The 57,671-nt window shown below is 74.1% G+C and carries 42 protein-coding genes (1 of these 42 running past the window's edge); 24 read left to right on the plus strand and 18 right to left on the minus strand.

The features are described 5' to 3' along the window. Positions 1-2,656, minus strand: a 2,656-nt coding sequence (locus ACMA1D_RS24860; RefSeq protein ID WP_414726272.1) for a BTAD domain-containing putative transcriptional regulator, incomplete at its 3' end; no start/stop codon positions are given. Positions 2,657-3,147: 491 nt separating this feature from the next. On the opposite strand from ACMA1D_RS24860, the gene ACMA1D_RS24865 reads away from it, so the two are divergent. Next, the gene (locus ACMA1D_RS24865; protein WP_414726228.1) at positions 3,148-4,020 is read left to right on the plus strand and encodes a 4'-phosphopantetheinyl transferase family protein; all 873 of its coding nucleotides are present in this window, start codon (positions 3,148-3,150) and stop codon (positions 4,018-4,020) included. Positions 4,021-4,053: 33 nt separating this feature from the next. Here ACMA1D_RS24865 and ACMA1D_RS24870 read toward each other — a convergent pair whose 3' ends face one another. Then, complete coding sequence (locus ACMA1D_RS24870; RefSeq protein ID WP_414726229.1) at positions 4,054-5,346, minus strand: AfsA-related hotdog domain-containing protein; 1,293 nt, start codon at positions 5,344-5,346, stop codon at positions 4,054-4,056. Positions 5,347-5,600: 254 nt separating this feature from the next. Further along, the gene (locus tag ACMA1D_RS24875) at positions 5,601-6,632 is read right to left on the minus strand and encodes a LuxR C-terminal-related transcriptional regulator (RefSeq protein WP_414726230.1); all 1,032 of its coding nucleotides are present in this window, start codon (positions 6,630-6,632) and stop codon (positions 5,601-5,603) included. A 3,255-nt stretch (positions 6,633-9,887) separates the two neighbouring features. Here ACMA1D_RS24875 and ACMA1D_RS24880 point away from each other — a divergent pair. After that, positions 9,888-12,629, plus strand: a complete 2,742-nt coding sequence (locus tag ACMA1D_RS24880; RefSeq protein WP_414726231.1) for an AAA family ATPase — start codon at positions 9,888-9,890, stop codon at positions 12,627-12,629. Positions 12,630-12,985: 356 nt separating this feature from the next. Here ACMA1D_RS24880 and ACMA1D_RS24885 read toward each other — a convergent pair whose 3' ends face one another. Further along, complete coding sequence (locus tag ACMA1D_RS24885) at positions 12,986-13,846, minus strand: 3-hydroxybutyryl-CoA dehydrogenase (RefSeq protein WP_414726273.1); 861 nt, start codon at positions 13,844-13,846, stop codon at positions 12,986-12,988. 183 nt (positions 13,847-14,029) lie between these two features. Between ACMA1D_RS24885 and ACMA1D_RS24890 the strand changes: the two genes are divergently transcribed. Continuing rightward, positions 14,030-15,328: a glycoside hydrolase family 10 protein gene (locus ACMA1D_RS24890; protein WP_414726232.1), complete on the plus strand. Its 1,299-nt coding sequence runs from the start codon at positions 14,030-14,032 to the stop codon at positions 15,326-15,328. Positions 15,329-15,383: 55 nt separating this feature from the next. Here the strand turns inward: ACMA1D_RS24890 and ACMA1D_RS24895 are convergent, their stop codons facing one another. Together ACMA1D_RS24895 and ACMA1D_RS24900 are read right to left on the minus strand one after the other, a co-directional pair. Beyond that, on the minus strand, positions 15,384-15,581 hold the full coding sequence (locus tag ACMA1D_RS24895; protein ID WP_414726233.1) for a DUF1918 domain-containing protein: 198 nt from the start codon (positions 15,579-15,581) through the stop codon (positions 15,384-15,386). A 242-nt stretch (positions 15,582-15,823) separates the two neighbouring features. Beyond that, the gene (locus ACMA1D_RS24900) at positions 15,824-16,786 is read right to left on the minus strand and encodes a DMT family transporter (protein ID WP_414726274.1); all 963 of its coding nucleotides are present in this window, start codon (positions 16,784-16,786) and stop codon (positions 15,824-15,826) included. A 229-nt stretch (positions 16,787-17,015) separates the two neighbouring features. Between ACMA1D_RS24900 and ACMA1D_RS24905 the strand changes: the two genes are divergently transcribed. Then, positions 17,016-18,464, plus strand: coding sequence for a PLP-dependent aminotransferase family protein (locus ACMA1D_RS24905; RefSeq protein WP_414726234.1), 1,449 nt, complete (start codon positions 17,016-17,018; stop codon positions 18,462-18,464). Positions 18,465-18,553: 89 nt separating this feature from the next. Here ACMA1D_RS24905 and ACMA1D_RS24910 read toward each other — a convergent pair whose 3' ends face one another. Continuing rightward, on the minus strand, positions 18,554-19,363 hold the full coding sequence (locus ACMA1D_RS24910) for an alpha/beta fold hydrolase (protein ID WP_414726235.1): 810 nt from the start codon (positions 19,361-19,363) through the stop codon (positions 18,554-18,556). A 187-nt stretch (positions 19,364-19,550) separates the two neighbouring features. After that, positions 19,551-20,153: a TIGR03086 family metal-binding protein gene (locus ACMA1D_RS24915; protein ID WP_414726236.1), complete on the minus strand. Its 603-nt coding sequence runs from the start codon at positions 20,151-20,153 to the stop codon at positions 19,551-19,553. A gap of 421 nt (positions 20,154-20,574) precedes the next feature. Here ACMA1D_RS24915 and ACMA1D_RS24920 point away from each other — a divergent pair, with 421 nt between their 5' ends. After that, positions 20,575-21,291 carry a hypothetical protein gene (locus ACMA1D_RS24920; protein ID WP_414726237.1) on the plus strand — a complete coding sequence of 239 codons (717 nt, stop codon included), beginning with the start codon at positions 20,575-20,577 and terminating at the stop codon, positions 21,289-21,291. Positions 21,292-21,543: 252 nt separating this feature from the next. Here the strand turns inward: ACMA1D_RS24920 and ACMA1D_RS24925 are convergent, their stop codons facing one another. From ACMA1D_RS24925 to ACMA1D_RS24935, 3 genes are all read right to left on the minus strand, one after another. After that, positions 21,544-22,767: a beta-ketoacyl-[acyl-carrier-protein] synthase family protein gene (locus tag ACMA1D_RS24925; RefSeq protein ID WP_414726238.1), complete on the minus strand. Its 1,224-nt coding sequence runs from the start codon at positions 22,765-22,767 to the stop codon at positions 21,544-21,546. 588 nt (positions 22,768-23,355) lie between these two features. After that, complete coding sequence (locus tag ACMA1D_RS24930; RefSeq protein WP_414726239.1) at positions 23,356-25,575, minus strand: NADP-dependent isocitrate dehydrogenase; 2,220 nt, start codon at positions 25,573-25,575, stop codon at positions 23,356-23,358. Between the two features lie 493 nt (positions 25,576-26,068). Beyond that, positions 26,069-27,013, minus strand: coding sequence for a MerR family transcriptional regulator (locus ACMA1D_RS24935; protein WP_414726240.1), 945 nt, complete (start codon positions 27,011-27,013; stop codon positions 26,069-26,071). Between the two features lie 73 nt (positions 27,014-27,086). Here ACMA1D_RS24935 and ACMA1D_RS24940 point away from each other — a divergent pair, with 73 nt between their 5' ends. Next, positions 27,087-28,091: a maleylpyruvate isomerase family mycothiol-dependent enzyme gene (locus ACMA1D_RS24940; RefSeq protein ID WP_414726241.1), complete on the plus strand. Its 1,005-nt coding sequence runs from the start codon at positions 27,087-27,089 to the stop codon at positions 28,089-28,091. Positions 28,092-28,121: 30 nt separating this feature from the next. Here ACMA1D_RS24940 and ACMA1D_RS24945 read toward each other — a convergent pair whose 3' ends face one another. Beyond that, complete coding sequence (locus tag ACMA1D_RS24945; protein ID WP_414726275.1) at positions 28,122-29,639, minus strand: FAD-dependent monooxygenase; 1,518 nt, start codon at positions 29,637-29,639, stop codon at positions 28,122-28,124. A gap of 828 nt (positions 29,640-30,467) precedes the next feature. On the opposite strand from ACMA1D_RS24945, the gene ACMA1D_RS24950 reads away from it, so the two are divergent. From ACMA1D_RS24950 to ACMA1D_RS24990, 9 genes are all read left to right on the plus strand, one after another. Beyond that, complete coding sequence (locus ACMA1D_RS24950; RefSeq protein ID WP_414726242.1) at positions 30,468-31,514, plus strand: metallophosphoesterase; 1,047 nt, start codon at positions 30,468-30,470, stop codon at positions 31,512-31,514. 152 nt (positions 31,515-31,666) lie between these two features. Beyond that, positions 31,667-32,695 carry an N-acetyl-gamma-glutamyl-phosphate reductase gene (gene argC, locus ACMA1D_RS24955; protein ID WP_414726243.1) on the plus strand — a complete coding sequence of 343 codons (1,029 nt, stop codon included), beginning with the start codon at positions 31,667-31,669 and terminating at the stop codon, positions 32,693-32,695. Between the two features lie 333 nt (positions 32,696-33,028). Next, on the plus strand, positions 33,029-34,234 hold the full coding sequence (gene argJ / locus ACMA1D_RS24960; protein WP_414726244.1) for a bifunctional glutamate N-acetyltransferase/amino-acid acetyltransferase ArgJ: 1,206 nt from the start codon (positions 33,029-33,031) through the stop codon (positions 34,232-34,234). Next, complete coding sequence (gene argB / locus ACMA1D_RS24965) at positions 34,231-35,259, plus strand: acetylglutamate kinase (RefSeq protein ID WP_414726245.1); 1,029 nt, start codon at positions 34,231-34,233, stop codon at positions 35,257-35,259. The genes argJ and argB overlap by 4 nt, the downstream gene beginning before the upstream one ends. Beyond that, positions 35,256-36,440 carry an acetylornithine transaminase gene (locus ACMA1D_RS24970; RefSeq protein WP_414726246.1) on the plus strand — a complete coding sequence of 395 codons (1,185 nt, stop codon included), beginning with the start codon at positions 35,256-35,258 and terminating at the stop codon, positions 36,438-36,440. The genes argB and ACMA1D_RS24970 overlap by 4 nt, the downstream gene beginning before the upstream one ends. 48 nt (positions 36,441-36,488) lie before the next feature. Further along, the gene (locus tag ACMA1D_RS24975) at positions 36,489-37,046 is read left to right on the plus strand and encodes an arginine repressor (RefSeq protein WP_414726247.1); all 558 of its coding nucleotides are present in this window, start codon (positions 36,489-36,491) and stop codon (positions 37,044-37,046) included. Between the two features lie 453 nt (positions 37,047-37,499). Continuing rightward, positions 37,500-37,955 carry a nuclear transport factor 2 family protein gene (locus tag ACMA1D_RS24980; RefSeq protein WP_414726248.1) on the plus strand — a complete coding sequence of 152 codons (456 nt, stop codon included), beginning with the start codon at positions 37,500-37,502 and terminating at the stop codon, positions 37,953-37,955. Positions 37,956-37,995: 40 nt separating this feature from the next. Then, positions 37,996-38,733 carry an AzlC family ABC transporter permease gene (locus tag ACMA1D_RS24985; protein WP_414726249.1) on the plus strand — a complete coding sequence of 246 codons (738 nt, stop codon included), beginning with the start codon at positions 37,996-37,998 and terminating at the stop codon, positions 38,731-38,733. Next, a complete protein-coding gene (locus ACMA1D_RS24990) occupies positions 38,730-39,047 on the plus strand; it encodes an AzlD domain-containing protein (protein ID WP_414726250.1) in 318 nt (105 codons plus the stop codon). The genes ACMA1D_RS24985 and ACMA1D_RS24990 overlap by 4 nt, the downstream gene beginning before the upstream one ends. 149 nt (positions 39,048-39,196) lie before the next feature. Here the strand turns inward: ACMA1D_RS24990 and ACMA1D_RS24995 are convergent, their stop codons facing one another. From ACMA1D_RS24995 to ACMA1D_RS25005, 3 genes are all read right to left on the minus strand, one after another. After that, positions 39,197-42,790: an AfsR/SARP family transcriptional regulator gene (locus ACMA1D_RS24995; protein WP_414726251.1), complete on the minus strand. Its 3,594-nt coding sequence runs from the start codon at positions 42,788-42,790 to the stop codon at positions 39,197-39,199. Positions 42,791-42,986: 196 nt separating this feature from the next. Beyond that, positions 42,987-43,307, minus strand: a complete 321-nt coding sequence (locus ACMA1D_RS25000) for a nuclear transport factor 2 family protein (protein WP_414726252.1) — start codon at positions 43,305-43,307, stop codon at positions 42,987-42,989. Between the two features lie 242 nt (positions 43,308-43,549). After that, complete coding sequence (locus ACMA1D_RS25005; protein ID WP_414726253.1) at positions 43,550-44,059, minus strand: nuclear transport factor 2 family protein; 510 nt, start codon at positions 44,057-44,059, stop codon at positions 43,550-43,552. A 441-nt stretch (positions 44,060-44,500) separates the two neighbouring features. Between ACMA1D_RS25005 and ACMA1D_RS25010 the strand changes: the two genes are divergently transcribed. Further along, positions 44,501-45,322: a hypothetical protein gene (locus tag ACMA1D_RS25010; RefSeq protein ID WP_414726254.1), complete on the plus strand. Its 822-nt coding sequence runs from the start codon at positions 44,501-44,503 to the stop codon at positions 45,320-45,322. Positions 45,323-45,584: 262 nt separating this feature from the next. Here ACMA1D_RS25010 and ACMA1D_RS25015 read toward each other — a convergent pair whose 3' ends face one another. Beyond that, positions 45,585-46,223, minus strand: a complete 639-nt coding sequence (locus ACMA1D_RS25015) for a pyridoxamine 5'-phosphate oxidase family protein (protein WP_414726255.1) — start codon at positions 46,221-46,223, stop codon at positions 45,585-45,587. A gap of 46 nt (positions 46,224-46,269) precedes the next feature. Here ACMA1D_RS25015 and ACMA1D_RS25020 point away from each other — a divergent pair, with 46 nt between their 5' ends. From ACMA1D_RS25020 to ACMA1D_RS25035, 4 genes are all read left to right on the plus strand, one after another. After that, positions 46,270-46,632, plus strand: a complete 363-nt coding sequence (locus ACMA1D_RS25020) for a DUF488 domain-containing protein (RefSeq protein WP_414726256.1) — start codon at positions 46,270-46,272, stop codon at positions 46,630-46,632. A gap of 340 nt (positions 46,633-46,972) precedes the next feature. Further along, entirely contained in the window at positions 46,973-48,166 is a 1,194-nt protein-coding gene (locus tag ACMA1D_RS25025) for an argininosuccinate synthase (RefSeq protein WP_349991999.1), read from the plus strand. Between the two features lie 97 nt (positions 48,167-48,263). After that, a complete protein-coding gene (argH, locus tag ACMA1D_RS25030; protein WP_414726257.1) occupies positions 48,264-49,706 on the plus strand; it encodes an argininosuccinate lyase in 1,443 nt (480 codons plus the stop codon). A 277-nt stretch (positions 49,707-49,983) separates the two neighbouring features. Continuing rightward, positions 49,984-50,880: a LysR family transcriptional regulator gene (locus ACMA1D_RS25035; protein WP_414726258.1), complete on the plus strand. Its 897-nt coding sequence runs from the start codon at positions 49,984-49,986 to the stop codon at positions 50,878-50,880. An 88-nt stretch (positions 50,881-50,968) separates the two neighbouring features. Here the strand turns inward: ACMA1D_RS25035 and ACMA1D_RS25040 are convergent, their stop codons facing one another. After that, the gene (locus ACMA1D_RS25040) at positions 50,969-51,739 is read right to left on the minus strand and encodes an SDR family oxidoreductase (RefSeq protein ID WP_414726259.1); all 771 of its coding nucleotides are present in this window, start codon (positions 51,737-51,739) and stop codon (positions 50,969-50,971) included. A 451-nt stretch (positions 51,740-52,190) separates the two neighbouring features. Between ACMA1D_RS25040 and ACMA1D_RS25045 the strand changes: the two genes are divergently transcribed. After that, on the plus strand, positions 52,191-52,739 hold the full coding sequence (locus ACMA1D_RS25045) for a TetR/AcrR family transcriptional regulator (protein ID WP_414726260.1): 549 nt from the start codon (positions 52,191-52,193) through the stop codon (positions 52,737-52,739). Continuing rightward, positions 52,736-54,409 (plus strand): MFS transporter, encoded by a 1,674-nt coding sequence (locus ACMA1D_RS25050; RefSeq protein ID WP_414726261.1) that lies wholly within the window; start codon positions 52,736-52,738, stop codon positions 54,407-54,409. The genes ACMA1D_RS25045 and ACMA1D_RS25050 overlap by 4 nt, the downstream gene beginning before the upstream one ends. A 158-nt stretch (positions 54,410-54,567) precedes the next feature. Here the strand turns inward: ACMA1D_RS25050 and ACMA1D_RS25055 are convergent, their stop codons facing one another. Next, the gene (locus ACMA1D_RS25055; protein ID WP_414726262.1) at positions 54,568-55,236 is read right to left on the minus strand and encodes a lysophospholipid acyltransferase family protein; all 669 of its coding nucleotides are present in this window, start codon (positions 55,234-55,236) and stop codon (positions 54,568-54,570) included. Between the two features lie 249 nt (positions 55,237-55,485). On the opposite strand from ACMA1D_RS25055, the gene ACMA1D_RS25060 reads away from it, so the two are divergent. Both ACMA1D_RS25060 and ACMA1D_RS25065 read left to right on the plus strand, forming a co-directional pair. Next, positions 55,486-56,637, plus strand: a complete 1,152-nt coding sequence (locus ACMA1D_RS25060) for a glycerophosphodiester phosphodiesterase (RefSeq protein ID WP_414726263.1) — start codon at positions 55,486-55,488, stop codon at positions 56,635-56,637. Between the two features lie 825 nt (positions 56,638-57,462). After that, on the plus strand, positions 57,463-57,671 hold the beginning of the coding sequence (locus ACMA1D_RS25065) for a sigma-70 family RNA polymerase sigma factor (RefSeq protein WP_414726264.1). 346 nt of this gene lie beyond the right edge of the window; 209 of the gene's 555 nt are visible here — the first part of the coding sequence; the start codon lies at positions 57,463-57,465; its stop codon lies off the right edge, out of view.

The following is a 57,671-nucleotide window of genomic DNA, read 5'->3' on the forward strand; positions in this document are numbered from 1 at the left end:
GGGCGAACCGCGCGGCCAGCGCGCCGGCGCCGATCGGCCGCGCCGGCGGCGCCGGTCGCTGCTCCGGCTGCGCAGGCCGCGCTGACCGCGCCGGGTCGGCGGCGGAGGCGGGGCGCTGCGCCGGGTCGCCGGTCCCGTACGTGGCGGCGCGCTGGCGCGGCACCTCGCCCGGGGGCGGTTCCGCGCCGCAGTCGGGCGCCCCGCACCAGCACTGACTGTGCGGCGCGTGCTGCGGCGTCTCCTGCGGCAATTGCGGTGCCGGCCACGTCTCCTGCGGTGCCTGCGGTCCTTGCTCTGCCCGTGGCGTCTGTGGCGTCTGTGATGTTTGCGGCGCTTGCTGTGGTGCGTCCGCGTCGCCGGTCGGGGCGGCCGGCCCGGTGGCACCGCGCCCGCGGCGCGCCCCGGCGCCGGCGACCCGGAATTCCGGCTGCTCCCGCGCCGCGGGCAGCCCCGGGTGCCCGCTGGCCCACCAACTGCCGTCGGGCCCCCAGCCGCCGGGCCCGTCCCCCCGCCCGAAGACGCTGCCGCCCTGCTCGTACGCCGCCCCGCCCTGCCCGCCGCCGAGCCCGGGCGCCCCCGCGGCGTGCCAGTACGCCTCGCTGCTCCGTCCGTACGTGCCGTCCAGGCGCCCGTATCCCACCTCGTCCAGCGTGTACGGCGCCGCCTTGGCCGCCACGCCCTGGTGCGAGGCCAGGAAGTGCTCCGGCGTTCGGTGCGGCGTGGAGTGTGCCGTCTCGGGTGCCCGCCGCGCGCCGCGGTCGCCCCGGCCGCGGTCGGCGTCGCGGCGGCCGGGGGCGAGGAGCGCATCGGCGTACGTCGACGCGTCCGCGTACGCCTCGCACATCCGCTCGGTGGCGGCCCGTACCGTCACCGCCGGCTCGTCGGCCAGCAACTCGATGGCCAGCAGCCGCCACAGCTCGTGCAGGCGGTACTGGTCGGGGCGCGCCCCGGTGGCCTCGGCCACCTCCAGCAGGCCCGCCTCCACCAGCGCCTCCACCAGGCGTTCGGCCTCCCGCGCGGGCACCCCGAGCACCGCCGAGGCCAGCCACAGGCCGAACGTGCCGCGCGGCAGCAGCCCCAGCAACCGGAACGCCTGCCGCTCGGCCGCCGGGGCCTGCCGGTAGGCGGCCAACAGGGCGCCCCGTACGTCCACGTCGCCGGCGACCAGCCGGGCCAGCCGGCCGCCCTCGTCCGCCAACCGGTCGGCCAGGGCGGCGGCGCTCCAGTGCGGATGGGCGACGAGTCGGGCCGCGACCACCCGCAGCGCCAGTGGCAACGCCCCGCACAGCTCGCTCAGCCGGGCCACCGCGGCCGGCTCGGCGACCTGCCGGGCCGGTGCGAGAGCGGCCTCAAGGAGCGCGCACGCCTCGTCCGGACCCGGCACCGCCAGCACCACGGGACGCATCCCGTACAGCCCGACCGGCAGCCGCCGGCCGGTCAACAGCGCGGTGCTGCCGGCGTCGGTCGGCAGCAGCGGTCGCACCTGGGCCTCGCTGGTCGCGTTGTCGAGCACCAGCAGCGTCTGCCGACCCGCCAGCACCCGCTGCACCAGATCGCTCAGGTCCTCCGGGTCATCGGGCAGCGGGCCCGGCACCTCGGCGCGGCGCAGCAGCCGCACCATCGCCTCGGCCGCGGAGAGCGGACCTCGGCCAGGCGGGCCCAGGTCCAGGAAGATCCGGCCGTCGGGGAACACCTCGGCGCTGCGCCGCGCCGCCTCGACGGCCAGCGCGGTCTTGCCGACCCCGACCGGCCCGGCGATGGCCACGCAGCCGCCGGCCGGTGCGCGCCGCAGCAACTGCTCCACCTCGGCGAGCGCCGCGGCCCGCCCGGTGAACGCCGGGTCGGCCGCGGGCAGTCCGGCCGTCAGCGGGCGCGGCAGCGGCGGCCCCGGCGGCGCGGCGGTGGCCCGCCCCGCCGTCAACAACTGCGGGTCTGCGGTGAGGATGCGCTGGTGCAGGCGTTGCAGCGGCGGCCCGGGCTCGGTGCCGAGCTCATCGACGAGCGCGGCCCGCAACTCGGCGAAGACCCGTAGCGCCTCGCTCCGCCGCTCGGCCCGGAACAGCGCCAGCATCAGATGGGCGTGCAGCTCCTCCCGCAGCGGATGCTCGGCGACCAGTGCGCGCAACTCGGTCACCAGCTCGTGGTGGCGGCCCAACTGGAGGTCCGCCCTGATGCGTTGCTCAAGGGCGGCGATGCGTATCTCGCCCACCCAGGCCACCGCCCCGCCGAGCAGCGCGCCGTGCGGAATGCCGGCCAGCATGGGGCCGCGCCACAGCGCCAGCGCCCGCCGCTGGAGGTCGGACGCCGCGGCGAAGTCCCCGCGGTCCAGCGCCCTGCGCCCCCGCTCGTGCAACTCCTCGAAGTCGCACAGGTCGATCTGGCCCGGCTGCGGCCGGAGCACGTACCCCGGGCTCTGGGTGACCAACGTCGCACGCCCGGACCGCGGATCGGCCGCCTGGAGGGTCTTGCGCAGGTGCGACACGTACACCTGGATGGTGGCGGTCGGGGTGCGCGGCGGGGAGCCGCCCCACAGTTCATCGGCCAGTGCGTCGACGGACACCACCCGGTCGGCCCGCACCAGCAGACTGGCCAGCACGATACGGAGCTTGGCTGCCCGTGGCGTCAGCACCTGCTCCTCGGGCGGCTCGCCCGTCACTTCCAACGGGCCCAGTATCCGGAACCTCATCCCGCCCCGTGTTTCCGCCCGTTGAGCCGACCGGTTCAGCGGGCCAGCCAGTGACATGGTCAGTTCGGACACCGTCCCCGTGCCCGAACCGCTTCACCATAGGTCCCGTGCTGCACCGCGCGTGAGGTGGGCCCGCCCCCTAAGCGGCCCTTAAGCCGCCGGACCTAAGTACTGCTTAAGCTCGCCCCTCGACCATCGGAGCCCGTCAGCGCGGCACGGGCCGTCGCTGGCCGCCGAGCTGAGCCGATGCGGGAGGGGGCGTGGTGCCGAAGCCGTCGCGCGTCCCCGGCCGTCGCCGCACCGGCCGGCGAAGAGCGCGCGCCTGACGTCGCGGACCCTCCCCGGGGCGCTGCGCGGCGGTGCCCCGCCGGGAACGATTCCGGCCCGGCGGTCATCCTTTCTGGCGTATCCGTACGCTGTGGCGACCTGCCCGTCTGCCATCTGACCCTTGGAGGAGTGCCATGACGGCCGCCGAGAGCCCCAGACCGGGACCGCCGCTCGGCGTGCCCATCGAGGTCGTCGGCGAGGACCGGGGCTGGGACCGGGTGCGCGCCGAACTCCGGTCGGCCGGCTCCGTACTGCTGCACGCGCGTCTGGCCGAGTGGTACCCGGGCGTCTCCTCCACCGCCGAACTCCGGTCCCTGCTCGGCGACGACTGGTCCTGCTACCTCTCGCTGGCCCACCCCGACCTGCGGGTCCAGCACGCGGCGTCGCGGATGCTGCTGAAGCACGCGGCACGGGTGGTGTGCCATGACGGTCGGGGCAGCAGCGAACTCGGCTACGGGCCGACCGGCCGCCCCTACCTCCGCGGCTGCGACGAGATCGACATCAGCCTCAGCCACGCGGACGGGCTGATGGTGGTGGGGCTGACCACCCGCGGGCTGATCGGCGTGGACGTGGAGCGCGCCGACCGACAGGTCTACGGCAAGGGCCTGGGACGGCACATCTGTACCCCCTACGAGCTGGTGACCCTCTCCCACCTGCCCGAACGCGAACGCAACGGCAGCCTGATCCGGCTGTGGACGCTCAAGGAGGCGTACAGCAAGGCCATCGGGCAGGCGATGAAGTTCCGCTTCACCGAGTTCGGCTTCGCCCCGGACGGCGGCCCGGTGCGGGTGCAGCGCCCGGACGGCAGCCTGGGCGACAGCGATGAGTGGGCGTTCAGCTCGGTGGTGCTCGACAGCGGGTACCGGGTCAGCGCCGCCGTCTTCGACGCCTCCGCGGTGCGCGGCGGGCGGGAGTGGGCGGCGGTGGCGGCGCCCGGCGGCCTGGCGGACCCGACGGGGCGGCCCATCCCGCGCTCCGACGACCCCGCACCGGGCCCGCTGCCTTGAGGCGCGTACCGCTGCCGTACGCCTCCGGTACGGCTAGAAGTCCTGGACGACCGTGGCGGTCGCCTCCGCCACCCGTCGCCCGTGCTGGGTGAGGGTGACGGTGACGGGCACCGAGGGGCGCTGGCCCGCGTCGCGGCCGAGTCGCCCGGGGACCGCGGCGCAGACCACGGTGAGTTGCGGCTCGGCCCGGGCGCGGAAGAGCACCCGGGAGGAGGCCACGGTGGTACGCGACGGCGCAAGCCCGTAGGTGCGCCCGGCCGCCAACAGCGCCGTCTGGCGCATCGCTTCGAGGAGCAGCATCCCCGACAGGTGCGCACCGCCCTCGGCGGCGAAGACCCGGTGGTAGGTGCTGGCCAGCAACTGGGTGACGAACCGTCCGTACGTGGACTCCGTCGGCTCGCTCACCACCACGTTCGCCGGGCTGCCGCGCCCGACCTCGGCTGCCTCCGCCGGCCGTTGCGGCGCGAGCGGCCCGAGGTCGTCCTCGCCGCCGCCACCGTCCCCGTGGTCATCGCCGGCCCCGCTACCCCCGCCGCATGGGCCGCCCCCGCTGTCCGCGCCGTCCGCGAGGGCGGCGGCGATGGCGGTGACGCCGGGGGCGCCGCCGGTGTGGGCCGTGGTGGTGGGGCCGGGGACAGCGGTGATGCCGGCGGTGTGCGAGACGCCGGCGGTGGCTGGGGAGTTGGGGAGAAGGGGCCGACCGGTGCTGCTGGTCGGGCCGGTTGGACCAGTGGGACCGGTCGGGCCGGTTGCCCGGGGCGGGCCGGTCCTGTCGGGCCGTTCGGCCACCCGGGGCGGTGGCGCCGCGCCCTGGCCCGGGTGGTGGAGCGGGGAGTCGGGCGGCAGGAAGGCGAGGCTGGCGGTGCCGGTGGCGCAGCTCACGCCGTCGATGGCCAACTCGCTGTGCAGGGCCACGCCGCGCGGCACGCCCCGGAGCACGTCGGTGGGCCGGGCCCGTAACTGCACCGTCAGATCGGAGCGGCCGGGGCCGGCGCGCCAGCCGGCGACGTCCGTGACGCTCAGCCCGAGCCGGGCGAAGACCGCGCGCCGCTCGCCCGGCAGGCCGAAGTACTGGTGCCCGATGAACTCCCCGACCTGTCGGGCCAACTCCGCGGCGCCCTGCACGTCGTGGAAGTGGTCGGGGCCGTCGTTGAACAGCGGGTGCCCCAGCGGCGTCTGGGTGACCAGGACGAATTCCTCCTCGCCGCTGGACGGCGCGTCCAGGAGGTAGTGGTCCCAGGTCCGCGGGCGGTGGATGAGGTGGCTGGCCGTGCCGTCGACCGCGGGCCAGGCAGCGGTCCGGCCGGCGGCACTGTCCCCGCGCATGACGCTCCCTGGGCCGACGAAGGAGTGGACCGCGGCCCGCCGAGCGGAACCGGCCGACCTGCGGCCATGCTGCCATCCGCCGTCCGGCGCCCGGCAGGGGCCCCCGTCCGCGGCCCGGCACGGGGACCCGTCCGGAGCCAGGGCCCGCGGCCCCCGCGGGCAGTTCCTCCCGCGCCCCGCGCCCGCGACTCCCGCGTCCGGTGCCCCGCCTGCCGAGCCGCGTACGGGGCCGCCCCTGTTCGAGGCAGAGTGGCTCAGACCGTGTCCTGGGGGTAGGACAGCAACTTGGAGAGTGCCGCGTTGGCGCCGGCCTGGAAGCGGCTGGTGGCCTCCAACTCCTCCATGATCTCGGCGATGTGACGTCGGCAGGTCCGTACCGACATGCCCAGCCGGCGCGCGACCATCTCGTCCTTGTAGCCCTCCGCCATCAGCCGCACGATGGACCGCTTGAGGTCGTCGGTCACCGGGTCGGACTCGATGCTGCCGAGGTGGAAGGGGGTGGCACCGCGCCAGAGGTGTTCGAAGACCGAGCAGAGGAAGGCCACCAGCGTCGGTTCGCGCACGATGGCCGCGCCCGGCTCCCGCCCGACGGGCTTGTGCTCGGGCAGGAAGACGACCTCCCGGTCGTAGATGATCATGCGGTCGATGACTTCTTCGCTGGTCCGCAGCTCGCCGCCGTGCTCGATCAACTCCCGGACGAAGGACCGGGTGGCCAGGTCGGTACGGGCGGAGTGCTGGTAGACGGTCCGCATCCGCACCCCGCGGTCGAGTATGCCGAGGGAGACCTTGCGGGCGGCGCTGAGGATGTGGGCCGGGCGGGCGCCGCCCGGTTGCACGGTCAGCACCTCGCTGCGACAGCGTTCGCTGAGCTCGTCGAGGAGCGACTGCACCGTCGCCACGTCCGAGACCACGTCGAACGCTTCCATGCGGTTGCGTTCGCGACGGCCGTCGTAGTACGCGGGGGTCAGCGACAGCATCTGGGCCCGTACTTCGGTGACCGCGTGCTGGAGGTCGCGGATCTGGTTCTCGGCCGACCCCACCAGCTCCACCGCTGCCGCGTCGGGGCTGACCGGGACCAACAGGTCGGCGTCGCCCGGGGTGGGGTGCAGCAGGCAGAGCAGGCCGAGGACCCGCTCGATGCGCGCGGCTTCCTCGGGCGAGATGCGCAACTGCTGGGCGATCTCGTGTCGGTTGAAGCGGCCGAGCTGCACCGCTTGGCGGTAGGCTGCCGCGCTCATGTCGTCCAGCTCCGCGAATGGCGGGTCGGAACCGATGGTTGCCGACATCCCCGTGCTTCCCCCTTCTGCCGAGCACTTGCTGCCTTGCAACTTTAAGTCATCGGCATTTCCTTGGAAATGCCTCGAAGCGTTGGGCCCGGTGAGGCTGCCGCTCGGCAAGCGTGTACTGCCCATCACGGTGCGTGCCGTACACGCCAGAGCAACGTCAAAGCTTCCTCCCTAGAAGGAAAAGGAAACTCTCCCGCGCTAATCTTGTGACCGTCAAGGTCTGTCGGTGGCTGGTGCCTTGAGTCGTGCAGTCTATGGCTGACCTTGGTCCCTGCCCCGGTCCCGAGCGGAGGAAAGAACGTGAGCACCACTTCGACGCACCCGACGATTCCGATGATCTTGTCGACGGCTCTCCGTGACCCGATCTGGGCCGGCTGAACTAGCGTTTGAGCACGTCAGAGCGGTTTCCCTGACGTCAATCCACGGCTGCCTGGTAGCCGACGGCGGGTCCTCGCCTTCCTTGGCGGGGGCCCGCCGTCGCGCTGTCGTGTTACTCGGCAGTCGCACCGTAAGGCTTCACACAAGGTGACGCGGGGCTCTCGACGGCGGCCGTTACGGGGTGTAATGCCGGGGGGTTTGGTGGAGGTGTCGCGGAGGATCGATATAGCCGCGAAAAGTGAGCGTGCCATCGGGGCGATATCGCCATGGATACCCGCCGAAATTCCATACGGCAATCTCGATTATTTGTTCGCTGTATAACAGCGAGGTGACCCGACGTGTAGTTCCGTACGGCGCCGCGCTCGGGGCGATGAAAAAACCGGGGAGTAGTCGGTCGCCCGGGGTTCCCATGGGCGGGGTGAAGCGGAATCTGTTGTTCGGGGAAAGGGTTCGGTCGGGTCCCGTGGCGGGTGCTCGATTCAACGGGCGTGGACTTGGTCATCTCTTGGTTGGCTCTTGGGGGTCGCTTGGTGGGCGCATTTGCTGCCTGCTGCCGCCGTTCGGCTCGGTCGGGGGTTGGCGAGAATGCGCGGGTGGTCGTCCGCGGCGGCGGTCGCGGGAGTGTGCAAAGCGGGGCGATGGGGCGTCAGGAGTGGCGAGAGGTGCCGGGTGTGACACGCCGGGCGGGTGTGCAGGGTCCGTGGGGGTGTGGTGCCGGATGGGGAAAGCGCGGGTGGCCTGCGATCCACGCGCCCCGAAGCAAACGCTTGTGGCCGAGCGCCCGTCCGTGCCCGTTCCGCCGGCCGGAGCGGCGCCCGTGCTGGTGGGGGCGGGTGCGGCCGGCCGGACTCGGCGGCCGGCCGGCCGGGACGCCGGGTGATACGGCCTGGGCGGTACGGGCCGGCGCCAGCCGGCCGGCGGCGAGCAGCGGGACGACACGGGGGCTGGGGGCGCGGCAAGTGCTGCCTGCTGTCCGGAAGTTGTCATCCGCAAATGCCAGGAGCGCCACCCCTTTCGGTGGCCATGGAGTGGTCGCCGGCGAGATCTGTCCGAAGTCCGCAGGGGGCGCGACCGGATTCCCGGCGGCCACCGCGGGGGCGCGCGCCGGGATTCAGGGGGTGACTTCCCGGACCGGTCGTGTATTCAGGTCGTCATTTGATCGAGACCCGATCGAAATTTGAGGGGCGGCGATCCGGATTCCCTCATTTCCCTTCCCGGGTCGTGCGCTCGCGGGGCAGGTTGTTCCAAAGAAGGAATCGCTCAGCGGGTCGACCCGCGCCCGCAGGAGTGATGCGCATACGGGCCGTGTGCGTCCATCAACTGTCTGTGGAATATGCCACTCCGCTGCGGAGTGTCGCCGTCCGGCGCCCCCGCAGCGGTCACGCACGGGCACCGCCCAGCAGGCGCGAGCCGCCGCGCCCGCATCCCGCGCCCGACCGGGCAACCACCCGGGCGCACGCACGGGTGACGCCGCCGCCGTCCCTTTGACGGGGTCACCCGCACCCGTCCCCGGCGATCGGTCAGACCCCGCCACACCCGCCCTGGGCAGGGGCGATGGCGCGCAGCGGCCCATCGCCGCCGCGGTAGCGGTAGCGCTCTGGGGGGCGGGCGAAACCCTTAAGTGCGCCGGTCGCGCCCCCATCCATCGATAGGTGTGCCCCCTGTTCGCATGGTGGACGCCGCCACACTCCCCGACCACGCCCGGTACGCCTGCGACACGGGCTTCGGCGAACGGCGCGGGGCGTGTGGGTGCTCGGCTCTAGGGGGCGCGCGCCGCGGAGATGAGGGGTAGGGCGCCCTTGGCCGGCTCCCACCCCCGTGCGATGGTGAGGAACGATCGCGCCCCGTTCCCCGGGGCGCGGCTCGGGCATGACGGACGACGCCCGGCAGGGCGGGGGCGGCGGGGCGGCTGCGGCGCGGTGCCGCGCATCGGCCGACCTCGACGGCGTGGAGGGAGGGGAGCATGCGGCCTGGCCCGCAAGACGAGACCCAGCACACCCGACTCTGGCCCACCACGCATCCCGTCCGGATCGCCTTCGGCGGGGCCCAAGCGTGGTTCGCCTCCACGGGGACCCCTATGCGGATCGCCCCCGCTGCGCTCCCCGTGCCGGCCGTCCCTGGGGTGGCCCTCCCGCCCGCTGCCCCCGCGCGTCGGACGGCCTCGCGGGGAGCGGCCGACCGCCCCCGGTTCAGCGGGGCGCCGGGCCCGTCGCTGACAGCGCTTTCCCCGGCCCCGCGCGCGACGCCGGCCGAATGTGCCACCGCCACCTGCGATCTGACCCCGTGGCCGCCGCACCGCTCGCCGGGGCCCGTACCGCAAGGGCCGGTGCCCGCCCGGCCCGCCACCCGCGGCACCCGACGGGCCCCGGTCCACCGCCTCGCGCCGGCGACGGGCGCCGGCCGCTGCACGCGCCCGGCTCCGGTGCTGCCCGCCGTCGCCCCGATGCCGGCCACCCGGGCGGCGCGGGCGCTGCTCCCGATATCCGCGGCGCGGTCACGATGCGTGGCCCGCGCCGCTCTGCCGCCGACCGCACCAGGTCGGCGCACCACGTTGCGTATGGTTGCCGCACGCTCGGCAGCCGTCTGATCGTCTCGGCGGTTCCGTTTCCGCGGACATCTGCTGACGACACCTGGCCACAACCGCCGCGCCGTCCGCAGTGCACGGCGCTCACCAGCGGCAGTGGCCATCGATGCAGTTGTTGCCTGGCAACTTATGGACACCGGGGGGCGCCTCCGCGCTCCGTAGACTGAAGCCGTTCGCGGGAACGAATCCCACGCGGCGTGAGGGCGCACCTCCCGGCAGACCTGGTAGCAGGCGCGTCAAAAGCTATGAATTCACGGGGACTTGGGGTAACCATGGCTTTGATCGATCGGAGTATGGAACTCGACACGCTTGATGGCGCGATCACTGGATGCCTGTCCGGAAACTCCAGAATCGTGTTCGTTGAAGGTCCGGCCGGCTGTGGGAAGAGCGAGTTCATCGAGACCATCGCGGAGCGCGCCGAGGGCCTGGGCGCCACGCTGCTGCGCGCGGTGGGATCGCGCTCTGAGCGCACCGTCGCACTCGGCGCCCTGCGCCAACTCATCACCAGCGCCCCCGTCGACACCCTGCCGCAGATCGCCCCGCCCACCCCGGACGTCCCGGTGCGGGTCGAGGCCATGCAGGAGTTCTGCGCGGCCCTGCGCCGACTGAGCACACAGACGCCCGTCGTGCTGTGCGTGGACGATCTGCAACACGTGGACGACGCCACCCTCCAGTACCTTCTCTACGCCGCGCGGCGCACCCGCTCCGCGCGCATCCTCTTCGTCCTCGCCGAATCCCTCCACGAGCACACCAGCGACCCCGTCTTCAGCACCGAACTGCTGCGCCTGCCCCACTTCGAGCGGCTGCGGCTGGAGCGCCTCGACCGCTCGGGCGTCGCCCAACTCGCCGCGAGCTACCGGGGCTTGCCGCAGGACCAGGACTTCATCGACGGGCTCCACGCGGTCAGCGGCGGCAACCCGCTGCTGCTGCGGGCGCTGGTGGAAGAGCGCCGGGCGGCCGAATCGGCGGGCCGGACGGCGGAGTTGAACCCGGAGTCGGGCGGCCCCTTCACCCAGGCCGTGCTCACCTGCCTGCACCGCGGCGGGCCGGCGACGGTGCGGCTCGCGGAGGCGCTCGCGGTGCTGCGCGAGGCCAGTACGGTCGAGTGCCTGCGCCGGCTCCTCGACATCGGGGCCGCCGCCGCGTCGCAGACCGTGCACGCGCTCAACGCCGCCGGCATCGCCGAGGGCTGCGGCTTCCGCCACCCCTCCGTACCGGCCGCGATCCTGCACGCCATGGACCCGGCGGCGCGGGCCGCGCTGCACCGGGACGCGGCACAGTTGCTGCACGACATCGGCGCGCCGAGCCCCGCGGTCGCCGGCCACCTGCTGGCCGCCGACGAGGTGGCCGAGCGCTGGGGCGTCGCCGCGCTGCGCGACGCGGCCGAACAGGCGCTGGCCGAGGACGACGTGGCGCAGGCCGTGGCCTGTCTGACCCTCGCCCACCGGGCCTGCGACGACGACCAGCGGGCCAGCGCCATCAAGATCAGGCTGGCCGCCGTGACCTGGCGCGTCGACCCGTGCGCGGCCGAGGAGCACACCGCCGTACCGCTGGCGGCGCTGCGGGCCGGCCGGCTCGGCGAGACGCACCTGCCCGCCCTGGCCCGACTCCTGGTCACCCAGGGGCGGGTGGACGAGGCGGCCGAGGTGTTGGAGCGGCTGGCCGCCGCGCGCAGCGAGGGCAACTCCCCGTCGGCGGACGCGGTCCGCGGCAATCTGCTCGGCGCTCAGTTCGGCCACGGGCCGGCGGGCGGGGCGCGGGCCGTGGTCTCGATGTCCAAGGACGCCGAGGGGGCCGCCACGGTCACCCTCACCGAGGGCGTCGCGGCGCGCCCGGCGGCCGGCATGTGGGCCGTGCCGGTGGCCGCCGAGAACGAGGCGGCAGCGGCGTCGGCCGAGCGGTTCTTGCAGACCGCCGTGTTGACCGACACCACCATCGAACCCATCGGGCAGGCGCTGCGCACCCTGGTGCACGGTGACCGGCCCGACCGCGCGGTGCCCTGGTGCCAGTCCTTCCTGGACGAGGCGGACCGGCGCGGCGCCCCGGGCTGGAAGTCGGCCTTCGCCCAGGCCCAGGCCGTGATCATGGTCAGGCAGGGCAACCTGCGGGCCGCCGAGGAGTACGCCACGATGGCGCTCGACTGCCTGCCGGAGAAGAACGGCAGCGTCTTCGCCTGCGCCCCGCGCTCCGTGCTCATCTACACGGCCACCGCACAGGGCCGGCACGGCGCTGCGGCCCGGCAGCTCAACCACCCGGTCCCCGACGGCCTGTTCCGTACCGTCTACGCCCTGGGCTACCTGCGCTCCCGCGGCTTCTACCACCTGGCGACCAACTGCTTCCACGCCGCGCTGAGCGACTTCCTCGAAGTCGGCAGGCTCGCGCGACGCTGGGGCCTGGATCGGGCGGTCGTGGCGCCCTGGCGCACCGACGCGGCGGAGGCGCTGATCCACCTCGGCGACCGGCAGCAGGCCGAACAACTGGTCGCCGAGCAGCTCGCGATGGGCGACGCACGCAACGCCCGGGTGCGCGGCGTCTCGCTGCGGGTGCGGGCCGCGCTCGCCGAGCCCGGGCAGCGCCCCAGGCTGCTGGCCGAGGCGGTCGACGAACTGCGCAAGTACGGTGACCGGCTTGAGCTCTCCCGGGCGCTGTCCGACCTGGGCCAGGCGTTCCAGGCCGTGGGCGAGCCGGCGCGGGCCAGCATGGTCACCCGGCGCGCCTGGCACCTGGCCAAGGAGTGCGGCATCGAGACGGTGCGCGAGCGCCCGGTGCCGGGCCACCACCCACGGGCGGTGCCCGCGCAGGAGGACCCGCTGTGGGCGGCCGACCCTGACGTGGACGCCAAGCTCAGCGACTCCGAGAAGCGGGTGGCGGTGCTCGCCGCGTACGGCTACACCAACCGGGAGATCGCGCTGAAGCTGTACGTCACGGTGAGCACCGTCGAGCAGCACCTCACCCGGGTCTACCGCAAGTTGAACATCACCCGGCGCCAGGAGTTGCCGATGAACCTCCAGCTCAGCATGGCCGAGATCGCCTGACGGCCCGGTGTTGCGACCGGGGTAGGCCGGGTGCCCCAACTGCCGCTGTGAATAGGGCAGTTGAGGGTCGACACTCGCCAGGGCCCGCGGTCTGGGACGCCTGTCAGTGGACGCCCGGTGGCCCCTGCGGTTCCCGCGGGGCCAGACCGATCAGCCGTAGACCCGGGGCGAGCGGCGCAGCGCTCCGTACGAGCAGTGCAGAGGCGAACAGACGACGGCGGGGCCGCTCCCTAGGGGCGGCCCCGCCGTCGTGTCCGCGGGGTGTGCCGCGCCGGTGGGCTGGGTGTGGCCCGGGGCGCGGATTGCCGGGCCGGCGCGACGCGGGTGGGTCGGCCGGGCCCGGCACATGGAGCGGATCAGCCGTAGGCGTAGAACCCGGAGCCGGTCTTACGGCCGAGGCGGCCCGCGTCGACCATCCGCTGGAGCAGCGGGGGAGCGGCGTACAACGGCTCCTTGTACTCGCCGTACATCGAATCGGCGATCGAGGCGACCGTGTCCAGGCCGATCAGGTCGCTGAGCTTGAGCGGGCCCATCGGGTGGGCGCAGCCCATCTCCATGCCGTCGTCGATGTCCTCGCGGCTGGCGATGCCGGACTCGAACATCCGGATGGCGGACAGCAGGTACGGGATGAGCAGCGCGTTGACCACGAAGCCCGAGCGGTCCTGGGCCCGGATGGCGTGCTTGCCGAGCACGCCCTGCACGACGGCCTCGGCGCGCTTGATGGTCTCCTCGCCGGTGGTCAGCGCGGGGATGACCTCCACCAGGCGCTGTACGGGCGCCGGGTTGAAGAAGTGGATGCCGACCACCTGGTCCGGGCGGGAGGTGGCCACCGCCAGCTTGACCAGCGGAATGGAGGAGGTGTTGGAGGCCAAGATGGCGTCCGGGCGGGTCACCACCTGGTCGAGCACCCGGAAGATCTCCGTCTTGACCTGCTCGTTCTCCACGACGGCCTCGATGACGAGGTCACGGTCGGCGAACTCCCCGAGGTCGGTGGTGAAGCTGAGCCTGGCGAGTGCCGAGTCCCGCTCATCGGGGGTGATCTTGCCCCGCTCGGCGGCCTTGCCGAGCGAGTTGGTCAGCCGGGTGCGGCCCAACTCCAGGGCCTCGCCCGTGGTCTCGGCGACCATGACGTCCAGACCGGAACGGGCGCACACCTCCGCGATGCCGGCGCCCATCTGGCCGCAGCCCACCACTCCGACGCGTTCGATGTCGGTCACATCGTGCCTTTCGCTGATCTTCATCGGCCGGCGGCGGACATTCCACCCCTGGCTTGTGGCACGGAGGGCTTCGCTGACCGCCTAGGCCACGACGGTACTCCGCGCCCTGCTGCACGCGGGCGGTCGGGGCGGGCATGCTGACCACACAGTGGTGTGATGCACGCAACAGCGAAGGGGTGACTGATGGGGCGCTTGGGGATGTGGGGTCGCCGGGGCTTTGCGGTCGGGGCGGCCGGGGTCGTCGCCGGGCTGTGGTCCGGCGGCGCCGCGGTGGCCGCCACCGCGGCCGGACGCGAAGGGCAGTGGCCCGGCGCGGCCGAGCCCGCCGGGGCCTCGGCGCGGGGCGCGGCCCGACACCGGGAACTGCGCGCGACGTGGCTGGCCACCGTCGTCAACCGGGATTGGCCGTCGAAGCCGGGACTGCCGGTTTCGGCGCAGCAGGCCGAGTTGACCGGACTGCTCGACGCGGCCGTCGAGCGGCGGCTGAACGCGGTGATCTTCCAGGTCAGGCCGGCTGCCGATGCGCTGTGGCCATCGCCGTACGAGCCGTGGAGCAGCTTCCTCACCGGGACGCAGGGCCGGGACCCGGGCTGGGACCCGCTGGGGTTCGCGGTGCGGGCCGCTCATCGGCGCGGCCTCGAACTGCACGCCTGGTGCAATCCGTACCGGGTCGCCAACCACCCCGACCCGAGCCGCCTGGTCCCCACCCACCCGGCGCGGGTGCACCCGGAGTGGGTCGTTCCGTACGGCGGGAAGCTCTACTACAACCCGGGGCTGCCCGAGGTGCGACGGTTCGTCCAGGACGCCATGTTCGACGCGGTCACCCGGTACGCGGTCGACGGGCTGCACTGGGACGACTACTTCTACCCGTACCCGGTCGCCGGCCAGACCTTCGACGACGACGCGGCCTTCGCCCGGTACGGGGCCGGCTTCCCGGACCGGGCGGCCTGGCGGCGCCACAACATCGACCTGCTGGTGCAGGAGACCTCCCGGCGGGTCCGGGCGCTGCGCCGCCGGGTGCACTTCGGGGTCAGCCCGTTCGGAGTCTGGCGGAACAAGGCCACCGACCCGCTGGGCTCGGACACCCGGGCCGGCGTGCAGACCTACGACGACCTGTACGCGGACACCCGCCGCTGGGTCCGCGAGGGCTGGCTCGACTACATCACGCCGCAGGTCTACTGGAACCTGGGCTTCGCCGCCGCCGACTACGCCACGCTGGTGCCGTGGTGGGCGCGGACCGTGGCGGGCAGCGGGGTGCGGCTGTACGTGGGCGAGGCCCTGTACAAGGCGGGCGACCCGGCCCAGCCGGCGCCCTGGCAGGAGGTGGCCGAACTCTCCCGGCACCTCGCCTTCGCACGGCAGTATCCGCAGGTCGCCGGGCACGCCTTCTTCTCGGCGAAGGAGGTGGCGGCCGACCCGTTCGGCGCCATGGCCCGCGTGGTCGCCGACCACTACCCGTCGCGGGTGCGGCCCCCGCGCTGAGCGGCGGGGGCTCCGCGGCCGGGGGGCTGGGGGCAGGGGCCGGTGGAAGCGGCCGTCAGCCGGTGGCCTCGTGTTCGTGCCGTACGACGGTGTCGGGGCCCGGGGACATCAGGGTTTCGTGGCCGTCCTCGAAGCGGACCCGGTACGGCGGGGTGCCGTCCGGGCCGAGGACCTCGACGACTTCCGCGACCCGGTCGTGCTGGCCCACGATCCTGCCGTGGACCAGCAGGCGGTCGCCTACGCTCGCTCGCATCTGCGCTGGCCTCCTGTTCTCAGCCCGGAGGGGCATGCGGTCCGTGGTGGCCAGTCTAGGTCCGCGGGGTGCGCGCGGCTCCTCGTCCGGGAGCTGCCGTGCGCCGCGGGCGGTAGGCCCGGCCGGTTGCCGGGGGAGCGGGCCCTGGCCTGCGCGGGAGGCGGGCGCCCGGCCGGTGTGGCGGGCCCGGCGGCCGGTCCCACCAGCCGGGCCGGGCGGCGCTGCCGGAGCCGGTGGCGCGGCTAGCTCCGGGCCCGTTGGGTGACGCCGATGCAGACCAGGACGCCGAGCGCGGCCAGCGGCGCGGCCAGGGTGAGGTGTTCCCCCAGCAGGAGTACGGACCACACCAGGGTCAGCAGCGGCTGGGCGAGCTGGAGCTGGGAGGCCCGGGCCACCCCGATGACCGACATGCCGCGGTACCACACGTACAGGCCCACGAACTGCGAACCCGCCGCCAGCCACAGCAGCCCGGTCACGGACTTCACGGTCAGGCCGACCGGCTCCAGGGCCAGCGCCAGCACGGCGCCCACGACGGCCAGCGGCAGACAGCCGACCAGGGCCCAGCCGATCACCTGCCAGCCGGGCATGTCGCGCGCCAGCCGGCCGCCCTCGGTGTAGCCGGCGGCGCAGATCACCAGCGCGCCGAAGAGGTAGAGGTCGGCGCCGGTGGGCCGGCCACCGCTCTGCTGGACGGCGAAGCCGACCACCACGGCGGCGCCGACCAGCGCCGCGGCCCAGAACAGCGGCGAGGGCCTGGACCCGGTACGGACGACGGCGTACGCGGCCGTGGTGAGCGGCAGCAGGCCGACGACGACCGCGGCGTGCGAGGTGGAGGAGGTCTGGAGGGCCAGCGTGGTGAGCAGCGGGAAGCCGATCACGGTGCCGGCGGCGACCACCGCGAGCGCCGGCCAGTGGCGCCTGTCCGGCGGCGGCACCCGCAGCCACAGCAGGCAGCTACCGGCGAAGAGGGTGGCCAGCACGGTCCTGACGGTGACCGTGGACCACGGGCCGAGTCCTTCCAGGGACCAGACGGTGGCGGGAAAGGTGAGCGAGAAGGAGGCGACGGCCAGGGCGGCGAACAGGGTACCGAGCCGAGCGCTGCCCGTGCCGCCTGCGGCGTCGCCGGTGCCGGGGCGGCTCGGGGCGCTGGGGGTGGCGGCGGTGCCGGAGCCCGCGGCGGGGGCGGAGACGGTGCCGGCAGCGATGCCGGCAGTGGTGCCGGAGCCCGTAGCGGCGCGGGCAGCAGCGCCCACCGCAGCGCCGACAGTGGATTCGGGCACGGTGCCGGCGGGTGTGCGGGCAAGGCGGCCCGGGGCGATGCCCGCAGGAGCGTCGGCGGGGGACGTGACGGCGCGGTCGGCGGTCGACGTCGGGCGGGGGGTGGCGCCGGGCACCGCTATCGGGCCGGGAACGGTAGCGCTATCGTCTGCTCTCATGCATGAGCGTAGCAGTGTGGCCGAATTGGCTGGGGTTCTGCGGGCCGAGCTCCAGCGCTACTCACCTGGTGAGAAGCTGCCGTCCAGCCGGGACCTCGTCGCCCGGCACCGGGTCAGCCCGGTGACCGTCTCGCGCGCCCTGGCCCTGCTGGCCGCTGAGGGGCTGGTGGTGACCCGGCCGGGGGCGGGCGCGTTCCGGGCCGAACCCGCGGCGCGCACCGGCGGCGACGGCCGCACCGGCGACACCTCCTGGCAGGAGGTCGCGCTGTGCGCCCCGGCATCGGCCGATGCCGTACCGCGCACGGTGGACGCCTCCGGCATCCTCGCCACGCTCGCCGCCCCGGCCACCGACATGATCGAGCTCAGCGGCGGCTATCTGCACTCGGCGCTGCAACCGGAGCGGGCGCTGTCCGTGGCCCTGGGACGGGCCGGGCGGCGGCCCGGGGTCTGGGACCGGCCGCCGATCGACGGGCTGGCCAAGCTGCGCGCCTGGTTCGCCCGCGAGATCAGCGGCCCCACCGGCCGGCTGACCGCGGCCGACGTGCTGATCACCGCCGGCGGCCAGAGCGCCCTGAACACCGCGCTGCGCGCGCTGGCCGCGCCCGGGGCCCCGGTGCTCGTCGAGTCGCCGACCTACCCCGGGCTGCTGGCGGTCGCCCGCGCCTCCGGGGTGCGGCCGGTGCCCGTACCGATGGACGCCGACGGGGTGCGTACCGACCTGCTGGCCGAGGCGTTCCAGGCCAGCGGCGCGCGGGTGTTCGTCTGTCAGCCGCTGCTCCAGAACCCGACCGGCACGATGCTCAGCGAGCAGCGGCGGGCCGAGGTGGTGCGGGTGGCGCGGGCGGCGGGCGCCTTCGTCATCGAGGACGACTTCGCCCGCAGGCTGGCCCACGAGGACGCCCCGGAACTGCCCCGCACACTGGCGGCCGACGACCCGGACGGCACGGTCGTGCACGTCTGTTCGCTGACCAAGGCCACCTCACCCAGCCTGCGGGTCGGTGCACTGGCCGCCCGCGGTCCGGTACGCGACCGGCTGCGCGCCATCCAGGTGGTGGACAGCTTCTTCGTACCGTGGCCGCTCCAGGAGGCCACGCTCGAATTCGTCGGCTCGCCGGCCTGGCCGCGCCATCTGCGGGCCGTCGCGGCCGAGTTGCGCCGCCGCCGCGAGACGCTGGTGAGCGCGCTGGCCACCGAACTCCCCGAACTACCCCCGGCCCGGGTGCCACCCGGCGGCTTCCACCTGTGGCTCACGTTGCCGTCCGGCGTCGACGAGGCGGCGGTGGTACGGGCGGCGCTGCGCGCGGGAGTCTCGGTCGCACCCGGCCGCCCCTCGTACGCGGCCGAACCGCCGGGTCCGCGGCTGCGGCTGTCCTTCGCCGGAGTGGCGGGCCCGGCCGAACTGGTGGAGGGCGTACGGCGGTTGCGCACGGCGTTCACGGGGTGCTGAGTGCCGCGCCGGTCGTGCCGAAGGGGGAGGGTGCTGAGGCGGGCCTGTTGCGGGCCGGCCCGGGCCCGGCGGGCGCTCGTGGGGAGCGTTCAGCGTCCGGCGGGCGCGGTCAGGAAGTCGGCTACCACCGCGCGGAAGGCCGCCGGATCGTCCACCCACGGCCAGTGGCCGCAGCCGGGCAGCACTGTGACGTGGGCCGCGGGGCAGCAGTCGGCGAGCAGCCTGGCCGGCGCGGTGCCGGCGATCCCGTCGTGCGAACCGGCGACCGCCAGCAGCGGGGTGCGGAGCGTACGCAGTCGCGCCACCCGCTCCGACTCGCCCGCCACGGCCGCGTAGAAGGCCGGCCGCAGCCAGTCCGGCGGCACCGGATGCCGGGTGCCGGCCGTGTGGTGGGCTCGCGCGGCGTCCGACCAGGAGCCGTACCCCCATCGCGCGGCGCCGGCCGCCGCGGCGGCAGCGGCGTCCGGCCGGCGGTCCAACCGGGCCCGCAGCGCGGCGAGTTCGCCCTCGTCGGGCTCCCTGGCCAGCCGCCCGGCGGGGGTCACCAGGACCAGCCGGCGCACCCGCGTCGGATGCCGCAGCGCGAACTCCAGCGCCGTCAGCGTCCCCGCCGAATGGGCCAGTACGTCGACCGCGGCCAGGCCCAGCGCGTCCACCAGCGCCAGCACGTCGCGGGCCTGGGCGGCGAAGCCACAGCCGGCGCGGCCGTCCGGGACCGCGGAGCGGCCGGCGGCCCGCCCGTCCAGCCGGATCAACCCGCGGTCCAGCGCCAGCCCGCCGAGGTCGCCGAACCCCCGCCCGTCGGCCCCGGGACCGCCGGCGAGACAGACCAGCGGCGGCCCGGCACCGACCAGGGAGTAGGCCAGGCTGACGCCGTCGTAAGAGGTGAGATGGGGCATGGGGGGAGTCTCGCCGGTCGTCGCCGGCCGCGGTACGCACTTCGCGACGGGTGAACGGGACCGGGAGCGGTCGGGAGCGGCCGGGGGACCCCGAGGAAGAAGGGGGCGGGACGACGGAGAAGGGGGCGGGACGGCAAGGCCGCGCCGGGACCGAGCCGCGCCGGTTCGAGAGCGGGCCGGGGTCGGCTCAGGCCGGGGTCCAGTCGGGTCGGCGGCCGGTGCGGCCCAGGAGTTGGTCGAGCGGCGGGGCGTCGGCCGGTACCGTCACCGGCGGGCCGAACAGCCCGTCGCCCGGGTCGGCGTCGTCCGCCGCCGGGGCCTGGGCCACGAACGTCAGACAGGCGGCCACCAGCGCGGGTTCGGCCGTGAACGGCTGACCGGTGGCGCGGGCGACGTCCCAGCCGTGCACGGTCAGCTCGTTGAGCGCGACCAGCCCGGCGACCTCGCCCGGCAGGTCGACGCCCCCGGCGCGCGTCATGCCCTGCCAGGCGTTTGGACTGCGCCAGGCCTCGGCGAGCGCGGCCAGCCGCCGGGGCAGCCGCTCCCGCCAGTCGGGCCCGAGCCGGCCGGCATCGCCCGAAGGACCGGCGGAACCCAGGGCGTCGAAGTCCTTGGCCGCGGCCAGCGCGAAGGCGTGGGCCAAGCCGTCGACGTGGTCGATGAGGTCGCCGAGCGCGTAGCGGGCACATGGCGTTGGGGCGCCGAGCTCATCGTCCGAAACGGAGCTGAGCAGCGCCGCCATCCGGTCTGCGGCCGGGCCGAGGTCGGGGCGGTCGGAGGGCACGGACACGGGAGCTCCTCGGGTGTGCGGGGGCGTGTGCCGGGGCGGCGCACGGGGCGATTCTCACCGCTGCGGCGGCCGTACGAGTTGATCCGGGCCGCGCGGGGCGTGGGTGTCGCGGGCCGCGGGCCGCGGGCCGCGGGGCTGCGGGGTCGCTGGCGATGCGGGCGCCGTGCCCCCCCCGTACGGCGGAGGATGGGTACGGAGCCGTACGGGGCACGGGCGCCGAGCGGGACGGGGGCGCGGCCCGGGCCCGGGCCGCAGCCGCGGGGCGAGGGCCCTGGAGGGGTCCTGACGGGCGCCGCTAGCATCGGAGGAGCGCTCATCCGCGGAGCGCCGTCCAGCGGGCACGCCGCCGGTGAGGCAACCGCGGCGCAGCCGTGTCCGCTCCGCAGACAGGGGAGGCGCCGTGGTGGGTATCGAGTCGGGGATGACGCCGCAACAGGTGGTGGCGGTGCTCGGGCCGCCACTGGACTTCCTCGACATGCTGGCCCTGGTGGGCCCGGCGTCTGGGACCGGCCAGCACGGCGCGGCGGCGGACAGCCGACTGCGTGACCGGTGTTGGTGGCTCTACCGGGACGTACCGCGGCCCGGCGTGGAGATCAACGTGAGCTTCCGCGGCGGCCGGGTGGTCGAGGCCAGGGCGCGCCCGTACGACCGTTCCGCCTACAGCGTCTTCCGGCACGACTGGGCGCGGGCGCCCATGCTCGACGAGATCGCCGCGGTGGAGCGCGCGTTGCCCGACGGTCGGCTCACCGGCCGGCCCGGCTGGCGGGTGCTGGCCGACGAGCCGGCCCTGGAGTTCGCCCTCAGCTCGTACGCGTACCCGGCCGAGCCCGATGACGTGGGGCGGGCCGCCCGCAGGTTCGGGCCGGTCGACGTGGTGGTGAGCCTGTTCGACGTGGCCGAGCCGGAGCGGATCCGCGCCATGATGCGCGACGGCTACGTGGCGGAGTTGCACGCCCTCGCCGACAAGCTCGGCCTGCTGCCCCGCCGCCTCGACCTCGCGCACTGGGTCATCGGCCGCTCCCCCGACGGCGGCGCCACGGCCCACCTGTCCTTCCTCCCCGCCGACGCCACCATCGCGCCGCACTACCCCAGGGCGCTGCTCGGGCCGGGAGAAGGGTCCGCCGGGGGAGTGGGGTGAGCGTGATGACCGGCGCCCGGCGGGGCACGGGCCGGGCGCCGGTGCCCCGTCGTGCTCCGCCGTCGCCCCCGCCGGCGCTGCTGAGCGCCTGCCGTTCAGGGCCGTCCGGCCCGGCCGGGAATCGCTGTCAGTGCGACCGGCTACGTTCAGCGGACGGCACGGACAGATCTTCCTGCGTTCGAACGGGCCTGGCTCCGGTGCGAGTCGTGACTCCGTCCGAACTCGCCCGCTGATCACGCCATCCTGCGGAGCTCACGGCGCGGGCGTCACGATCAGCGAGATGTTGTGGCCGCCGAAGCCGAACGCGTTGGCGAGCGCCGCAGGGACAGGGCCTCGACGTGGTGCGCCCCGCACCACGTCGAGCGCGATGCCGGGGTCTTGCACGTCGAGGTTCTGAGTGGCGGGAACGACCCCGTCGCGCACCGCGAGGACGGCGGCCAGTGCGCCGAGCGCGCCCGCGGCCCCGAAGAGGTGGCCCGTCATCGACTTGGTCGCGGTGACCACCGGGTGGTCGCCCAAGGCCTCGGTGATCGAGCGGGCCTCCACCAGGTCGCCCACCTGGGTGCCGGTCGCGTGTGCCTGCACATGGGTGATGTCCCGCGGCGCCAGCCCGGCCGCGGCCAGCGCCAACCGCATGGCCCGCGCCTGCCCCTCCGGGTGACCGGCCGTGATGTGGTGCGCGTCGGATGTGATGCCGGCGCCGACCAGCGACGCATGGGCCCGGGCGCCTCGGGCCGCGGCGAACGCGGCGCGCTCCAGGACCAGCAGGGCGCAGCCCTCGCCGATGACGAAGCCGTCGCGGTCGACGTCGAAGGGGCGGGACGCGCGCGTGGGCGCGTCATTGCACGTCGAATGCGCCTTCGCCTGCGCGAAGCCGGCCAGCGGCAGCGGACAGATGCACGCCTCCGTCCCCCCAGCCACCACCACGTCCGCCCGCCCGGCGCGGATCAGGTCCAGGCCCAGCGCGATGGCCTCGGCCCCGGAGGCGCAGGCACTGACCGGGGTGTGGGCGCCGGCGCGCGCCCCGAGCTCGATGCTCACCCAGGCCGCGGGCCCGTTGGCCATCAGCATCGGCACGGTGTGTGGGGAGACACGGCGTACGCCGGCGGCTTCGAGCACATCGTCCTGGCCGAGCAGGGTCAGGGCGCCACCGGTGCCGGTGCCCACCACCACGGCAAGCCGCTCGGGCGCCACCTCGGGGGCGCCCGCGTCCGCCCACGCCTCGCGGGCTGCGACCAGGGCGATCTGCTCACAGCGGTCCATCCGGCGAGCCTGCACCCGGTCCAGCACCGTGGTCGGTTCGACCTTCAACCGGCCCGCGATCCGCACCGGCAGCGTCTGCGTCCACTCCTCGTCGATCGGCCCGATCCCGGATTCGCCGGCCACCAGCGCGGCCCACGTCGCGGCCACGTCACCGCCGACCGGTGTCGTGGCACCGAGACCGGTGATGAGCACATCAGGGTTGTCAGCAACCATGCGTCAGCACACTCCTCTAGAGGAAACCTATAAACCCCCGAGCGGCCGTCGAGTGGCCGTCAGCGCCCGAGAGATTGCCTTGACGCCCATCTTGGTGGGATGAGTCGGCTGCGGCAGATGCGGCGAGGAGTGATTTCCAGGGAGAGAAATTTATGGGAAATAGCTAAGTGGGGTGCGCGTCTGGTCGTGGCACGGGGCCGCATGTCTCGGTCGTGCGTGCCCTGTCGTACGCGCCGTGCCCTGCGCATCCCGGGTGCACGGGGGTCGCCGTACGAGCCGCGCCGCACGCCGGGGCTGGATGCCGGATGGCCGGGACGCCCGGCCCGCACCCTACGAGGGCGAAACAGGCCACCGCTGCCTGGAGTGGCAGATCCGGACCTGATGGGGTCGGCAGCACCCCGGAAACGCCGCCGCCCCGGCTGGCGCGGGGCCGGCCGGGGCGGGGTGGGGCGATGTGAGTGGGGGAAGTGGCCGCGCGGGGCGGCCGTGGGGTGCGGACCGGCTTCGCCCCGCCGGTCCGTACTGGTGTTATGGGGCGACGGCCGGACCGGCCGTCGCCCCATAACACCGCGGGCTACGCGTTCACGCTCAGGCGAGCGACGCCAGCGCCTGGTTGAACGTCTGCGACGGGCGCATCACGGCCGCGGCCTTGGCCGGGTCGGGCTGGTAGTAGCCGCCGATGTCGGCCGGCGAGCCCTGCACCGCGATCAGCTCGGCCACGATGGTCTGCTCCTGCTCGGCCAGGGTCGCGGCGAGCGGGGCGAACGCCTTGGCGAGCTCGGCGTCCTCGGTCTGCTGCGCCAGCTCCTGGGCCCAGTAGAGCGCCAGGTAGAAGTGGCTGCCGCGGTTGTCGATGCCACCGAGGCGGCGGCTGGGCGACTTGTCCTCGTTGAGGAAGGAGGCCGTGGCGCGGTCCAGGGTGTCGGCGAGCACCTGGGCGCGGGCGTTGCCGGTGGTCTGCGCGAGCTGCTCGAAGCTGACCGCGAGCGCCAGGAACTCACCCAGGCTGTCCCAGCGCAGGTAGTTCTCCTTGACGAGCTGCTGGACGTGCTTGGGCGCGGAGCCGCCGGCGCCGGTCTCGAACAGGCCGCCGCCGTTCATCAGCGGGACGACGGAGAGCATCTTGGCGCTGGTGCCCAGCTCCAGGATGGGGAACAGGTCGGTCAGGTAGTCGCGCAGCACGTTGCCGGTGACCGAGATGGTGTCCTCGCCGCGGCGGATGCGCTCCAGCGAGAACGCGGTCGCCTCCTCCGGCGACTTGATCTCGATCTGGAGGCCGTCGGTGTCGTGGTCGGCCAGGTACGTGGTGACCTTGCGGATGAGGTTGGCGTCGTGCGCGCGGCCCTCGTCCAGCCAGAACACCGCCGGGTTGCCGGTGGCGCGGGCGCGGCTGACGGCCAGCTTGACCCAGTCGCGGATCGGGGCGTCCTTGGTCTGGCACATGCGGAAGATGTCGCCGGCGCCGACGGCCTGCTCCAGCACCACGTTGCCGTTGCCGTCGAGCGCCCGCACCGTGCCGGTGGTCGGGATCTCGAAGGTCTTGTCGTGGCTGCCGTACTCCTCGGCCTTCTGCGCCATCAGGCCGACGTTGGGCACCGAGCCCATGGTGGCCGGGTCGAAGGCGCCGTTGGCGCGGCAGTCGTCGATGACGACCTGGTACACGCCGGCGTAGCTGCTGTCCGGGATGACGGCGAGGGTGTCGGCCTCGTGGCCGTCCGGGCCCCACATGTGGCCGGAGGTGCGGATCATCGCGGGCATGGAGGCGTCCACGATGACGTCGCTGGGGACGTGCAGGTTGGTGATGCCGCGGTCGGAGTCGACCATGGCGAGCTCCGGGCCCTCGGCGAGCTCCGCGTCGAAGGACGCCTTGATCGCGGCGCCGTCGGGCAGCGACTCCAGGCCCTTGAGGATGCCGCCGAGCCCGTCGTTGGGGGTGAGGCCGGCGGCGGCGAGCGTCTGGCCGTACTCGGCGAACGTCTTCGGGAAGAAGGCGCGCACGACGTGACCGAAGATGATCGGGTCGGAGACCTTCATCATCGTGGCCTTGAGGTGTACGGAGAAGAGCACGCCCTCGGCCTTGGCGCGGGCGATCTGCGCGGTGAGGAACTCGCGCAGCGGCGCGACGTGCAGCACGGCCGCGTCCACGACCTCGCCGGCCAGCACCGGCACCGACTCGCGCAGCACGGTGGTGCTGCCGTCGTCGCCGGTCAGCTCGATGCGCAGGGCGCCGTCCGCGTCGATGATCACCGACTTCTCGGTGGAGCGGAAGTCGTCGCCGGTCATGTGCGCGACGTTCGTCTTGGAGTCGGCGGTCCAGGCGCCCATGCGGTGCGGGTGCGCCTTGGCGTAGTTCTTGACCGATGCGGGGGCGCGGCGGTCGGAGTTGCCCTCGCGCAGCACCGGGTTCACGGCGCTGCCCTTGACCTTGTCGTACCGGGCGCGGATCTCCCGCTCCTCGTCGGTCTGCGGGTCGTCCGGGTACTCCGGCAGCGCGTAACCCTGCTCCTTGAGCTCCGCGATGGCGGCCTTGAGCTGGGGGATCGAGGCCGAGATGTTCGGCAGCTTGATGATGTTCGCACCCGGCGTCTTGGCCAGCTCGCCCAGCTCGGCCAGCGCGTCGGCGATGCGCTGGCCCTCCTCCAGGTACTCGGGGAAGCTCGCGATGATCCGGCCCGCCAGAGAGATGTCACGGCTCTCGACGGTCACTCCGGCCGTCGAGGCGTAGGCCTCGATCACCGGCAGGAACGAGTACGTCGCCAAGGCCGGGGCCTCGTCGGTGTGCGTGTAGATGATGGTCGAGTCAGTCACCGGGTGCTCCGCTCCACGTCTGCAACATTGCTCGACATCAAGATATCTCGTGATCGACCCTCCCTCGACAGGACCCCGTCCGTGGGGCGGCCTGGCCGACGTTCCCCGGCCACGGGGCCGCGGCGGGGCCGCTCGGACAAGGGGGTGCGCTGGGGTGGGTCCGCTCATCGGGTGTGGGCGCGGTGGTCTGCCCTGCGGGCCGTGGGCGGTCGGTCTGCGCCCGGTGCGGGGCGGGGGCGCGCCCTTCCGGCCGGCCCCTGGCTGGGCGGTCCGATCCTCGGCCCGTGGCTGGGGTGGCTCCGCCCCGGTCCGTGGTCGGAGTGCGGCCCGGGGGCCGCGGGCCGCGCGCCCCCCGGCCGATCGCCGCGAACCCGCTCGCCCAGCCCGATCGCCGCGAACCTGCGCGCACCGTACCCCCGGGCGCGCGCCCCGGCCGTGCGTCCTCCACCGCGAGGACCGACCAGCCGCGGGGCCCGGGCCCCGCCCCGGCTCCCTACTCCACCGACCGCCCCAGCGCGTCGACCAGCCAGTCGTGCACGGTGCCGACGGTGACGGGTTCGCCGGTGGCCTCGCCCAGCAGGTGCCAGTAGCGGCGGATGCGGGGGTCGCCGGGGACGGCGACGTGCGTCCAGGTGCCGCGCCGGAACGCGGTCAGCAGCTCGCGCCGGAAGGCCGCCGTGTCCCGTCCGCCGCGCACCTCGGCGTGCGCCGCGACGAACCGGTCGAGCGCCGGGCCGGGGGCCGGCCGCCGCCCGGCGCGCAGCAGCGGATCGGCGAGCCGGTACGCCTCGTCCATGCCGGCCAGCAGCGCGACCGGGTCCCTGACCAGCTCGCGGCTGGCCCGGGCGCGGTCGCGCAGCCGCCGTTCCAGCTCGCGGTCGGCGGTCAGTGCGGCCAGCCGCGCGTAGGCCACCACCTGGTGCGGCGTCGGGTCCGCCGGCGGGGCGGGGACGCTCACGGCCACGAACATGGCGAACGTGTCGGCCGGCAGCGCCGGGCCCAGCAGGCGCCGCCAGAACGCCAGTACCGCCCCGTGCGCCGCGTGCCCGTCGGGCAGCGAGCCCAACAGTTCGAGCCGGGCGGCCCGTTCGGCGCCCGCGGCCTCCTCGACCGCCCGCAGCGCCGCCCGCCGCCAACCGAGCGCCGCCCACTCCGCGTCCAGCGCCCCGCGCGCGGCGGCGAGGGCGTCGGCGAGCAGCAGCCGGCCGGCCAGCAGTTCGCCGATCGCGGGCAGCCCGAGGCCGAGCCCGCGCCACTGCCGGATGAGCCGCAGCCGGTCGACGGCCGCCGGGGCGAACCTCCGGTGCCCGCCGGTACTGCGCACGCTGTCCAGCAACCCCTGCTCGCAGTAGAAGCGGACGGTGCGCACCGGCACCCCGGCCAGCCGCGCGAGCTCCCCGATCCCCAGCACCGCCCCCACCGGTGTGACCTCAGTCACGATGCCTTGAACCTCCACCCGGGTGCGCTTTTTACCGTACGAGCCCACCGTACGGAAGATAGGGACAACGACCATGAACCGAGCGGACGTTGAGCAACAGCGGGTTGATTCGCCCAGCGGGGAGCCGGGCGAAGCACCCGGCGGAACGCCAGCCGCCGGCGGAACGCGGGACGGGGTACCGGCCGGGGCGCGGGAGGCGCGGGGGTCGGCCGCGGCGCCCGGCGGGACGCCGACGGGACTGCCGGAGGGGCGGGCGGACGACTCCCCGACCCAGGGGGAGGCCGCGGGGGAGGCCGCGGGGGAGGACGTGCGCGGGGCCGCCGGGGAAATCGCGCGGCTGGCCACCGCGCTGCGCGAGCAGGGCGCTGCCGTCGTACGGGCGGTGCGCGGCCTGGACCCGGCGGCGGCCGTGCCCACCTGCCCGCAGTGGCGGGTGCGGGACCTGGTCGGCCACATCGGCCAGGCACACCGCTGGGCCGCGCGGATCGTCAGGACCGGACCGCCGACCGAGGTGCCCGACCCGCGCCGGGCCGACCCCGGGCCGCCCGCGGACTGGGCCGCCTGGGTGGCCCGCGGCACGACCGAACTGATCACGGCCGTACGCCGGGCCGACGGCCCGGTGTGGAGCTACTTCGGCCCGCAGCCCGCGGCGTTCTGGCTGCGCCGGATGGTGCACGACGCCTGCGTGCACCACGCCGACGCGGCGCTGACCGCCGGCACCGCCTTCGAGCTCGCGCCCGAGCTGGCGACCGGCGCGCTCGACGAGGCCCTTGACCTGCTCTGCGCGCCGGACGCGGTGGCGCTCAAGCCGGAACTCGCCGCGCTGCGCGGCGACGGCCAGCGGCTGCTGTTCGTCCCCACCGGCGCCCCCGACCGGGCGTGGCTGGTGACCAGGACCGGCCGGGGGCCGCGCAGCTCCACCGCCACCGGCGCCGCGGCAGCCGATGTGAAGGTCACCGCGCCCGTCGCCGACCTCCTCCTGCTGCTCACCCGCCGCCTACCGCCCACCGCACCGCAGCTCACCCGCACCGGCGACGCCGCCCTGCTCGACCACTGGTGGGAGCACACCGCGCTGTGAGCACGCCAACCCATGTCACCCCGCCCCACCTCACCCCGTCGCGACCCCGAACCACCGCGCCAGGTGGGGAAGCAGTTCCCGCTGGTCGTCGCCGACCCAGGCGACGTGGCCGTCGGGGCGCAGCAGCACGGCGGGCGCGCCCAACTCCGCGCTGCCACCGGCGAAACCAGCGCCACAGGCGTCAACGGCGGAACCAGCCTCAGCAGCGCCACCCATGGCAGCCCCCGCGGCCCCAGCGGCATCCACCGTGTCGACGACATGGTCGACGCGGTCGGCCCAGCCGGTCACCGAGAGCCGGCCGGTCCGGTCGAGCAGCAGCCCACGGCCGCCATGCAGCAGCTCGTACAGCCGCCCCCGCCGGAGCGGGACGTCCCGCATCCGGCGGCCGATGAGACCGGACGCGTCGGGCCCAGCGCCGAAGTCGTAACGGACCCCGACCGCGGTGATCATCTCGGTCAGGTGCCGGTTCACCACCTCGAACTCCACGAGCTCCGCGAAGAGCTCCTGGAGCGCCTTCGCGCCAGCGTCCGTGCCCATCAGCGCGGTCTGGGCGCGGGTGTTGGCCACGACGCGGGCGCCCACCGGGTGCCGTTCGGCGTGGTAGCTGTCCAGCAGGGTCGCCGGCGCCCAGCCGGCGACCTCGGCCGCCAGCTTCCAGCCGAGGTTGAACGCGTCCTGCACCCCGAGGTTGAGGCCCTGCCCGCCGGCCGGCGGATGGATGTGCGCCGCGTCGCCGGCCAGCAGCACCCGGCCGACCCGGTAGCGCTCGGCCTGCCGGGTCGCGTTGCCGAACCGGGAGAGCCAGCGCGGCGAGTGCGCGCCGAAGTCGGTGCCGGCGACCTCCCGCAGCCGCTGCTTGAACTCCTCGAAGCCCGGCGCGTCGGAGCGCTCGTCGGACCCCGCGGCGGCGGACCCCGCGGCAGCGGGCGAGACGGCTGCGGGCACGATGATCCGGTACGTGCCGTCGCCCTCCGCGACGGTGCCGAACCGCACGTGCCGCTTCCGCACCTCGGCCGTCACGGCGGCCACCGTCGCAGGGTCCGCAGTCACCGCCATGTCACCGAGCAGCGTTTCGGACGTGGCGGGTTCACCGGGGAAGCCCACCCCGATGAGCCTGCGCACCGTGCTGCGCCCGCCGTCACAGCCCACCAGGTAGCGCGAGCGCAGCCGCGTGCCGTCGGCGAGTTCGACCCGTACGCCGTGTTCGTCCTGGTCGAGGCCGACCAGCGGGCAGCCGCGGCGCAGTTCGGCGCCGAGTTCCACAGCCCGCTCGGTCAGCACGCGCTCGGTGACCGGCTGCGGCATGGCCAGGCCGTACGGGTGCGCCGTGTCCAGCCCCGCGGGCCACGGCGCGCTGAGCCCCGCGAACGGGCCGCCGACCTGGAACCGCTCGCCGACCGCCTGGAACCGGTCCAACAGGCCGCGCTGGTCCATGATCTCCACGCTGCGCACGTGCAGCCCGCGCCCACGGGACTGCGTGGTCGGCTCGGTCAACCGCTCCAGCACCACCACCCGCACCCCGTGCAACCGCAACTCACAGGCCAACATCAGCCCGGTCGGCCCGGCCCCGACCACGATCACGTCAATGTCCCCGGCCCGCCCGGCGCCGCCGATCTCCCTCGCACTCCCGGTCTCGCCGCCGTCTCCGGCCCGCCCGGCTTCCCCGGTCTTCCCCACACCCGCGCCCGACCCGGCCACCGAATTCCCCACCCGCATCGCTCGACTCTCCCCATTTCGCGCCAACCCGGATTCCCGACGTCCCCGATTCCCGGCGTCCTTCGATTCCCGACGTCCAGAAATCTCGGCGTCCAGATTCCCGGATTCCGTCATCGAGGCGCGATTCTGCGGCACCCCCGGGGCCTTGCCGCAAGCCCCCCGGTGCGCTATACGTTGAGAGTGGCGAGGAGTACGAAACTCCTCGCCTTCGCCATTTCCCGTACGCGTCGGCCCTCGCCCTGCTCGCTCTCACGCGCCCGCGCACGACGCCTCGCCGAGGCCAATTCCCTTCCTCACATGCACCGGTGACCTGCGGCAATCCCCGCCAACCGGTCACTCGTACCACCAACGGCACGATGCAGAACACGGATCCGGACCGGCCTGAATCCGTACCGGAACGCATCTGCGCCGCCGCACGTCCGGACGGGCAATACCCCGCCGTACGGCCCGTATTTCCACCCGCCGACGGCGACAATTCCCCGCACCCAACGGCCGCGGCCCGATGTCCTCGCGGGGCGAAACGTTCACCGAATGGTTGGCCGCCCCGGAACTCGAAGTACACCCGGTGGCACCGGACAGCGGGGTCTACTGAGCCGAGCGCCGCCGGCGCGGGCCGGCAGACGGGCTCGGCCCGCCCCGCCCGAAGCGGTCCGGCGCGGCGTGCCGGGCCCCGACCGCCCCGCCGGCGAGCCGACGGTCAGCAAGCCGACGTCCAGCCAGGAGTGCACGATGCTCACCCCACCCGACCTCCCGCAGTACGCCCAGGACATGGCGCGCACGACGAACCGCCGTGGCTTCCTCGGCCTCGGCCTCGGTGTCGCCGCCACTGCCGCCGTCGCCGCCGGGCCGGCCGAGTCCGCTGCCGCGCACGGCAGGCCGCTGCTGCGGTTCGGCGTCATCGCCGACTGCCAGTACGCGGACAAGCCGGACGGGCCGGTCCGCCTCTACCGGAAGTCGATCGCCAAGCTCCGCGAGGCCGTCGGCACGCTCAACGAGTCCGACCTGCGCTTCGCCGTACACCTGGGTGACTTCGTGGACGAGTTCCCGGAGAGCTTCGCCGCGGTCATGCCGATCTGGCAGAAGCTGCGAATGCCCAAGCGCCACGTGCTCGGCAACCACGACTTCCAGATGCCGCGCGAGCAGGTGCTCGACGCCCTCCACATGCCGTCCTCGTACTACGACTTCCGCCGCGACGGCTGGCGCTTCATCGTCGTCGACACGAACGACGTCAGCACCTACGGCAACCCCGCCGGGTCCGAGAAGCACGCGCTGGCCCAGCGGATGCTCGCCGAACTGCGGGCCGCGGGCAGGCCGCAGGCGCAGGAGTGGAACGGCGGCGTGGGCGCGCGGCAACTCGCCTGGCTGGAGCGGACCCTCGCGCACGCGCACCGCAAGGGCGAGAAGGTCGTGATCAACGCCCACCACCCGATCTACCCGGTCAACGTGCACAACGCGTACAACGACCGGCAGCTCATCGACCTGATCACCTCGCACGACAACGTCGTGGCCTGGTTCAACGGGCACAACCACGCAGGTAACTACGGCTTCACCGGCGGCACCCACTTCCTCACCTTCAAGGGCATGGTCGACACCGAGACCACCTCGTACGCGACGGTGCAGGCGTACGAGGACCACCTGCTGATCGAGGGCTTCGGCCGGGAGCCGAGCCGGATCGTCCCCGTCGGGGCGCCGGCCTACGAGATCTGACGAGATCGGAACGGCCGCGCCGCGCTCCGCACGGTCGCGCGGGCGGCCGGGTGGCTGCGGGGCCCGATGCGGCTGTGTACCCATCCCACACCCCTCATTGCATAAAGCTTCCCTCCTTCGTATAGTCATGCCATCACCGAGGAGGGGTTGCGATGTCCGTGCGGGTGGCGGTGGCCGGGGCCAGTGGGTACGCCGGGGGTGAGGTGCTGCGGCTGTTGCTCGGGCATCCCGAGGTGGAGATCGGGGCGCTGACCGGGAACTCCAACGCCGGGCAGTCGCTCGGCGGGCTCCAGCCGCATCTGGGGCCGCTGGCCGATCGGGTGCTGGAGCCGACCGAGGTCGACCGGCTCGCCGGCCACGACGTGGTCTTCCTCGCCCTGCCGCACGGACAGTCCGCCGCGGTCGCCCGCGAGCTCGGGCCCGAGGTGCTGGTGATCGACTGCGGGGCCGACTTCCGGCTCAAGGACGCCGCCGACTGGGAGGCGTTCTACGGTTCGCCGCACGCCGGGACCTGGCCGTACGGGCTGCCCGAGTTGCCCGGCGCCCGCGAGGCACTGCGCGGCAGCAAGCGGATCGCGGTGCCGGGCTGCTACCCGACGGCCGTCTCGCTCGCGCTCTTCCCCGCGTACGCCGCCGGCCTCATCGAGCCGGACGCGGTGGTCGTCGCGGCCTCCGGCACCTCGGGCGCCGGCAAGGCCGCCAAGCCGCACCTGCTCGGCAGCGAGGTGATGGGCTCGATGAGCCCGTACGGCGTCGGCGGCGGCCACCGGCACACGCCGGAGATGGTGCAGAACCTGAGCGCCGTCGCGGGGGAGCGGGTCACCGTCTCGTTCACGCCCACCCTGGCGCCCATGCCCCGCGGCATCCTCGCCACCTGTAGTGCCCGTACCCGACCCGGCGTCGACGAGGCCGCCGCCCGCGCCGCGTACGAGAAGGCGCTGGACGGCGAGCCCTTCGTCCGGCTGCTGCCCGCGGGGCAGTGGCCCGCCACCGCCGCCGTGTACGGGGCCAACACCGCGCTGCTGCAACTGGCCCACGACCCGGCGGCCGGGCGCCTGATCGTCATCGCCGCCATCGACAACCTGACCAAGGGCACCGCGGGCGGCGCCGTGCAGAGCATGAACCTCGCCCTCGGCCTGCCCGAGACCACCGGACTGAGCGCGGCCGGCGTGGCGCCGTGACCTCGGGTACGGGGCCGGGGTCGGACCCGGCCCCGTACGCAGGGGCGGGTGCGGGGCCTGCCGGCCCGGCCACCTCACGCACCCCGCGCCGCACGGCCGAAGGCACCAACAGCAGCCGCAGTCCCACCAGCAGCCGCAGCCCCACCAGCAGCCCCAGCCCCCCGCGGCCCGGGCCGCGCCGTGCCCCCGCGGGCACGGCGCCTCCCGGCGCGCCGCCCCGTACCCCGCACGCCGCCGGCCGCAACCGCGGCCCGGCGTCCCCCTCCCTCCGCGCGGCAGCCGCCGTCGCCCCGATGGAAGCGAACGGAGCAGCACAGTGAACGGAGTAGCACAGTGAGCGTCACGGCAGCACAGGGATTCACCGCGGCGGGCATCGCCGCCGGGCTCAAGGAGAACGGCAACCCCGATCTGGCCCTCGTGGTCAACCAGGGGCCCCGCCTGGCCGCGGCCGGCGTCTTCACCAGCAACCGCGTCAAGGCGGCGCCCGTGCTCTGGTCCGAGCAGGTCATCGCCGGGCGGACCGTTTCCGCAGTCGTCCTCAACTCCGGCGGCGCCAACGCCTGCACCGGACCGCTCGGGTTCCAGGACACCCACGCCACCGCCGAGAAGGTCGCCGCCGTGCTCGGCCACAGCGCCGGCGAGGTCGCCGTCGCCTCCACCGGGCTGATCGGGGTGCGGCTGCCCATGGACAAGCTGCTCCCGGGCGTCGAGCAGGCCGCAGCCGCGCTCACCGCGGACGGCGGCGAGCAGGCCGCCATCGCCATCAAGACCACCGACACGGTGCACAAGACCGCCGTCGTCCGCAGCACCGACACCGCGCACGTCGAACCCGCGGGCACCCCGGCCCCCGCCGCCGGCCAGGGCACCTGGACCGTCGGCGGCATGGCCAAGGGAGCCGGCATGCTCGCCCCGGGCCTGGCCACCATGCTCGTCGTCCTCACCACCGACGCCGACGTGGACGCCGACGCGCTGGATACGGCGCTGCGCGCCGCCACCCGCACCACCTTCGACCGGGTCGACTCCGACGGCGCCATGTCCACCAACGACACGGTGCTGCTGCTCGCCTCCGGCGCCTCGGGCACCACCCCCGACCCGGCCGCGTTCGCCGAGGCCGTCCGCACCGTCTGCGCCGACCTCGCCCAGCAACTGGTCCGCGACGCCGAAGGCGCATCCAAGGACATCCGCATCGAGGTCGTCGGCGCCGCCAGCGAGGAGGACGCCGTCACCGTCGGCCGCTCCATCGCCCGCAACAACCTCCTCAAGTGCGCCATCCACGGCGAGGACCCCAACTGGGGCCGCGTGCTCGCCGCCATCGGCACCACGTCCGCGGCCTTCGAGCCCGACCGGTTGAACGTGGCCATCAACGGCGTCTGGGTCTGCAAGGACGGCTCCATCGGCGACGACCGCGACCTGGTCGACATGCGCTACCGCGAGGTGACCATCACCGCAGACCTGGCCACCGGCACCGAATCCGCGGTCCTGTGGACCAACGACCTGACCGCCGACTACGTCCACGAGAACAGCGCGTACTCCTCATGAGCAACACGACCCCCACCCAGCCGGCACAGCCCACTCCCGCGCAGCCTGCCCAGCCCGCCGCTGAGCCGCACCCCGACCTGCCGTCGCAGCCGGCCGTCGCAGCCGCCACCGGCACGCCGACCCGCAAGCACACCGCACTGCCCAAGGCCCGCACGCTGATCGAGGCGCTGCCCTGGCTGACCCGGCACCACGGCAAGTGCGTCGTCATCAAGTTCGGCGGCAACGCCATGGTCGATCAGGACCTGAAGGCCGCCTTCGCGCAGGACGTCGTCTTCCTGCGGCACGCCGGGCTGCGCCCGGTCGTCGTGCACGGCGGCGGCCCGCAGATCAGCGCCCAACTCGACCGGCTCGGCCTGGAGTCGGAGTTCAAGGCGGGGCTGCGGGTCACCACGCCCGAGGCGATGGACGTCGTCCGCATGGTCCTCGCCGGACAGGTGCAGCGCGACCTGGTCGGGCTGCTCAACCAGCACGGGCCGCTCGCCGTCGGCATGACCGGCGAGGACGCGCACACCATGACCGCCACCAAGCGGTACGCCACGATCGACGGCGAACAGGTGGACCTCGGCCGGGTCGGCGACATCACCCGGATAGACGTGGGCGCCATCAGGGCCCTGCTCGACGACGGCCGCATCCCGGTCATCTCCTCCATCGCCCGCAGCGGCGACCCGGCCGACGGCCCCGCCGGCGGCGTCTTCAACGTCAACGCCGACACCGCAGCCGCCGCCCTCGCCGCCGCGCTCGGCGCCGAGACGCTGATGGTGCTCACCGACGTCGAGGGCCTGTACGCGGACTGGCCCAACAGCGACGAGGTGATCAGCCAACTCACCGCCTCCGAACTGGAACGGCTCCTCCCGGAGCTGGCCAGCGGCATGGTGCCCAAGATGGAGGGCTGCCTGCACGCGGTGCGCGGCGGCGTCACCACCGCCCGCGTCATCGACGGCCGGGTACCGCACTCCATCCTGCTGGAAATCTTCACCGACGAGGGAATCGGCACCATGGTCGTGCCGGACGAGGAGCAGTCATGAGCAACTCCGTCCTGACCAAGCGCTGGCAAGGCGCGCTCATGGACAACTACGGCACCCCCGCCGTCGCCCTCACCCGCGGCAGCGGAGCCCGGCTGTGGGACGCCGACGGCAAGGAGTACCTGGACTTCGTCGGCGGCATCGCGGTCAACGCGCTCGGCCACGCCCACCCTGCCGTCGTCCGCGCCGTCACCGACCAGGTCGCCATCCTCGGCCACGTCTCCAACCTCTTCGTCGCCGAACCGCCCGTCGCCCTCGCCGAGCGGCTGCTCCGGCTCTTCGGCTTCGAACAGCCGGGCCGGGCCTACTTCAGCAACTCGGGCGCCGAGGCCGTCGAAGCCGCCTTCAAGATCGGCCGGCGCACCGGTCGCAGCCATCTGGTCGCCACCACCGGCGGCTTCCACGGCCGCACCATGGGCGCCCTCGCCCTCACCGGCCAGCCCGCCAAGCAGCAGCCCTTCCTGCCGCTGCCCGGCGACGTCACCCACGTGCCGTACGGGGACGCCGACGCGCTGCGCGCCGCCGTCACCACCGACACCGCGCTGGTGATCGTCGAGCCCGTGCAGGGCGAGAACGGCGTGGTCGTGCCGCCGGCCGGGTACCTGGCCGCGGCCCGTGAGATCACCCGGGCTACCGGCACCCTGCTGGTCGTGGACGAGATCCAGACCGGCATCGGCCGCACCGGTCACTGGCTCGCCTGCGCGGCCCAGGGCGTCCAGCCCGACGTCATCACCCTCGCCAAGGGGCTCGGCGGCGGCCTGCCCATCGGCGCCACCCTCGCCTTCGGCGCCGCGGCCGACCTGCTCACCCCCGGCCAGCACGGCTCCACCTTCGGCGGCAACCCGATCAGTTGCGCCGCCGCCCTCGCCGTACTGGAGACCATCGAGGCCGATGGGCTGCTCGCCCACGTGCAGCAGGTGGGGCAGCGGCTGCGGGCGGGAATCGAGGCGCTGGAGCACCCGGCCGTCGCCCAGGTCCGTGGCGCGGGCCTGCTGCTGGGTATCGTGCTGCACGAGCCGCTCGCGCAGCGGGTGCAGCAGGCGGCTCAGGACGCCGGGTTCCTGGTGAACGCCGTCGCACCGGATGTGATCCGGCTCGCGCCGCCGCTCATCGTGACGGCCGACGAGGTCGACGCTCTCCTCCGGGCGCTGCCCGCCGTCCTGGACGGGGTACCCGCGCCCTGACGGACCACCACGTCCGGCGGGGAACGACGAGCCGGAGACTGACAGACGATGACCGAGGCGCAGGACAACGAGGCGAACGGCCCCGAACAGCCGCCCGCCGGGCCTGCCGTGCCGCAGACCCGCACCGCCCGCCACCGCAGGATCGTGGACATCCTGAGCCGGCACCCGGTCCGCTCCCAGAGCCAGCTCGCCAAGCTGCTCGCCGATGACGGGCTCACCGTCACCCAGGCCACGCTCTCGCGCGACCTGGACGAGCTGGGCGCCGTGAAGATCCGCAACACCGGTGGTGAGCTGATCTACGCGGTGCCCAGCGAGGGCGGCGACCGTACGCCACGGGCCCCGCTCGGCGAGTCGGCGAGCGAGGGCCGGATGGCCCGGCTCGCGGGCGAACTGCTCATCTCCGCGGAGGCGTCCGCCAACCTCGTCGTGCTGCGCACCCCGCCGGGCGCGGCCCAGTTCTTCGCCTCGGCCATCGACACGGCCGAGGTGCACGACATCATCGGCACCATCGCCGGCGACGACACGCTGCTGCTGATCAGCCGCGACCCACAGGGCGGGCAGGCACTCGCCGACCACCTGATGCGGCTGGCGCAACGCGCCCGCTGACCCAGGCCGGACCCCGCCGCCCGATACGCACGCCGGCCGACGCCGGCCACCACGCCAGCCGCCCGTTCACCACCAGAAACCGGTCGAACGGGCGGCTGGCGCCGCCCGGTTCGGTGCGCCGAGGCGTGCTCGACACCCGTGACGCACCGCGATAGCGTGAGCGCGCTCCGGAATCGGATCACGGCCCTGACCGGCCCCGATACCGGCGTCAGGCACGGCATCCCCCGCTCCCGTACCGCTGCACCCTTCCCGTCGGCTCCTCCGTTCCGTACGCCCCGCGCCCGGGCCGCAGCCGCGTCCGCCGCAGGTCCGCACCGGCGCCCGGGGCCGCTCCCCGCACGACCGACCCCGCGCCGCCTCGTACCACGCCCGTCCCGCGCGGACGCGAGCACGCCGGCCGGTGCGCCACCGATCCGCACTCCCTCCGCCCGCCCCCTTCGTACCGGGAGAGACATGACTTCCCCCCAACCAGACCGGGCCGCACTGACCAGGGACCACATGGAGAGGGCCGTCCGCCAGTACTTCGAGGCGTGCAACACGCTGGACCGCGAACTCTTCGCCCGCTGCCTGTCCGAGGACGTGGTGCACTACCTGGCCAACGGGATGCCGGGGCCCATCCACGGCATCGACGACGTGGCCGAACGCTGGGGCGTGGACGTACGGGCCAACGGCACGTCCTGGACGGTGGACGGCGTCTACGCGGACGAGGAGACCGGCACCGCCGTGTGTGAATGGACCAGCTTCAAGCCCCGGCTGGACCGCGTGCTGCGCGGCGTGGAGGTCTACCGCTTCGACGAGGCGGGCCTGATCGACGAGGTCCGCATCTACTACGCGTCCCGCCGCGACGACTCGGTCAGCACCAACGAGCTGGCGGGATACCCGTACGCGGAGCGGGGGTTCGCGACGTGAGGGGCGGCCCGCGGCGGCCGGGCGCCGGGAGCGCACCCCCGTGAGCGACCCCGCCCCGTCTCCCGGCCCGGCCCCGTCTCCCGGCCCGGGCCCCGCCCCCCTGCGTCCGCTGGCGTCCGGCCGGCGGGCCGCCTACCTGGCCGGGGGCCGGGCGGCGCTGCCCTTCACGGTGGCGCTCTTCGCCTTCGGCGTCTCGTTCGGGGTGCTGGCCGAGGGGGCGGGGTTCTCCGCGCTGGCCGCCGGCGGCATGTCGGGGCTGGTCTTCGTCGGCTCCGCCCAGTTCGCCACCGTCTCGGTGCTCGCCGGTGGCGGCGGCTGGGTGGCAGCCGCCGTCGCCGGCACCCTGCTCAACCTGCGCTACCTGGTCATGGGGTTCGCCATCCTGCCCGCGCTGCGCGGCGGACGGGCCCGCCGGGCGGTGGAGGCGCAGTTGGTGATCGAGGAGTCCTGGGCCATCGCCGCCGACGCCGACGGTCGCTTCGACCGGGTGCGGCTGCTCGCCTCCGGCGCCGTGCTCTGGCTCGGCTGGGTGGCCGGGACGCTGGCCGGCGCGCTCGGCCCGGTCACGGCCGTGGACATCCACCGGTTCGGCCTCGACGCGGTCTCGCCGGTCCTCTTCTTCCTCCTCCTCGCCCCGCACCTGGGCGCCGCGCCCCGGCGCGGCGCCGCACTGGTCGCGGCCGGCGGCGCACTGCTGCTCACCGGCGTCGGGCTGCCCGATACGGCCATCGCCGTCGCCTGCCTGGTCGCCGTGGCGTCCACCTGGAGGGCCCGATGACCGACCCGACCTGGCTCGCCCTCGGCGCCCTGGTGCTCACCACCTTCCTGCTCAAGGGCGCCGGCTCGCTGGTGATGGGGGGCCGCGAACTGCCCACCTGGTTCCCGCGCTTCGTGGAGTACCTGACGCCGGCCCTGCTCACGGTGCTCGTGGTGACCCAACTGCTCGGCGCACCCGCGGGCGGCGGGCTCACCCTGGACGCCCGGCTGACCGGCTTCGCCGCGGCGCTGGTCGCCTGGCGGCTCAAGGCCCCGGTGCCGCTGGTCATCCTGGTCGCGGTGGCCGTCACGGCCACCGCCCGAGCCCTGACCTGAACCGACCGCACGCCTCCGCGCACCCCCACCTCCCCGCGCGCCGCTGCGTACGCACACGGCCCCGCAGCCGCTCGTACGGCCCGCTGCCCTCGCCCCGTACGCCCCGGCGCCGCGCACCCGCCGCAACGACCGCGCACCCGCCGCACCCGTCAACTGCTCTCCGCCCGCACCTCGCCCGGCAGGGCCAGCTCCATCGCCGCGTACACCTCGGCCGCCTCCTGCCGGTACCGCTGCGCGGACCTGGTGCCCCGGGCCTGCGGCAGGGCGCTCGCCAGGTCGAGCGCGCGGGCCAGGCCCAGCCGGTAGCCGGTGTCCCGGTGTACGACCAGGGCGTGTTCCACGGCCTCCCTGGCCTTCTCGACGTGGCGCAGCACCGCGCGTACGGCGGCGAGTTCGGTGAGCGCCTCGCCCTCGGCGACCCGTAGTCCGGCGTGGCGGGCGATGGTCACGGCGCTGCGCGCGTGGGACAGCGCCTCGCGGTAGGTGCCGCGGGCCCGGTAGGCGGTGGCGAGGCCGAGGTGCGCCGCAGCCTCCGCGCGCCGGCACTCGGCGCCGCCGGCCAGCCGCAGCGCGAGGGCGTGCCGGTCCGTCGCGCCGGTCACGTCGTCCATGTCCAGCAGCGCGCTGCCGAGCACGTTCAGCGCGTCGGGCTCGACCAGCCTGCGGTGCGTGCGCTGGGTGGTGTGCAGCGCGTCCGACGCGTACTTGATGGCCATCCGCGGGTCGCCCGCGTCCCGGCACAGCGCCGCGAGGCAGCACAGCACGCCCTCCCCGGCGTACGTGGACGGCAGCAGGTCGGCCCCCGCCAGCGCCTCCTGGAGTATCCGGTTGGCCTCGCCGAACCTGCCGCGCCCGTGCAGCGTGGCGCCGAGCCCCCACAGCGGCAGCAGCGCCGCGTGCGGATCGGTCGAGCGCTGGCCGAGGGCGCGCCCCTCGGCGAAGTACGCCTGTGCCTCGTCGAACCTGCCCTGGTCGAGGGAGCCGAAGCCGAGCAGGGCCAGCGCCCAGATCTCGCCCGCCGGTTCGCCGACCGCCCGGTAGACCGTCAGCGACCGCAGCCCGTGCTCCCGCGCGGCGTCGAAGTGGGCGCGCTCCCGGCTGGCCGCGGCGAGCCCGAGCAGCGCCCCGCCCTTCTCGGCCAGCAGCCCGGCCTCCTCGTACAACTCCTCGGCCCGCGCGCTGTGCCACATCGCCGCCTCGTGGTGGGCGAGTTCCCAGTGCACGTAGCCCAGGCTCCAGTGCATCACCGCCCGGCCGTAGCCGTCCCCGTCGGCCTCGGCGGCCCGCAATCCGGCGTCGGCGGCGCGCAGCCAGTCCGTGCGCTGCCCGTGCGCCATCAGGTGACCGTGCAGGACCAGCGCGATCTGCCAGGCGATGACGTACGGGCCGTGCTCGGCGGTGTGCTCCACGCAGGCCAGCAGGTTGCCCCGCTCGGTCTCCAACCAGCCGAGCGCCGCCTGCTCGTCGGCGAAGGCCAGCGGCGCGGCCAGCGGGTCCTTGGGGTCGGGCGCGGGCTCGGCGAACCAGGAGTAGAACGTGCCGTACAGGCGCTGCGCCGCACGGTCGGAGCTGGCCAGGTACCAGGTGAACAGGCGCCCGGTGGCGGCCTCGCACTCCGCGTGCCCGGTCTCGGCCACGGCCCGCTCCCGCGCGTAGACCCGCAGCAGTTCGTGCAGGTGGAAGCGGCCGGGGCGGTAGGACTGCAACAGGCTGCGGGCGCACAGCCGGCCCAGCCGCTTGCTGGCCTCGCGCTCGGTCAGCCCGGCCAGCACGGCGGCGGCGCGGGTGGAGAACTCGCTGCCCGGCATCAGACCGAGCAGCCGGAACAGCCGCTGGTCGGGCTCGGGCAGCGCCCGGTAGGAGAGGTCGAACGGGCCGCGTACGGCCGTCTCCCACGGCTCGTCGGTGGCCAACTCCGCCAGCCGGTCGCCCTCGCGCAGGTCGGCCGCGAGGTCGGCGACGCTGCGGCCCCGGTAGCCGAGCAGGTTGGCCGCCGCGATCCGCACGGCCAGCGGCAGGTGCCCGCAGAGCCGGACCACCTCGGCGGCGGCCTCCGGCTCCTCGCGCACCCGCTCCTCACCGATGGTGCGGGCGAGCAGCGCCAGCGACTCCTCCTCCTGGAAGGCGCCCAGGTCGATGTGGTGCGCGTCGTGGAAGGCGGTCAGCCCGCGCAGGTCGTTGCGGCTGGTGACGACGACGCAACAGGTGGGCGAGGCGGGCAGCAGCGGGCGCACCTGTTCGAGCGCGGCGGCGTCGTCGAGCAGGATCAGCATCCGCTTGCCGGCCAGCAGCGACCGGTAGCTGGCGGCCCGCTCGTCCGGCTGCTCCGGGAGGTGCCCCGGCGGTACGCCGAGGGCACGCAGCAGTTGGCCGAGCGCCTCGCCCGGCTGGAGCGGGCCGTCCGGGGCGTAGCCGCGCAGGTTCAGGTAGAGCTGGCCGTCGGGGAACCGGTCCGCCACCCGGTGCATCCAGTGCACGGCCAGCGAGGTCTTGCCGACCCCGGCCATGCCGGATACGGAGGAGATCACCAGCGTCCGTTCGGCGGCCTGCGCCCGGCCGGTGAGCTGCGCGTCGAGCTCGCGCAGACGTTCCGTACGGCCGGTGAACCCGGCGACGTCGAGCGGGAGTTGCCGCGGGGGCGGGAGCGGAGTGGCGGGTGGCGGGTCTGTTGGGGGCGGTGGGCTCGTTGTGGCTTTGGGGTCTGCCGGGTCTGCCGGGTCTGCCGGGCTCGCCGCGTCCGTCGCGTTCGCCGGGCCCGTCGGATTCGCTGTGTCCGCCGGGGGAACGCTGCCGGGGGCCGCCGAGGCCCGGTCTGTCGGCGCCTTCCCGCCGCTCGCCCGACCGTTCGTCGCGTGCTCCCTGGCGTGGGGCCCGGCGTGGGGCCTGGGGCCGGCCGCAGCGCCAGCGGTACTGCCAGCCGTACCGCCGCCGGAGCTGCCGCCCGTACGGGGCCGGGGCACGGTCGGCGCGGGCGCGGGCCGTGGCGGCGCGTCGAGTTCCAGGGCCGGGTCGGCGTTGAGCACCTGCCGGTGCAACTCCTGGAGCGCGCGCCCCGGCTGGATGCCGAGCTCCACGTCCAGCACCCGGTGCACGTCCCGGTACGCGGCGAGCGCATCGGCCTGCCGGCCGGCCCGGTAGAGCGACAGGACGAGTTGGGCCCGGGGCCGTTCGCGCAGCGGGTGCCCCTCGACCAGGGTGCTCAGCTCGTCGATGGCCTCCTCGTTGCGGCCGAGCCCGAGCAGCGCGTCCACCCGCTCCTCCCGGGCCACCAGGTGCATCTCCGTGAGCCGCTCCGCCTCGGCGACGGCGAAGCCGCGCTCGCTGACCCCGTCGAGCGCGGGCCCCGACCAGAGCGCCAGCGCCTGGTCCCAGAGTTCGACGGCGCGCCGGGGATCGCCCTCGGCGAAGGCGCGCCTGGCCCGCTGCGCCAGGGTCAGGAACCACATGGCGTCCACCTGCTCGTCCGCCAGCCGCAGCGCGTAGTTGGTGTTGCTGCGACCGCCCGAGCTGACCAGTACGTGGAAGCCGTCCTTGGCCCGCCGGCCGGGCTCCAGGATGCGGCGCAGGTGCAGGATGTGGGTGCGCAGCGTGGTCACCGCGCCCTGCGGGGCGTCGCCCTCCCACAGCGCGGCCACGATGCGCGTGGTGCTGACGGCCCGGCCGCAGGCCAGCGCCAGCAGCGTGAGCAGGGCGCACTGCTGCGGGCCGAGGCGTGCGCCCCGACCGTCGATCTCGACGCCCACCGGCCCAAGCAGCCGTAGGCGTACCGCTGTTCCCCCCGCCGTCGTCGCTGCTCCCCCCGGAGGGTGGTTCACCCGGCTCCTCTCATCGGGTCCCGTCGGGGCCCGCACCGTCGGGCCGTCGCCGGTCGTACGGGCCGGCTGCTCCGGCCGGCGTGCCGGGGCGAGCCGGGCGGGTGCCGCCCGGTCGCCGCACCGCTCAGCCGGGGCCGGCCGCGAAGTGGCTGATCTTCCCGTCGGTCAGGGTGAACGTCCACGCGGAGGAGAGGTCGCCCCAGATGTCGTTGTGGTAGCGGGCCCGCAGCGAGAGCCCGTCGGCCGACTCCCATTCGACGTCCATCCTCGGGTGGGAGGTGAAGATCTCCCGCTCGGCCCATTCGGCGAGGTGGTGTTCCTTGCCGTCGTCGGTCATGGTCGCGTCCGGGGTGAGGGCGGCCCACAGCGCGTCGCGGTCACAGGCGTTGACGGCGGCCACGAAGGCGCGTACCGCGGGTTGGGACAACTGGTCGTTGAGGCTCATGGGGCGGGGCCTTTCCTGGCGGTCCTGTGTGCTCCGGGCCGCCCGCGCGGTCGACCGGCGAGGGGCGGCGGCACGGCCTGGGGGTGCGCCGGTCCGGGACGCGGCGCGGGGGAGTGCCGGCTGACGCGCGCGGGCGCCGGCCGACCCGGGTCTGCGCTGGCCCGGCGGGGCCGAGCGGCAGGGGAGCGGGGCGGTAGGGGCAGTACGGGCGGGTGCGTGGGGGAGCGTACGGGGCCAGCCGGTCAGCCGGTGGGTGCGCCGTCGGTGGTGGAGCCGGAGCCGGAGCCGGAGGCAGAAGCAGAGGCCGGGGCGGGGGCCGCGGCGGTCTGCTGCTCGGCGGCGGGCGCGGGCACCCCGCTGAGCGCCTTGGCCAGTGCGTGGGTGTCCTCGAAGAGCCGGTAGCGGCTGATGTGGTCGCCCTCCACGGTGACGTGGGCGGCGAACGGCGTGTGGAGCTTGGCCCCGGTGGCCTTCACGGTGTCCGTGAGGTGACCGATGATCACACCGTGCTCCCCCTCGACCACGGTGTGGGTCACGGTGAACTCGTCGGTGGCCAGGTACTGGTGCAGGAGGTGGAAGAACTCCGCCACTTCGGCCCGCGAGGAGCGCCGCCCCGACCAGGGCGTCGCACCGGAGGCCGGCGCGTCCCAGTCGACGTCCTCGGCGAACAGCGCCACCGCGCCGTCCAGGTCCCGGGCGCGGGTCTTGGCCAGATAGGTCTCGATGATGGCGCGGGTGCTCTCTGTGGACATTCCGTCGGCTCCTTCTGCACGCGCTTAAGTCAGCGTGTTCCAGGCTCGCACTGTTCCCCCGACACTGCGACACCTTCCCACATCTTGCCCCGGCCGGCCCGTACGCGAGCCGCGCCGGGCGCGTCAAGGCCCGGCAGATCAAGGGGTGTTGGGCTCAAACGCCGACCCACGGGACGGAACCCGGGAGATCGCGGTCGCCGACGGCCCCGCCCACCGCCCGGCCGCGCGCCTCCCCAACTCCGCCGGGGACCAGACCACCGCGCGCCTGCCCAACCCCCTACGGCCGGCCCTCCCTTGTGGGGGCAACGTGCCGCGCGACTCGCCCCTTTCGTAGGCCCGGCCGCAACCCCGCAGGGCCGGCCGGCTCCTCAGCCCCACGGCCACCCCGTACAGCCGGAAAAATCCGGTGCCGACGTCGCCCCGGCCTCCTAGGCTGCGCGGATGCGCACTTTGGACCCGTCGGCGCCGCACGCCGCCGACCTCGCCCCGCTGGCCGACCGGCCCTGGCACCTCGACACCCACCGTGATGCGACGGCACATCTGGTCCGGCTCGGCTGGACGCCGTGCGGCGTCGGGGACTGGGCCGTCGGCCTCCGCTCGCCCAGTGGCCACCTGGCCGCCCGCGTCTGCCCCTTCGACCCGGCGTACGCGGCCTTCGTCGAACTGTGCCGGCGCTGCGCGGGCAACCCGTACCTGCCGCGCGTGGAGCGTGCCGAAGTGCTGGACGGCGGGGGTACGTTGACGATCCTGGAGTTCCTCGCCCCACTGGACGGCGCCAAGGCCGTGGAGGTCAAGCGGCAGTGGGACGCGCTGCCGGCCTCCGCGGCCGGACTGCCGGGCACTGGCGGGGCGGGCCCGACGGGTCTCGGCACCGAGCCGCCCCGGGCCGCCGACGGCGCTGCGGGCAAGGGCGCCGCGGGCGCCGCCACCCCGCTCCCCGCGCTGGCCGACGACCCCGACTTCATGGCCGTGTACCGCGCCGCGCACCAGGTGAACGCCGAGTTCCGGGCGACCATGCCCTGGTGGGACGGCATCGACCTGAACGAGGGCAACGTACGGCGTGCCCTGGACGGGCGCACCACGCTCATCGACGTCTTCTGCATGGACGGGGCCGCGCTCTACGCCCAGGTCATCGCGGACGCCGACGTGGTGCGCACCCGGATGGGCGAGGAGCACACCCGCCATCTGCTGGACATCCCGTACATCGCCCGGGAGAGCAGCCCCGAGGAGATCCGGGTGCTGCGTGAGGCGTGGGGCCGCTGACGTACCCGTGGACGTGCCGCTGACGCCCCCGCTGTCCGACCCGCCTGCGGCTCGGGCCGCCCGCTGAGGCACCGCGCGTGGCCGGTCGCGCCGTTGCGACCACGCCACGCCGGAACCTGGGGGCCCTTCCGGACCCGTGTGACGGCCTTCCTGCGGGCCTCCCGTCCCGCACGTCAGGCACCGGGAGGTACGGCCAGGCAGCCGCTCCGCGCGGCTGTGCCCGGGGTGCCGTGTCAGGGGCGCTGCGCCCCGGACGTGGTGGCTATCCGCGACCCGGGCCCGCCCCCACCCCGTCGGGCGCCGCGCCCGGCTCGCTGCGCGGCGTCGGCGGCAGGGGCAGCGGCAGGCCGGGCAGGCCGTCGATGCTGGTGCCGATGTACTCCTTCTTCTGGAAGTACGCGGCGAGCGAGGCGTCGTCCTCGCGGGCGAAGCGCCGGGCGTGGGTGTCGCGGTCGGCCCGGTAGTCCATCAGCGGGACCGCGAAGCCACAGGTGTCCCGGATGTGCTCGGCCGTGACCAGGATGATGGCGCGCAGCCCGTGCGGCGTCGGGTCCACGGCGGGGAAGTGCCGCAGCAACTCGGGCCAGCGCGGGTCGTCACGGAAGACGGGTTCGCCGCGCCCGTGCACCCGCACGATGTTCGGCGGCCCGTCGAAGGCGCACCACATCAGCGTGATGCGCCCGTTCTCGCGCAGGTGGGCGATGGTCTCGGCGTTGCTGCCGGCGAAGTCCAGATAGCCGACGGTCAGCTCGTCCAGCACGGCGAACGAGCCGGACACGCCCTTCGGCGACAGGTTGACGGTGCCCTCGCCGTCCAGCGGTGCGGTGGCGGTGAAGAAGACCTTCTGCTCTTCGATGAAGGTGCGCAGCCGCCCTTCGATGCGTTCGTAACTCTTTCCCATGCCTTCCATGATGGAAGGGGGCGCTGGACGATGACTGGAGGCGATCATGTCCCGAGCCGTTGACGTACGGGTGCGGCGGGTGTACGAGGAGCCGGAGGCGGCGGACGGCACCCGCGTCCTGGTCGACCGCATTTGGCCGCGCGGCCTGGCCAAGGCCGCGGCGGAACTGGACGAGTGGTGCAAGGACGCGGCCCCGTCCACGGAACTCCGCCGCTGGTACGGCCACGACCCGGACCGCTTCCCCGAATTCAGCCGCCGCTACGCGGCAGAACTCACCGACCCCACCCCCCGAGCCGCCGTGGCCCACCTCCACACCCTGGCCGCCGAAGGCACGCTCACCCTCCTGACGGCGACGAAGGATCTGGAGATCAGCCATGTGCAGGTGCTGGCGGATGCGGTGCGGGGGTGAGGGGCCGCTCCCTCGGTAGCGGGGGAGCGTGGGGGAGGTGGCTCCGCGATGTGGGTGGGGCGGTGCACCTGTGAGGTGGTGAGTCCTCGCGCGGCCCACCGGGCGGCGTCTTGGGCACTGGGCGGTCCCTGCGCGGCCTGGGCGCACCGGTCATTCCGTACGGGCCGGGCTGCGGATGCCTGACCGGCGCGGCATCCGCGCGAAGGCTAACCGTCCGTGCCGTTTCGCGTAGCGAATCTACGGATGCGTGCGCCTACGCGCCCCGCGTTGCCACATTGACGAACCATGCAGAGCGATGCATACTTATGCCAGTCAGCGTATGCATCGTAAGGAGAAACCCGTGACCGAGCGCGTCGTACTCGCCTACTCGGGCGGCCTTGACACCTCCGTCTGCATCGGTTGGATCGCCGAGGAGACGGGCGCGGAGGTCATCGCCGTGGCCGTGGACGTCGGACAGGGCGGCGAGGACCTGGACGTCATCCGCAAGCGCGCGCTCGCCTGCGGTGCGGTGGAGGCGGAGGTCGCCGACGCCAAGGACGAGTTCGCCGACGAGTACTGCCTGCCGGCGATCAAGGCCAACGCGCTCTACATGGACCGGTACCCGCTGGTCTCCGCGCTCTCCCGGCCGACCATCGTCAAGCACCTGGTGGCCGCGGCCAAGAAGCACGGCGCGACCACCGTGGCGCACGGCTGCACCGGCAAGGGCAACGACCAGGTGCGGTTCGAGGCCGGCATCTCCTCGCTCGCGCCCGACCTGAAGTGCATCGCGCCGGTCCGCGACTACGCCATGACCCGCGACAAGGCCATCGCCTTCTGCGAGGAGAAGAACCTCCCGATCGCGACCACCAAGAAGTCGCCGTACTCCATCGACCAGAACGTCTTCGGGCGTGCCGTGGAGACCGGCTTCCTGGAGGACATCTGGAACGCGCCGATCGAGGACGTCTACGACTACACCTCGAACCCGGCCACCCCGCGCGACGCCGACGAGGTGATCATCACCTTCAAGGAGGGCGCGCCGGTCGCCATCGACGGCAAGCCCGTCACCGTCCTCCAGGCCATCCAGCAGCTCAACGAGCGCGCCGGAGCGCAGGGCATCGGCCGGATCGACATCGTCGAGGACCGCCTCGTCGGCATCAAGTCCCGGGAGATCTACGAGGCGCCCGGGGCCATCGCGCTGATCACCGCGCACCAGGAGCTGGAGAACGTCACCGTCGAGCGCGAACTGGCCCGCTACAAGCGGCAGGTCGAGCAGCGCTGGAGCGAGCTCGTCTACGACGGCCTGTGGTTCTCGCCGCTCAAGCGGGCCCTGGACGGCTTCATCGCCGAGGCCAACCAGCAGGTCTCCGGCGACATCCGGATGACCCTGCACGGGGGGCGCGCGGTGGTCACCGGACGGCGCTCGGAGCAGTCGCTGTATGACTTCAACCTGGCGACCTACGACACCGGCGACACCTTCGACCAGTCGCTGTCCAAGGGCTTCATCGAGATCTTCGGCATGTCGTCGAAGATCGCGGCCAAGCGCGACCTCGCCTGAGCGCTACCCTCGCCAGCAGCCACCGCCTCCTCGCCCTCGCGGCGGGGAGGCGGTCGCACACCCGCCACCTACGCATGCGATTTCCGAGGAGCAACAGTTGAGCAGCAACAGCGGTGACGTCCGGCTCTGGGGCGGCCGGTTCGCCGACGGGCCGGCCGAGGCCCTGGCCGCCCTGTCGGCGTCCGTCCACTTCGACTGGCGGCTGGCCCCGTACGACATCGCGGGCTCGCGCGCCCACGCGCGCGTGCTGCACACCGCCGGGCTGCTCACCCAGGACGAACTGGAGCGCATGTTGGCCGGGCTCGACCAGCTCGAAGCCGACGTCGCGTCGGGCGCCTTCGTCGGCACCGTCGCCGACGAGGACGTGCACACCGCCCTGGAGCGCGGCCTGTTGGAGCGGCTCGGGCCCGACCTCGGGGGCAAGCTGCGCGCCGGCCGGTCGCGCAACGACCAGGTCGCCACCCTGTTCCGGATGTACCTGCGCGACCACGCGCGGATCATCGGCGGCCTCATCGCCGACCTCCAGGACGCGCTGGTCGCCCTGGCCGAGGCGCACCCGGAAGCGGCCATGCCCGGCCGCACCCACCTCCAGCACGCACAGCCGGTGCTCTTCGCCCACCACGTGCTCGCCCACGTACAGGCGCTCGGTCGGGACGCGGAGCGGCTGCGGCAGTGGGACGAGCGGACGGCGGTCTCCCCGTACGGTTCCGGTGCGCTCGCCGGGTCCTCGCTCGGGCTGGACCCGGAGGCGGTCGCGGCCGACCTCGGCTTCGAGCGCGGCGCGTCCGGCAACTCCATCGACGGCACGGCCGCCCGCGACTTCGTCGCCGAGTTCGCCTTCATCACGGCGATGATCGGCGTCGACCTGTCCCGGATCGCGGAGGAGGTGATCCTGTGGAACACGAAGGAGTTCTCGTTCGTGACGCTGCACGACGCGTTCTCCACCGGCTCATCGATCATGCCGCAGAAGAAGAACCCGGACATCGCGGAGTTGGCGCGCGGCAAGTCCGGCCGGCTGATCGGCAATCTGACCGGCCTGCTCGCCACCCTCAAGGCGCTGCCGCTGGCGTACAACCGCGACCTCCAGGAGGACAAGGAGCCGGTCTTCGACTCCTGTGACCAACTGGAGGTCCTGCTGCCCGCCTTCACCGGCATGATGGCCACCCTCACCGTGCACGAGGAGCGGATGGCGGAGCTGGCGCCGGCCGGGTTCTCGCTCGCCACCGACATCGCCGAGTGGCTGGTGCGGCAGGGCGTGCCGTTCCGCGTCGCGCACGAGGTCGCCGGCGAGTGCGTCAAGGTGTGCGAGGTCGCCGGCATCGAACTCGACGAGCTCACCGACGAGCAGTTCGCGGCCATCTCGCCGCACCTGACGCCCGAGGTGCGCTCGGTACTGAGCGTCTCCGGCGCGCTGGCCGCACGCGACGGCCGTGGCGGCACCGCGCCGTCCGCCGTCGCCGTCCAACTGGGCGAGGTCAAGGCCGACCTGGCCGCCCAACGCGAGTGGACCGAGGCCAAGCGCCAGCACGGCCGCGTCTGATCTTTTGCCTTCATCCCCTTCACGACGAACCGGGCGGGCTCACTGCGAGCCCGCCCGGTTCGTCGTTTCCGCGGGTTGCGGGCGTGGTGGGTGGTGGGCTCGTGGGCCTTCCCTACGCGGACGGGCCCGTACGGGGAAGACCCGACACCTTCGCCGTACGCGGAAGATCCCCGCGCACTGCGCCGTTGACCAGCTTCGGTGGCACGGTCGCGGGCGTTGGCGGCCGGGTGATGACGGGGCGGGCGGTGGTCCGCGGCCAGGGGAGGGGCGGGGGACGATGAGCCTTCGGCAGTTCGAGTACGCGTTGGCGGTCGCCGAGCACGGCTCGGTGACGGCGGCGGCCGAGCAGTTGCACGTGGCGCAGCCGTCGGTGTCGCAGCAGATCCGCGGCCTGGAACGGGAGCTGGGCGTGGAGCTGTTCGCCCGCACCTCCAGCGGGCTCGTGCCCACCGTGGTCGGGCGGGCGTTCCTGCGGGACGCGGAGGTCGCGGTGAGCGCGGCCCGCCGGGCGCGGGCGACGGCGCGGGCCGGCGCCGCCGAGTGGGAGGGCGAGTTGGTGGTGGCGGTGCAACTGGGGTACGGCACCCGGCAGTTGCCGCGGGCGCTGGCCGTCCTGCGCCGCCGCTCGCCGCGCCTGGAGATCACCGTCTTCGAGGAGCCTGGCGCCGCCGAACTGGAGCAGCTCGGCCGGCGGGGCGTGCTGGACCTGGCCCTGATGGGGGCCTGCGAGCGGGCCCCGGCCAACGCGCACCACCTGGGACACGAGGAGTTCGTCGTCATGCTCGGCGTCGGGCACCCACGGCTCGCCACGGACCGCGTCCGTTGGGAGGATCTGGCGGGCGAGCCGTGGGTGCGGTTCGACCGGGACAGCGCGCTCGACGGCGTGCTCCTCGAAGCGCTGCGCGAGCACGGGCTGCCCCCGACCACCGCCGCCCGCGTGTCGCAGACGGCGACGGCGGCGCGTTGGGCCGCGCACGGGCTGGGGGCCACGCTCATCCCGTCCTCCGCGGTGCCCCGGGGCTGCGAGCACCTGGCGCGGCCGGTGTTCCCGGCCGTCTCCCAGCCCGTCATCGCCGCGCTCCGGCACAACGCGGGCCCGGCGGAAAAGGCACTCCTCGAACTGCTGCGCCAGGAGAACTGGTCCGCCGCCGAATTCCTGGCGCCGCTCGCCTGACACTCTCCCCCTGAACCCGCCGGCTTTTTCCCCGATGGGAAAACCGTGGCGGCGGAATTCTCCCCGCTGCCCCACGGGGAATCTCCCGCTACCCCCGCGGGAATTCCCCGCCGTCCACCACGAGGTTGCTCCGGGTCAACCAGCTCGCCCGTGGTGAGACCAGGAACAGCACCGCCTGCGCGATGTCGTCCGGCTGGCCGTAGCGCCCGAGCGGGACCGGGGCGTCGGCGCCCTCCGCGCCCGCGCCGAGCGCCGCCCACTGCTCCCGGGTCCGGTCACCGCCCGGCGTGGCGACCCGGCCTGGCGTGACGGTGTTGACCCGTATCCCGTGCGGCGCAAGCTCCACGGCCAGGCCCCGGCTGTAGGACTCCAGCGCCGCCTTCGCCGCCACGTAGTGCAGGAACGGCGGCGGGGTGAGCGGCAGCACGGCAGACGACACGTGCACGACCGCGCCCGTGCCGCGCTCCCGCATACCCGGTGTGAGCAGCGCGTCCAGCCGTACCGCGGCCAGGAAGTTGAGGTCGAGCGCGTCCTGCCACACCTCGTCCGGGATGCCCGCGGCGCTCTCGTACGGCTGCGCGCCGCCCGCGTTGTTGACCAGGATGTCCACCCCGCCCAGCGCTTCCTGCGCGGCCGTGGCGATGGTCTGGGCGCCGGCCCTGGTGCGTACGTCGGCGGCGACGAAGTCGGCCCCGTGCGCCGTCTGGCCCGTCGCCGACCTGGCCGTGGTGAGCACCTGGGCGCCCGCGTCCAGGAGGTGGCGCACGATGGCCGCGCCAATGCCCCGCGTGCCGCCCGTCACCAGGGCCCGCTTTCCCGCGAGGATACGGTTTCCGGTCGCGTTCTCCACCGTGGTCATGTCTTTCGGTCCTCTCCCTGATGCGGGTTTTAGCTGCCGAATTCTGAGGAATACAAGGGGCTCTCGAAGAAGGTGTCGGGAGGGAATCCGAGGGTGTCGGAGTTTCTTTTACGGGAATCCCTGATGTGGGCCACAGAGTCCGATTTGGCTGGCCTCTCCGACGCTCTCTTCGAGTGATTTCACCGTAGGCCCGGGAAGGAAAGCGAGGCAAAGACGAAATGTCAGTGCGGGGTATAGGGGATTCCTATGAGGTGTGGGGGCGTACCGCGCCGAAAGTGGTCGGATGCGGGCGTACGGGCATCGATCATCGCCAGGCGCATCGAGTCCGGCGCATGCGGGCGAGTAGGGATGGGGGGACAGTGGGGTGTGGCGGTGCGCTTCGGTGCCGCCGGCGGCTGGTGGGGGTGGCATCGATGAGACATTGTTGTCTCATGTGAGGTAGCTTCGTCTCATGTCTGTGGATAGAGACCAGGTGCTGCGGGCCGCGGCCACCCTGCTGACCCGCAAGGCCACCGCGTCGATGGACGAGATCGCCAAGGCGGCCGGGATCAGCCGGGCCACCCTGCACCGCCACTTCGCCGGGCGCGACGCGCTGATCAGGGCCCTGGAAGAGCTGGGGCTCGCCCGGTTCGGGGCGGCGCTCGACGCCGCGGACATCGAGCAGGGCGACGTACCGCAGGCCCTGCGCAGGCTGGTCGCCCACACCCGGGACGAGGCCCCCCTACTGGCCTTCCTGACCACCGAGAACCAACTCTTCGAGGGCGAGGTGAACGCCGGCTGGGACCGGCTCGACGCCCGGCTTACCGGCCTCTTCCAACGCGGCCAGGAGCGCGGCGAAGTCCGCGTCGACCTGACCGCCGCCTGGTGCGCCGAGGCGCTGTACGGCCTGCTCGGCGCCGGCGCCTGGGCCGTGCACAACGGCCGGATCGCCCCCAACGACATGGAACGCATGGTCGCCGAGCTGCTGCTCGGCGGCGTGCGACGGAGCATGGAGCAATGAGCAGTCAGATAGCCGCCTCGGGGCACGGTGCCCACGCCGGCGACCCGGGACACGGCGCCCACCCCAGCGACCAGACGCCGCGGCCGGGCCGCTGGCTGGCGCTGGCCGTGCTGGTGCTCGCGGTGCTGCTGGTGGCCGTGGACGCCACCGTCCTCGGCCTCGCCACCCCCTTCCTCAGCGAGGACCTCAGGCCCTCCGGCACCCAGTTGCTGTGGATCGGCGACGTCTACTCGTTCGTCATCGCCGGCCTGCTGGTCTCCATGGGCAGCCTCGGCGACCGCATCGGCCGCAAGAAGCTGCTGCTGATCGGCTCCGTGGCGTTCGGCGCGATCTCCGTGCTCAACGCGTACGCCACCAGCCCGGAGATGATGATCGTCGCGCGGGCGCTGCTCGGCGTCGCCGGCGCGACCCTGATGCCCGCCACCCTCGCCCTGATCCGCAACCTCTTCCACGATCCGCGCGAACGCAGCCTGGCCGTCGGCATCTGGGGTGCGATGGCATCGGCCGGCGCGGCCGTCGGGCCGGTCGTGGGCGGCTTCCTGCTCGAACACTTCTGGTGGGGCTCGGTCTTCCTGATCAACCTGCCCGTCATGGCCGTCCTGGTCATCGTCGGCAGCCGGATGCTCCCCGAGTCCCGCGACCCCTCGCCCGGGCCCTGGGACCTGCCCAGCGTCGGCCTGTCCCTGGTCGGCATGATCGGCGTCGTCTACACCGTCAAGGAGGCCGCGGCACACGGCCTGAGCTGGGACATCCTCGTCACCTGCGCGGTCGGCGTGGGCGCCCTGACCTGGTTCGTACGCCGCCAGCTCACCCTGCCGTCGCCGCTGCTGAACATGCGGCTCTTCCACCACCGGGGCTTCTCCGGCGCGGTCCTCGCCGACCTGTTGACCATCCTCGGCCTGTCCGGGCTGGTCTTCTTCCTCTCCCAGTTCCTCCAACTGGTCCAGGAGCGCGAGCCGCTGGAGGCCGGCCTCGCCGAACTGCCGGCCGCGGTCGGCGCGGTCTCGGCCGGCCTGGTCGCCGGCCTGGTCGCGCGCCGCTTCTCGGTCCGCATCGTGGTCTCCGGTGGTCTCGCGGCCGTCGGCCTGGCGCTCGCCGCGCTCACCTGGTTGCAGGCCGATACGGGCTACCCGCTGCTCGGCGCGGTGCTCCTGGTGGTGGGCGTGGGCGCCGGCTTCTCCTTCACCGTCACCGCCGACGTGATCCTCTCCAGCGTGCCCAAGGAACAGGCCGGCGCCGCCTCCGCGGTCTCCGAGACGGCGTACGAACTGGGCGCGGCGCTCGGCATCGCCCTGCTCGGCTCCATCGTCACCGGCGTCTACCGCGACTTCTCGACCCCGCCGGGCACCCCCGAGCACGTCTCATCGGAGGCCCACGAGTCGCTGGGCGGCGCCGTCGAAGCGGTGCGCGGCCTCCCCGACGCGCAGTCCAACGCCCTGCTCGACTCGGCCAAGGAGGCGTTCGTCGACGGCCTGCGGATCGCGGCCGGGGTGGGCGCCGCGGTGCTGCTGGCCACGGCGGTCGTCGCCTGGTTCCTGCTGCGCGGCCAGCGGCTGGCGAACACCGCGGCGGAGGCGGAGTTCCTGGCCGATGCGGGGGCCGGTACCGGCACCGGCGGCACGACCGGCGCCACGGCCGCCGCCGCGCAGGAGCAGCGGGGCGAGGACTGAGGGAACGCCGCGGATACGACCGGCCCGCGGGCCGGAACCGGCGCGGGTCACTCGGCTCGACCCCGACCGGTGCGCACACGCAGAACCGCCCGCCAGCGTCGTTCGGCTGGCGGGCGGTTCCGGTGGTACGGGGCGGCGGCAGGTGCCGCCGCGGTCCGTCAGGCGGCGCGGGCCTTCGTCGCGTACACGTCCACGTACTCCTGGCCGGAGAGCCGCATGACCTCGCTCATCACCTCGTCGGTCAGCGCCCGCAGGACGTAGCGGTCGCGCTCCATGCCGTCGTAGCGGGCGAAGTCCAGCGGGGCGCCGATGCGCAGCGTGACCGGGGCGATGTGCGGGCGGCCCTTGCCGCCGGGCTGCACCTTGTCGGTGCCGATCATCGCGAACGGGACCACGACGGCGCCCGTCATCAGCGCGAGCCGGGCGACGCCGGTACGGCCCCGGTACAGCCGGCCGTCGGGGGAGCGGGTGCCCTCCGGGTAGATGGCGAACACCTTGCCCTCTTCGAGCACCCGGCGCCCGGTCATCAGCGCGGCCACTCCGCCGCGCCCACCGTCGCGGTCCACCGGGATCATGCCGCTGGTCCGGAAGAACCAGGCCATCAGCCGGCCCTTGACCCCCTTGCCCGTCACGTACTCGTCCTTGCCGATGAAGTACACCGGGCGCTTGACGATCAGGCTCACGAACATCGAGTCGATGAAGGTCACGTGATTGCCGGCCAAGATCACCGGGCCGTCCCCCGGAATGTGCTCCGCGCCCTCCACCTTCGGGCGGAACAGGACGCGCATGAGCACTCCGAGGATCGCCTTCAGCACGATGCGGGACAACGGACCCCTCCGGTCAGTGTGGTCGGCTACGGCGCGTGGTGCGCGCCCCGCGGGGGGTCACCGACGGCACCGGTGCGCCCGCGCAGGTGAGGACGATACTCGTGGGTACCGCCGGTACGCACACCGGGCCGGCCCGCCGCTTCGCGAGGTTGACGGTTGTTCGTGCCCCGTTGGGGCCGATGTCTCCGCCGGGCAAGGTGGGGACGCCTACGATCGGCGCCTCGCACAACAGGAGACTGAGGAGTACCCATGGAGCAGGAGCAGCGACCCGGACGGCGCACCCTACTGGGCGCCGCGGCCGTCGGAGCCGGAGCGATGGTGCTGTCCGGCACGGGCACGGCCGCCGCCACCGGGCGCGGTCCCTGGCACGGCCACCACGGCACGCCCGACCTGCCGGTGCCCACGGTCGTCGCGCACCGGGGTGCCAGCGGCTACCGCCCCGAGCACACCCTGGGCTCCTACCAACTCGCCCTCGACATGGGCGCGCACGTCATCGAGCAGGACCTGGTGCCGACCAAGGACGGGCACCTGGTCTGCCGGCACGAGAACGACATCACCGGCACCACCGATGTCGCGCAGCACCCGGAGTTCGCCGACCGCAAGACCACCAAGACGGTCGACGGCACCAAGCTGACCGGCTGGTTCACCGAGGACTTCACGCTCGCCGAGCTGAAGACCCTGCGGGCCACCGAGCGCATCCCCGGCACCCGCCAGCAGAACACGCTCTACAACGGGCGCTGGGAGGTGCCCACCTTCGCCGAGGTCCTGGAGTGGGCGGAGCGCGAGGGCCGGCGTCGCGGGCGTCGCATCTGGCTGCACATCGAGACCAAGCACCCCACGTACTTCCGCAACATCGGTCTGGAGCTCGAACCGCGCCTGGCCAAGCTGCTGCGCGCCTACGGCCGGCACCGGAAGAACTCGCCCAACTTCGTCCAGTCCTTCGAGCCCACCAGCATCGCGCGGCTGCACAAGCTGGTCAGTTGCCCCGGCGTGGTGCTGCTCTCCTCGCCCTCCTCGCGCCCGTACGACTTCGTCGAGTCCGGCGACCCGCGCACGGTGGCCGACCTGATCACGCCCAAGGGCCTGGCCTGGATCGCCGGCTTCGCGAGCGGCATCGGCCCGGACCTGTCGCTGGTCATCCCGCGCGACAAGAGCGGCAAGCTCGGCACGCCCACCACGCTGGTCCGGGACGCGCACGCCAGGAAGCTGCTGGTGCACCCGTACACCATGCGCAACGAGAACAGCTTCCTGCCGCTCGACTTCCGCAAGGGCACCGACCCGGCCGCGTACGGGGACGCCTTCGGCGCGTTCAAGGCGTACTTCGCCACCGGCATCGACGGCATCTTCTCCGACAACCCGGACACGGCGCTGCTGGCCCGCGCGGACTTCGTCGGCAAGTAGTTCCTGCGGGGGCGGAGGGGGCCGCGGGGCTGTGAGGCCGGTGCGTCCCGCGCGGCTCCGCGGCCTGGCCCGGGTCTCCCGGCCGGGTGCTCGTACGAGTTCCTGACCGGGTCCCGCCCCGGGGCTTCGGCTGAGGTCCCGCCCGGGGCATCGGCCGGCGTCCCGCCTGGTCCTCCGCCGCTGCGGGTTCGGCCTCCTTCGGGGGGAGGCCGAACCACATGGCAGCGGCGCGCGTCGCGACGGGGGAGTCGGCGGCGTCACCCGCGCCCCGGACCGGTCACCGCACCGGCCCGGGGCGGTCGTGTTCCCGGCGCCGGGTGGCCGGCCGGGGCGCGGCCCGGCCGGCAGGCGGCAGGCCGCTCCCGTGGCCGGCGCCCGGTCGCTGGCGTCCGGTGCCCGCATGTCGGACGCGCCGCGGACCGGATGCCGGACACCCCGCGGCCCGTGCGCGTACCTGGCGCAAAACGACCGTCGGTGGTCGAACGCGCCGCATCTCGACGGGGCCCGTCAAGCGCCGTGACCTGCCGCGCGCTCGGTCGGGTGATGCGCCCCGCCCACGGCAACCGGGGCCGGACGGGCGCTGTCTAGCGCGGCATGGACCTCCCCACCGCCGCGCCCCGCCACCGCCCGCACCCACCAGCGGCGCACGCACCCGCAACGCACGCACCCGTCGCGGCCCCGCCCCCGCCGTACGCAGGCCACCCGGCGCGCACTACGCACACCACCAGGACCGGCAGCCTCGCTCCAGCCGCTCCAGCCGCTCCAGCCGCCCCGACTGCCCCGACCGCCCCCGCGGACCCGGTTGCCCCGCCCGCCCCACTGGCCGTGCGGCCGGCCAGGTCCCGGGCCGGTGAGCAGTTGCTCGCGGCGCTCGGCCCGCTGCTGGCCGCGGAGGCGGCGGCCGAGGCACACGCCGCCGGGCTCGACCCCGCCGACCTCGAACAGGGCGTCTGGCTGCGCCTCCTGGAGCGGGCCGCGACCGAGGGCCCGCCGACCCGGCCGGCGGGGTGGGCCGCCTGGCTGCGCGCGGCGGT

Source organism: Streptomyces sp. 796.1 (assembly GCF_047525675.1).
Taxonomy (GTDB): domain Bacteria; phylum Actinomycetota; class Actinomycetes; order Streptomycetales; family Streptomycetaceae; genus Streptomyces.

Bases quoted from the DNA above. Each gene is read 5' to 3' on its own strand.
- ACMA1D_RS24875 (WP_414726230.1), bottom strand. From the start codon at position 6,632: ATGTCGGCAACCATCGGTTCCGACCCGCCATTCGCGGAGCTGGACGAC.
- ACMA1D_RS25045 (WP_414726260.1), top strand. From the start codon at position 52,191: ATGTCTGTGGATAGAGACCAGGTGCTGCGGGCCGCGGCCACCCTGCTG.
- ACMA1D_RS24970 (WP_414726246.1), top strand. From the start codon at position 35,256: ATGAGCAACTCCGTCCTGACCAAGCGCTGGCAAGGCGCGCTCATGGAC.
- ACMA1D_RS25040 (WP_414726259.1), bottom strand. From the start codon at position 51,739: ATGACCACGGTGGAGAACGCGACCGGAAACCGTATCCTCGCGGGAAAG.
- ACMA1D_RS25000 (WP_414726252.1), bottom strand. From the start codon at position 43,307: ATGAGCCTCAACGACCAGTTGTCCCAACCCGCGGTACGCGCCTTCGTG.
- ACMA1D_RS25005 (WP_414726253.1), bottom strand. From the start codon at position 44,059: ATGTCCACAGAGAGCACCCGCGCCATCATCGAGACCTATCTGGCCAAG.
- ACMA1D_RS24940 (WP_414726241.1), top strand. From the start codon at position 27,087: ATGAACCGAGCGGACGTTGAGCAACAGCGGGTTGATTCGCCCAGCGGG.
- ACMA1D_RS25060 (WP_414726263.1), top strand. From the start codon at position 55,486: ATGGAGCAGGAGCAGCGACCCGGACGGCGCACCCTACTGGGCGCCGCG.
- ACMA1D_RS25035 (WP_414726258.1), top strand. From the start codon at position 49,984: ATGAGCCTTCGGCAGTTCGAGTACGCGTTGGCGGTCGCCGAGCACGGC.
- ACMA1D_RS25010 (WP_414726254.1), top strand. From the start codon at position 44,501: ATGCGCACTTTGGACCCGTCGGCGCCGCACGCCGCCGACCTCGCCCCG.
- ACMA1D_RS24865 (WP_414726228.1), top strand. From the start codon at position 3,148: ATGACGGCCGCCGAGAGCCCCAGACCGGGACCGCCGCTCGGCGTGCCC.
- argB (WP_414726245.1), top strand. From the start codon at position 34,231: ATGAGCAACACGACCCCCACCCAGCCGGCACAGCCCACTCCCGCGCAG.
- ACMA1D_RS24975 (WP_414726247.1), top strand. From the start codon at position 36,489: ATGACCGAGGCGCAGGACAACGAGGCGAACGGCCCCGAACAGCCGCCC.
- ACMA1D_RS24880 (WP_414726231.1), top strand. From the start codon at position 9,888: ATGGAACTCGACACGCTTGATGGCGCGATCACTGGATGCCTGTCCGGA.
- ACMA1D_RS24905 (WP_414726234.1), top strand. From the start codon at position 17,016: ATGCATGAGCGTAGCAGTGTGGCCGAATTGGCTGGGGTTCTGCGGGCC.
- ACMA1D_RS25020 (WP_414726256.1), top strand. From the start codon at position 46,270: ATGTCCCGAGCCGTTGACGTACGGGTGCGGCGGGTGTACGAGGAGCCG.
- ACMA1D_RS24990 (WP_414726250.1), top strand. From the start codon at position 38,730: ATGACCGACCCGACCTGGCTCGCCCTCGGCGCCCTGGTGCTCACCACC.
- ACMA1D_RS24895 (WP_414726233.1), bottom strand. From the start codon at position 15,581: ATGCGAGCGAGCGTAGGCGACCGCCTGCTGGTCCACGGCAGGATCGTG.
- ACMA1D_RS25050 (WP_414726261.1), top strand. From the start codon at position 52,736: ATGAGCAGTCAGATAGCCGCCTCGGGGCACGGTGCCCACGCCGGCGAC.
- ACMA1D_RS24870 (WP_414726229.1), bottom strand. From the start codon at position 5,346: ATGCGCGGGGACAGTGCCGCCGGCCGGACCGCTGCCTGGCCCGCGGTC.
- ACMA1D_RS24945 (WP_414726275.1), bottom strand. From the start codon at position 29,639: ATGTTGGCCTGTGAGTTGCGGTTGCACGGGGTGCGGGTGGTGGTGCTG.
- ACMA1D_RS24890 (WP_414726232.1), top strand. From the start codon at position 14,030: ATGGGGCGCTTGGGGATGTGGGGTCGCCGGGGCTTTGCGGTCGGGGCG.
- ACMA1D_RS24925 (WP_414726238.1), bottom strand. From the start codon at position 22,767: ATGGTTGCTGACAACCCTGATGTGCTCATCACCGGTCTCGGTGCCACG.
- ACMA1D_RS24910 (WP_414726235.1), bottom strand. From the start codon at position 19,363: ATGCCCCATCTCACCTCTTACGACGGCGTCAGCCTGGCCTACTCCCTG.
- ACMA1D_RS25015 (WP_414726255.1), bottom strand. From the start codon at position 46,223: ATGGGAAAGAGTTACGAACGCATCGAAGGGCGGCTGCGCACCTTCATC.
- ACMA1D_RS24980 (WP_414726248.1), top strand. From the start codon at position 37,500: ATGACTTCCCCCCAACCAGACCGGGCCGCACTGACCAGGGACCACATG.
- argC (WP_414726243.1), top strand. From the start codon at position 31,667: ATGTCCGTGCGGGTGGCGGTGGCCGGGGCCAGTGGGTACGCCGGGGGT.
- ACMA1D_RS24920 (WP_414726237.1), top strand. From the start codon at position 20,575: ATGACGCCGCAACAGGTGGTGGCGGTGCTCGGGCCGCCACTGGACTTC.